Annotated in this window: 55 protein-coding genes (1 of these 55 cut by a window edge); 22 read left to right on the plus strand and 33 right to left on the minus strand. The window is 68.2% G+C overall.

The genetic code is table 11. The features are described from left to right. Positions 1-84: 84 nt before the first annotated feature. Positions 85-630 carry a TetR/AcrR family transcriptional regulator gene (locus NA12_RS27065; protein ID WP_067457363.1) on the plus strand — a complete coding sequence of 182 codons (546 nt, stop codon included), beginning with the start codon at positions 85-87 and terminating at the stop codon, positions 628-630. A gap of 93 nt (positions 631-723) precedes the next feature. Here NA12_RS27065 and NA12_RS27070 read toward each other — a convergent pair whose 3' ends face one another. Together NA12_RS27070 and NA12_RS27075 are read right to left on the minus strand one after the other, a co-directional pair. Then, on the minus strand, positions 724-1,365 hold the full coding sequence (locus NA12_RS27070) for a bifunctional 4-hydroxy-2-oxoglutarate aldolase/2-dehydro-3-deoxy-phosphogluconate aldolase (protein ID WP_084473130.1): 642 nt from the start codon (positions 1,363-1,365) through the stop codon (positions 724-726). 196 nt (positions 1,366-1,561) lie between these two features. Continuing rightward, positions 1,562-2,851: a type III PLP-dependent enzyme domain-containing protein gene (locus NA12_RS27075; protein ID WP_443093721.1), complete on the minus strand. Its 1,290-nt coding sequence runs from the start codon at positions 2,849-2,851 to the stop codon at positions 1,562-1,564. 288 nt (positions 2,852-3,139) lie between these two features. On the opposite strand from NA12_RS27075, the gene NA12_RS27080 reads away from it, so the two are divergent. Together NA12_RS27080 and NA12_RS34230 are read left to right on the plus strand one after the other, a co-directional pair. Further along, positions 3,140-3,907 (plus strand): IclR family transcriptional regulator, encoded by a 768-nt coding sequence (locus NA12_RS27080; RefSeq protein ID WP_067457371.1) that lies wholly within the window; start codon positions 3,140-3,142, stop codon positions 3,905-3,907. Positions 3,908-4,036: 129 nt separating this feature from the next. Next, entirely contained in the window at positions 4,037-4,204 is a 168-nt protein-coding gene (locus tag NA12_RS34230) for a hypothetical protein (RefSeq protein ID WP_165914873.1), read from the plus strand. A gap of 19 nt (positions 4,205-4,223) precedes the next feature. Here NA12_RS34230 and ppc read toward each other — a convergent pair whose 3' ends face one another. The 4 genes from ppc to NA12_RS27100 all read right to left on the minus strand — a co-directional run bounded on the left by ppc (position 4,224) and on the right by NA12_RS27100 (position 9,217). Continuing rightward, the gene (ppc, locus tag NA12_RS27085; RefSeq protein ID WP_067457374.1) at positions 4,224-6,995 is read right to left on the minus strand and encodes a phosphoenolpyruvate carboxylase; all 2,772 of its coding nucleotides are present in this window, start codon (positions 6,993-6,995) and stop codon (positions 4,224-4,226) included. A gap of 66 nt (positions 6,996-7,061) precedes the next feature. Further along, positions 7,062-7,484, minus strand: a complete 423-nt coding sequence (locus NA12_RS27090) for a VOC family protein (protein ID WP_067457377.1) — start codon at positions 7,482-7,484, stop codon at positions 7,062-7,064. Between the two features lie 67 nt (positions 7,485-7,551). Continuing rightward, positions 7,552-8,109: a sugar O-acetyltransferase gene (locus NA12_RS27095; protein ID WP_067457380.1), complete on the minus strand. Its 558-nt coding sequence runs from the start codon at positions 8,107-8,109 to the stop codon at positions 7,552-7,554. A gap of 40 nt (positions 8,110-8,149) precedes the next feature. Further along, positions 8,150-9,217, minus strand: a complete 1,068-nt coding sequence (locus tag NA12_RS27100; protein ID WP_067457383.1) for an ABC transporter substrate-binding protein — start codon at positions 9,215-9,217, stop codon at positions 8,150-8,152. Positions 9,218-9,301: 84 nt separating this feature from the next. On the opposite strand from NA12_RS27100, the gene NA12_RS27105 reads away from it, so the two are divergent. The 5 genes from NA12_RS27105 to NA12_RS27125 all read left to right on the plus strand — a co-directional run bounded on the left by NA12_RS27105 (position 9,302) and on the right by NA12_RS27125 (position 14,325). Next, positions 9,302-10,333: a FecCD family ABC transporter permease gene (locus NA12_RS27105; RefSeq protein ID WP_207905662.1), complete on the plus strand. Its 1,032-nt coding sequence runs from the start codon at positions 9,302-9,304 to the stop codon at positions 10,331-10,333. Next, the gene (locus NA12_RS27110; RefSeq protein WP_067457388.1) at positions 10,330-11,412 is read left to right on the plus strand and encodes a FecCD family ABC transporter permease; all 1,083 of its coding nucleotides are present in this window, start codon (positions 10,330-10,332) and stop codon (positions 11,410-11,412) included. The genes NA12_RS27105 and NA12_RS27110 overlap by 4 nt, the downstream gene beginning before the upstream one ends. Next, positions 11,412-12,212: an ABC transporter ATP-binding protein gene (locus NA12_RS27115; RefSeq protein ID WP_067457391.1), complete on the plus strand. Its 801-nt coding sequence runs from the start codon at positions 11,412-11,414 to the stop codon at positions 12,210-12,212. Before NA12_RS27110 ends, NA12_RS27115 begins: the two co-directional genes overlap by 1 nt. Before the next feature lie 9 nt (positions 12,213-12,221). Next, a complete protein-coding gene (locus NA12_RS27120) occupies positions 12,222-12,863 on the plus strand; it encodes a TetR/AcrR family transcriptional regulator (protein ID WP_067457394.1) in 642 nt (213 codons plus the stop codon). Between the two features lie 79 nt (positions 12,864-12,942). Next, positions 12,943-14,325, plus strand: coding sequence for a lipase family protein (locus tag NA12_RS27125; protein WP_067457397.1), 1,383 nt, complete (start codon positions 12,943-12,945; stop codon positions 14,323-14,325). Between the two features lie 36 nt (positions 14,326-14,361). Here the strand turns inward: NA12_RS27125 and NA12_RS27130 are convergent, their stop codons facing one another. The 11 genes from NA12_RS27130 to NA12_RS27180 all read right to left on the minus strand — a co-directional run bounded on the left by NA12_RS27130 (position 14,362) and on the right by NA12_RS27180 (position 27,147). After that, entirely contained in the window at positions 14,362-14,928 is a 567-nt protein-coding gene (locus NA12_RS27130; protein WP_132370259.1) for a GTP-binding protein, read from the minus strand. Between the two features lie 10 nt (positions 14,929-14,938). Continuing rightward, the gene (locus tag NA12_RS27135; RefSeq protein WP_067457400.1) at positions 14,939-15,379 is read right to left on the minus strand and encodes a DUF742 domain-containing protein; all 441 of its coding nucleotides are present in this window, start codon (positions 15,377-15,379) and stop codon (positions 14,939-14,941) included. After that, positions 15,376-15,804 carry a roadblock/LC7 domain-containing protein gene (locus NA12_RS27140; RefSeq protein WP_067457403.1) on the minus strand — a complete coding sequence of 143 codons (429 nt, stop codon included), beginning with the start codon at positions 15,802-15,804 and terminating at the stop codon, positions 15,376-15,378. Before NA12_RS27140 ends, NA12_RS27135 begins: the two co-directional genes overlap by 4 nt. A gap of 28 nt (positions 15,805-15,832) precedes the next feature. Beyond that, positions 15,833-18,451: a sensor histidine kinase gene (locus NA12_RS27145; RefSeq protein WP_243655114.1), complete on the minus strand. Its 2,619-nt coding sequence runs from the start codon at positions 18,449-18,451 to the stop codon at positions 15,833-15,835. A gap of 379 nt (positions 18,452-18,830) precedes the next feature. Continuing rightward, on the minus strand, positions 18,831-19,856 hold the full coding sequence (locus NA12_RS27150) for a hypothetical protein (protein WP_067457409.1): 1,026 nt from the start codon (positions 19,854-19,856) through the stop codon (positions 18,831-18,833). 47 nt (positions 19,857-19,903) lie between these two features. After that, a complete protein-coding gene (locus tag NA12_RS27155) occupies positions 19,904-20,404 on the minus strand; it encodes a hypothetical protein (protein ID WP_067457412.1) in 501 nt (166 codons plus the stop codon). Between the two features lie 26 nt (positions 20,405-20,430). Continuing rightward, positions 20,431-21,216 (minus strand): alpha/beta hydrolase, encoded by a 786-nt coding sequence (locus NA12_RS27160; RefSeq protein ID WP_243655115.1) that lies wholly within the window; start codon positions 21,214-21,216, stop codon positions 20,431-20,433. Then, positions 21,213-22,625 (minus strand): TerD family protein, encoded by a 1,413-nt coding sequence (locus tag NA12_RS34900; RefSeq protein WP_279388166.1) that lies wholly within the window; start codon positions 22,623-22,625, stop codon positions 21,213-21,215. Before NA12_RS34900 ends, NA12_RS27160 begins: the two co-directional genes overlap by 4 nt. A gap of 153 nt (positions 22,626-22,778) precedes the next feature. Beyond that, entirely contained in the window at positions 22,779-25,280 is a 2,502-nt protein-coding gene (pheT, locus tag NA12_RS27170; RefSeq protein ID WP_067457418.1) for a phenylalanine--tRNA ligase subunit beta, read from the minus strand. 19 nt (positions 25,281-25,299) lie between these two features. After that, positions 25,300-26,361, minus strand: coding sequence for a phenylalanine--tRNA ligase subunit alpha (gene pheS / locus NA12_RS27175; protein WP_067457595.1), 1,062 nt, complete (start codon positions 26,359-26,361; stop codon positions 25,300-25,302). 213 nt (positions 26,362-26,574) lie between these two features. Further along, positions 26,575-27,147 carry a Uma2 family endonuclease gene (locus tag NA12_RS27180; protein WP_067457420.1) on the minus strand — a complete coding sequence of 191 codons (573 nt, stop codon included), beginning with the start codon at positions 27,145-27,147 and terminating at the stop codon, positions 26,575-26,577. A gap of 487 nt (positions 27,148-27,634) precedes the next feature. Here NA12_RS27180 and NA12_RS27185 point away from each other — a divergent pair, with 487 nt between their 5' ends. Beyond that, positions 27,635-28,099 (plus strand): hypothetical protein, encoded by a 465-nt coding sequence (locus tag NA12_RS27185; RefSeq protein WP_067457425.1) that lies wholly within the window; start codon positions 27,635-27,637, stop codon positions 28,097-28,099. On the opposite strand, the gene NA12_RS27190 is transcribed toward NA12_RS27185, so the two are convergent. Then, entirely contained in the window at positions 28,084-29,517 is a 1,434-nt protein-coding gene (locus NA12_RS27190; protein WP_067457428.1) for a DHA2 family efflux MFS transporter permease subunit, read from the minus strand. The genes NA12_RS27185 and NA12_RS27190 overlap by 16 nt on opposite strands. A 102-nt stretch (positions 29,518-29,619) precedes the next feature. On the opposite strand from NA12_RS27190, the gene NA12_RS27195 reads away from it, so the two are divergent. Beyond that, positions 29,620-30,192: a TetR/AcrR family transcriptional regulator gene (locus NA12_RS27195; RefSeq protein WP_067457431.1), complete on the plus strand. Its 573-nt coding sequence runs from the start codon at positions 29,620-29,622 to the stop codon at positions 30,190-30,192. 40 nt (positions 30,193-30,232) lie between these two features. Here the strand turns inward: NA12_RS27195 and NA12_RS27200 are convergent, their stop codons facing one another. The 4 genes from NA12_RS27200 to infC form a co-directional block, all read right to left on the minus strand. After that, positions 30,233-31,030, minus strand: a complete 798-nt coding sequence (locus NA12_RS27200) for a TrmH family RNA methyltransferase (protein ID WP_067457434.1) — start codon at positions 31,028-31,030, stop codon at positions 30,233-30,235. Positions 31,031-31,065: 35 nt separating this feature from the next. Next, positions 31,066-31,452, minus strand: coding sequence for a 50S ribosomal protein L20 (gene rplT / locus NA12_RS27205; RefSeq protein ID WP_019046423.1), 387 nt, complete (start codon positions 31,450-31,452; stop codon positions 31,066-31,068). 115 nt (positions 31,453-31,567) lie between these two features. Then, entirely contained in the window at positions 31,568-31,765 is a 198-nt protein-coding gene (gene rpmI / locus NA12_RS27210; RefSeq protein ID WP_056824456.1) for a 50S ribosomal protein L35, read from the minus strand. Between the two features lie 29 nt (positions 31,766-31,794). Beyond that, the gene (gene infC, locus NA12_RS27215; protein WP_174551138.1) at positions 31,795-32,508 is read right to left on the minus strand and encodes a translation initiation factor IF-3; all 714 of its coding nucleotides are present in this window, start codon (positions 32,506-32,508) and stop codon (positions 31,795-31,797) included. Positions 32,509-32,841: 333 nt separating this feature from the next. On the opposite strand from infC, the gene NA12_RS27220 reads away from it, so the two are divergent. Next, the gene (locus tag NA12_RS27220; protein WP_067457437.1) at positions 32,842-33,183 is read left to right on the plus strand and encodes a DUF1844 domain-containing protein; all 342 of its coding nucleotides are present in this window, start codon (positions 32,842-32,844) and stop codon (positions 33,181-33,183) included. A gap of 464 nt (positions 33,184-33,647) precedes the next feature. Here the strand turns inward: NA12_RS27220 and uvrA are convergent, their stop codons facing one another. Beyond that, positions 33,648-36,644, minus strand: coding sequence for an excinuclease ABC subunit UvrA (gene uvrA / locus NA12_RS27225; protein ID WP_067457439.1), 2,997 nt, complete (start codon positions 36,642-36,644; stop codon positions 33,648-33,650). Between the two features lie 319 nt (positions 36,645-36,963). On the opposite strand from uvrA, the gene NA12_RS27230 reads away from it, so the two are divergent. Then, on the plus strand, positions 36,964-37,596 hold the full coding sequence (locus NA12_RS27230) for a response regulator transcription factor (protein WP_056824462.1): 633 nt from the start codon (positions 36,964-36,966) through the stop codon (positions 37,594-37,596). 4 nt (positions 37,597-37,600) lie between these two features. Here the strand turns inward: NA12_RS27230 and NA12_RS27235 are convergent, their stop codons facing one another. After that, entirely contained in the window at positions 37,601-38,383 is a 783-nt protein-coding gene (locus tag NA12_RS27235; RefSeq protein ID WP_067457442.1) for a sigma 54 modulation/S30EA ribosomal C-terminal domain-containing protein, read from the minus strand. Positions 38,384-38,523: 140 nt separating this feature from the next. Between NA12_RS27235 and NA12_RS27240 the strand changes: the two genes are divergently transcribed. Further along, positions 38,524-40,347: a sensor histidine kinase gene (locus NA12_RS27240; protein ID WP_067457445.1), complete on the plus strand. Its 1,824-nt coding sequence runs from the start codon at positions 38,524-38,526 to the stop codon at positions 40,345-40,347. 1 nt (position 40,348) lies between these two features. On the opposite strand, the gene NA12_RS27245 is transcribed toward NA12_RS27240, so the two are convergent. After that, positions 40,349-41,494: a beta-ketoacyl synthase N-terminal-like domain-containing protein gene (locus NA12_RS27245; RefSeq protein ID WP_067457448.1), complete on the minus strand. Its 1,146-nt coding sequence runs from the start codon at positions 41,492-41,494 to the stop codon at positions 40,349-40,351. 134 nt (positions 41,495-41,628) lie between these two features. On the opposite strand from NA12_RS27245, the gene NA12_RS27250 reads away from it, so the two are divergent. The 3 genes from NA12_RS27250 to NA12_RS27260 are packed head-to-tail and all read left to right on the plus strand — an operon-like array spanning position 41,629 to position 45,633. Continuing rightward, entirely contained in the window at positions 41,629-42,954 is a 1,326-nt protein-coding gene (locus NA12_RS27250) for a diguanylate cyclase domain-containing protein (protein ID WP_067457601.1), read from the plus strand. A 13-nt stretch (positions 42,955-42,967) separates the two neighbouring features. Beyond that, the gene (locus tag NA12_RS27255) at positions 42,968-43,303 is read left to right on the plus strand and encodes an antibiotic biosynthesis monooxygenase family protein (protein ID WP_067457451.1); all 336 of its coding nucleotides are present in this window, start codon (positions 42,968-42,970) and stop codon (positions 43,301-43,303) included. A 44-nt stretch (positions 43,304-43,347) separates the two neighbouring features. Beyond that, complete coding sequence (locus NA12_RS27260; RefSeq protein WP_067457454.1) at positions 43,348-45,633, plus strand: HelD family protein; 2,286 nt, start codon at positions 43,348-43,350, stop codon at positions 45,631-45,633. 21 nt (positions 45,634-45,654) lie between these two features. On the opposite strand, the gene NA12_RS27265 is transcribed toward NA12_RS27260, so the two are convergent. Beyond that, positions 45,655-46,260: a TetR/AcrR family transcriptional regulator gene (locus tag NA12_RS27265; RefSeq protein WP_243655117.1), complete on the minus strand. Its 606-nt coding sequence runs from the start codon at positions 46,258-46,260 to the stop codon at positions 45,655-45,657. Positions 46,261-46,377: 117 nt separating this feature from the next. On the opposite strand from NA12_RS27265, the gene NA12_RS27270 reads away from it, so the two are divergent. Further along, positions 46,378-47,814, plus strand: a complete 1,437-nt coding sequence (locus tag NA12_RS27270) for an MFS transporter (protein WP_067457458.1) — start codon at positions 46,378-46,380, stop codon at positions 47,812-47,814. 11 nt (positions 47,815-47,825) lie between these two features. After that, a complete protein-coding gene (locus NA12_RS27275; protein ID WP_067457461.1) occupies positions 47,826-48,206 on the plus strand; it encodes a cupin domain-containing protein in 381 nt (126 codons plus the stop codon). 76 nt (positions 48,207-48,282) lie between these two features. On the opposite strand, the gene NA12_RS27280 is transcribed toward NA12_RS27275, so the two are convergent. The 3 genes from NA12_RS27280 to NA12_RS27290 all read right to left on the minus strand — a co-directional run bounded on the left by NA12_RS27280 (position 48,283) and on the right by NA12_RS27290 (position 50,412). Beyond that, a complete protein-coding gene (locus NA12_RS27280) occupies positions 48,283-48,735 on the minus strand; it encodes a universal stress protein (RefSeq protein ID WP_067457464.1) in 453 nt (150 codons plus the stop codon). A 268-nt stretch (positions 48,736-49,003) separates the two neighbouring features. Continuing rightward, positions 49,004-49,438: a hypothetical protein gene (locus NA12_RS27285; protein WP_067457467.1), complete on the minus strand. Its 435-nt coding sequence runs from the start codon at positions 49,436-49,438 to the stop codon at positions 49,004-49,006. Between the two features lie 131 nt (positions 49,439-49,569). Beyond that, a complete protein-coding gene (locus NA12_RS27290) occupies positions 49,570-50,412 on the minus strand; it encodes a helix-turn-helix domain-containing protein (RefSeq protein ID WP_243655118.1) in 843 nt (280 codons plus the stop codon). Positions 50,413-50,471: 59 nt separating this feature from the next. Between NA12_RS27290 and NA12_RS27295 the strand changes: the two genes are divergently transcribed. Beyond that, on the plus strand, positions 50,472-50,939 hold the full coding sequence (locus NA12_RS27295) for a VOC family protein (RefSeq protein WP_067457470.1): 468 nt from the start codon (positions 50,472-50,474) through the stop codon (positions 50,937-50,939). A 113-nt stretch (positions 50,940-51,052) separates the two neighbouring features. On the opposite strand, the gene uvrB is transcribed toward NA12_RS27295, so the two are convergent. Continuing rightward, positions 51,053-53,230: an excinuclease ABC subunit UvrB gene (uvrB, locus tag NA12_RS27300; protein ID WP_067457473.1), complete on the minus strand. Its 2,178-nt coding sequence runs from the start codon at positions 53,228-53,230 to the stop codon at positions 51,053-51,055. A 371-nt stretch (positions 53,231-53,601) separates the two neighbouring features. On the opposite strand from uvrB, the gene NA12_RS27305 reads away from it, so the two are divergent. Both NA12_RS27305 and NA12_RS27310 read left to right on the plus strand, forming a co-directional pair. Continuing rightward, the gene (locus tag NA12_RS27305) at positions 53,602-54,222 is read left to right on the plus strand and encodes a ribonuclease FAU-1 family protein (protein ID WP_084473132.1); all 621 of its coding nucleotides are present in this window, start codon (positions 53,602-53,604) and stop codon (positions 54,220-54,222) included. Between the two features lie 48 nt (positions 54,223-54,270). After that, positions 54,271-54,822, plus strand: a complete 552-nt coding sequence (locus NA12_RS27310) for a ribonuclease FAU-1 family protein (RefSeq protein ID WP_067457477.1) — start codon at positions 54,271-54,273, stop codon at positions 54,820-54,822. Positions 54,823-54,850: 28 nt separating this feature from the next. Here NA12_RS27310 and NA12_RS27315 read toward each other — a convergent pair whose 3' ends face one another. Both NA12_RS27315 and coaE read right to left on the minus strand, forming a co-directional pair. Next, the gene (locus NA12_RS27315) at positions 54,851-55,282 is read right to left on the minus strand and encodes a hypothetical protein (protein WP_067457480.1); all 432 of its coding nucleotides are present in this window, start codon (positions 55,280-55,282) and stop codon (positions 54,851-54,853) included. A 120-nt stretch (positions 55,283-55,402) separates the two neighbouring features. Continuing rightward, entirely contained in the window at positions 55,403-56,605 is a 1,203-nt protein-coding gene (gene coaE / locus NA12_RS27320; RefSeq protein WP_067457483.1) for a dephospho-CoA kinase, read from the minus strand. A 145-nt stretch (positions 56,606-56,750) separates the two neighbouring features. Here coaE and NA12_RS27325 point away from each other — a divergent pair, with 145 nt between their 5' ends. Then, complete coding sequence (locus NA12_RS27325) at positions 56,751-56,963, plus strand: hypothetical protein (protein ID WP_067457611.1); 213 nt, start codon at positions 56,751-56,753, stop codon at positions 56,961-56,963. 36 nt (positions 56,964-56,999) lie between these two features. Here the strand turns inward: NA12_RS27325 and NA12_RS27330 are convergent, their stop codons facing one another. Continuing rightward, on the minus strand, positions 57,000-57,178 hold the final stretch of the coding sequence (locus NA12_RS27330) for a phospholipase C (protein WP_067457486.1). 1,363 nt of this gene lie beyond the right edge of the window; the window shows 179 of its 1,542 coding nt (coding positions 1,364-1,542); its start codon lies off the right edge, out of view; the stop codon is at positions 57,000-57,002.

Consider the following 57,178-nt stretch of genomic DNA (forward strand, 5'->3'; position numbering starts at 1 on the left):
GAGTACGACCCTGAACGTACTACGGATGTAGTGTCAAAACTACAAATGTAGTGCGACTCACTACGGGCGTAGTATCAGCAGGTGATGACGCAACGCGAGCGGGTCCTCGATGCCGCGATCGAGGCGCTGGGCACCGGCGGGTCGCGTGCGCTCACCCACCGCGCGGTGGACCGGCTCGCCGACCTGCCACCAGGGTCGACATCCAACTACTTCCGCACTCGCGAAGCGCTGCTCTGCGGTGTGGCCGAACGGCTCGAACAGCGCGATCACGCGGACTGGGAGATTCTGAACCGCGCGCTCGGCCACGCCACCATCGATCACCTCATCGACGGTCTCGCCCTGTTCGTCACCCATGCGACAACCATCGACCGCATCCGCACACAGGCACGCTTGGCGCTGTTCGGCGAGTCGCAGACGATGCCCGCGCTCGCCGAATCGGTGCATCGCGGGCACCAGCGGCTGCGCGCCTGGGCGATCGAGATGGCCGCTTCGGTCGGCCTGACAGCGACCGACACCGGGATCCTCGTCGACTATCTCGACGGCGCCGTCGTCCACCGGCTGACCGGCGCGGAGGCGGGCAAGGACCCGCGCGAGGCCATCGCCCGGCTGACGCGCGCGCTCCTCGACTGACGTGCCGATCGACCGGCTAGCCTGTCTGGGCCGGTGCCGAGGCCGCTGATCGCCGTGATGCCGCCGGGATGCGGTGGCGCCAGGAAAGAACTCTCAGTCGAGCGAATGCACGAAATGCGCGGCTTTGGAGCCGATGTGGGACCAGCGCGCGGCCTCCACGTCGGTCGGGGCGACTACTTCGGTGCCCGCGGTGACGGCGATCGCGCCCGCGTGGAGAAAGTCGCGGGCGTTGTGGGAGTTGACGCCGCCGAAGGGGATCAGAGACATGTGCGGAAACTGCCCGAGCAGATCCTCGAAGTACTGCGGGCCGAGCACGCGGGCCGGGAAGATCTCCACCGCCGCCGCCCCCAGCTCCGCCGCGGCGAGGACCTCCGACGGTGTGAAAGCGCCCATGATCACCGGAATCGAGTGCGCCACCGCCACTTCGGCGACCTCGGGGCGCAGCGCGGGAGTCGCCAGGAAGCGGGCTCCGACCTCGATGGCGGCCTCGGCCTGGGCGCGGGTGGTGACGGCGCCGACCCCGATCACGGCGTCGGTGACCGCGGTCGCCTTGGTGATCGCGTCGAGCACGCCGAGCGTGGTGAAGGTGAGTTCGACGGCCCGTAGACCGGCGCCCGCAAGCACCTGCGCCAGTGCCGCCGGGTCACCGATGACGGGGGCGCGAACCACCGCGCGGGCACGGTCCGCGCGGATCACGTTCATGACCTCCGACGACGAGCTGAGCAACGGGTTCATCGGGTCTGCTCCTTCGTAGTTTCCGAACGCGGGGCGTGACCGGCGCGCACGCCGGTCGCGGTGCTGTTCTCAGCGCGAACAGCCGGTGACCAGCAAGGCCGTCGCGGACAATACGTCACCGCTGATGCATGAGGCGCCGGTGCCGCAGACGATGTCGATGTCACGAAAGAGCAGGTGTGTCATGGTCATCCGTCCGTCAGAAGTAGGTGCGGATCAGGTCGACCACACGCGGGTCGGGCGCGTCGACGCTGTCGATCACCGGGATCAGGCGCCACTTGTCGAACGCGGTGCAGGGGTGGGAGAGGCCGAGGCGAACGACCGAGCCGACCGGGAGGTCAGCCGCGTCGGCGCCGGGCAGCCGCAGGAAGGCGTGCTGGTCGTTCAAGGCGGTGACCACCGCGTTCGGCGGAAGTGTGCCGCCGACGGCCAGTTGCGGCACCGGTAAACCCTCGTCGAAGGGGAAATCGCGTCTGCCGCCGTCGAGCAGGGCCAGTTCCGGTTCGGGCCGCGAGACCACCCTGGCCCAACCGTGCATGGCCGACCGCAGGCCCGGCTCCTTCGCGGGCGCGGCGAGCGGGGAGATACCCGCGTAGAAGCCGTCATCGTGGACGAGGTAGGCGCCGCTGCGCAGCACGACCGTGGTCGGCACGCCGCGCGCGCCGTCGGGGTCGGCCAGTCCGGCGAGTTCCTCGACCACGAGTTCGGGGTAGGCACTGCCGCCCGCGGTGACGACCGCCGCACCCGAATAGGCTCCCGCCGCAACGAGTTCGGTGTGCAGCGTGGCCAGTTCACGCAGATAGGCACGGACCACCGCCACGCCCTCGGCGCTGCGATCGTGAGCCAGCGCGCCCTCGTAGCCCGCGACTCCGGCCAGGCTCAGCCGCTCACTCGCCGCGATGGCGGCGGCGACCGCGTGCGCCCCCGCTCGGGTGCGGGCGCCGGTCCGGCCGTGTGGTCCGCCCAGTTCGACCAGCACACGCACGCGCGGACTCCCGGCGCTCTCACGCAAGATCTTGTCCATCAGTTCGACGGTGGCGACACCATCGGCCCAGCAGTACAACTCGAAGTCGGCCGCGCGCGCCGATTCCGCCGCAGCCCAGGCCAATCCGACCGGGTCGAGCGCACTGTTGGCGAGCATGATCCGGCCGACACCGAACGAGCGCGCCAGCTGTGCCTGCCACACGGTGGCCAGGGTGATTCCCCACGACCCGGCCACGAGCTGCTCGCGCCACAGCTGCGGCGCCATCGTGGTCTTGCCGTGCGGGGCGAGCGCCACCCCGGCCGCGGCGGTCCACGCGGCCATGAGGTCGCGGTTGGCGTCGAGTACGGCGCGGTCGAGGGTGAGCAACGGCGTCTGCCACTGGTCGAGTCGCGGTGCGCCGGCGAGATATTCGCGCACAGTGCTGCCCCACAAGTCGGGCGGCACGCTCTTGTCGCCGGGGCCGAGCGACTCGTCGGCGAGGGCATCCACGGCGTCGTTGTCGATGACCACGGCATCCCTTTCTGTCGACCGAGCGCCGGGTAGCGACACGATCAGCCATATCAATCGAGCATTGCGTAATATGCAACGATGGTTGCGCCGAATGTTTCTGCTCGTTATTGTGCATCCCGAAGGCAGTGACCGCAAGCACGAAAGGGCGAATGAGGTGACCCAGGCAACAACCGCCCGGCCCAGGGCGATCGCTGTCGGTGAGGATGTAGCCGCACTGATACTCCCGGGCACCGGCCGGGCCGCACCGCGCTGTCCCGCGGCGCTGAACGAAACGATCAGCGCATGAGTCAAAGCGTGTCGCGGGCACTGTCCATTCTCATCGCCCTCGGTGAGAACTCGTATTCCCTCGACGAATTGGCGGTTCGGCTCGGCGTCCACAAGTCGACGGTGCTGCGGCTACTGCAGACCATGCAGGCCGATCGGTTCGTCGTCCACGACACCGCGCATCGCTACTCGCTGGGCACCCGCATGTTCGAATTGGCCACTCGCGCATTGGAGAACCGTGATGTGCGCACCGTCGCCCGCCCGCATCTGCGCGCGCTGGGCGCGGCCACCGGACAGACCGTGCACCTGGCCGCCTACGAATCGGGCGACGCCGTCTACATCGACAAGGTCGACGCCGAGCAGGCGGTGCGAATGCACTCGCGGATCGGCAGACCCGCGCCACTGCACTGCACCGCGGTCGGCAAGGTGCTCGTCGCCGCTCTGCCCCGCGGCGAATGGGCTTCGGTAGCAGCGCGATTGGACTACCGCCCCTTCACCACCCGCACCCTGCGCACTCCCGAGCAATACCTGGCCGAGTTGACACGCGTCGCCGCGCAGGGCTTCGCCGAAGATCACGAGGAGCACGAGAGCTTCGTCAACTGCATCGGCGTCGGCGTGCGCGACGGGATCGGCGCCGTCGTCGCCGCCATCTCGGTCTCGGTTCCCGACGTGCTGCTCGACCACGACCAGGTGCTGGCGCTGTTGCCACAGCTGCGGGCTACCGCCGACGCCATCTCCACCGAACTCGGCTGGGCCCCCTACCGAGACGTCCCCCCGAGAACTTAGCGATCAAGAGCCGGTCCCGCCCGAGTTGCCGCGATTCCCGCCATGTCATGGACGCCGTCGGCGCTTCGTGTTGAGATGGGCACACCCCCGCCCGGGGGTGTTCATCCCCTCCTACCCGAGGATCAGCCTATGTTCGCCAAGATCGCCCGCCCGCTCGCCGTCGGCGCCCTCGCCCTGTCCGTGACCGCGATCGGCGCCGCGACCGCATCGGCCGCCCCCGCGCAGCCGGTCGTCGGCTCGGTGTCGATCTGCACCGGCATCCCGGTCGGACCTTTCACCATCAGCGTCTGCCTGTAGTCGCCGACCCGAGTCGGCGCTACCCCGAGTTGCGCAGCGCGGTGGCCAGGCCGTTCATGGTGAGCAGGATGCCCCGCTTCACCAGTTCGGAATCGTCACCGCCGCGCAGCCGGGCCAGCAGGTCCACCTGGAGCTGGTTCAGCGGCTCCAGGTAGGGGAATCGGTTGTGGATCGACTCGGCCAGTGACGGATTGTCACTGAGCAACTCGGTGTGGCCGGTGACCGCCAGGTACATGCGGATGGTGCGGGCGTGTTCGTCGGCGATCATGGCGAAGATGTTCGCGCGCAGGGTTTCGTCGGTGACGAGCTCGGCGTAGCGGGCGGCGATGTCGAGGTCGCTCTTGGCCATCACCTGGGCCAGGTTCGACAGCACGGTGTTGAAGAACGGCCACCGCTGGTAGAGATCGGTGAGACGCGCGAGCCGGGCCGGATCGTCGCCGACCCACTGTTCGAGCGCGGTACCGGTGCCGTACCAGCCCGGCAACATGACCCTGGCCTGACTCCACGCCATCACCCAGGGGATGGCGCGCAGGTCCGAGACCGAATTGGTGGGTTTGCGGGAGGCGGGGCGGCTGCCGATGTTGAGGTCGCCGACCTCGGCGACCGGGGTGGATTCGCGGAAGTACTCGACGAAGCCCGGGGTGTCGTGCACCAGGTTCGCGTAGGCGGCGCGAGCGCGGGCGGCGAGGTCGTCGAGGAGTTCGTAGGCCGGTTCGGCCTCGTCGCCGAGCCCCTCCACGTCCAGCAGCGTCGACTCCAGGGTGCCCGCGATCAACGACTCCAGATTGCGATGCGCCGCACCGGATTCGGAGTATTTCGCGGCGATCACCTCGCCCTGCTCGGTCAATCGCAGCGAACCCCGCACCGCGCCCGCGGGCTGGGCCAGGATGGCGTCGTAGCTGCGGCCGCCGCCGCGACCCACGGTGCCGCCGCGACCGTGGAACAGCCGCAACCGGATGCCCGACTTCCCGGCCACCTCCACCAGGTCCAGCTCCGCGCGGTAGAGCGCCCAGTTCGCGGCGAGATACCCGCCGTCCTTGTTGGAGTCGGAGTAGCCGAGCATCACTTCCTGGCGCATGCCCGCCGCCTCGACCAACTCGCGATAGACCGGAACCTCCAGTACCGCGCCCAGCGTCGACGCACCGGCGCTGAGGTCCTCGATGGTTTCGAACAGCGGGACGATGCCGACCGGACAGCTCGGCGCGGTGTCGGCGGTGCCCGGATCCAGGATGCCCGCTTCCTTCAGCAGCAACGCCGCCTCCAGCATGTCGCTGACCGAGGTGCACATGCTGATGATGTAGTTCGGGATGGCGGCGGCGCCGAAGGTATCGATGACCTCCGCGGCGGCGCGCAGGACACCGAGCTCCTTGGTGGCGAGTTCGCTCAGCTGCGCGTTCGGCCCGAGAAGTGGTCGGCGCGTGCGCAACTCGGCCGCGAGCAGCTCCACCCGCTCGGCTTCGGGCAGACTCGGATAGTCCGGATGCACGCCCGCCCACGCCAGCAGTTCGGTCACCACCTGCTCGTGCACCTCGGAGTTCTGGCGCATGTCCAGGCCCTGCAGGTGGAAGCCGAAGGTCTCGATGGCGTGCCGCAGGGCGGCGAGCCGGTCGTCGGCGAGCAGTCCGTCGCCGCTGGCGCGCATCGACTCGTCGATGGCGTCGAGGTCGTCGAGGACCGATTGCGGCGTCGGATACGGCACGGCGTCCGCGTCGAGGCCGTGTTCGGGCAGTTCACCGAGCGCGAGCTCGGCGGTGGCACTGAGTCGGGCCCGAATCGCGTGCAGCGCACGGCGATACGGCTCGTCGGCGAACAGGCCGGGGTCGGGATAGCCCGCCGCCGCGAGTTCGGCGACCCGGGGTGTCACCTGGACCAGGCGGGCCGATTGCGACAGAGTCTTCTCGAGTTCGACCAGCTCGTCCAGGTAGCGGCCGAAGGCGTAAACGGCGGCCTGTTCGGCGGCGGTGTGCACGACTTCCGCGGTGACGAACGGGTTTCCGTCGCGGTCACCGCCGATCCACGAGCCGGGGCGCAGGATCGGGCGCGGCAGCAGGCCTTCGGCGGGCCAGCGCGTCCGCAACGCCGCGCGCACCTGCGCGTTGATCTCCGGGATCACGTCGTAGAGGGTGAGGTCGTAGTAGCGCAGGCCGACGGAGATCTCGTCCTGGATCCGCAAGCGCGCCAGTCGGATCAGCGCGGTACGCCACAGGGTGAGCACTTCGCGGCGGATCCGCAGTTCGGAGTCGTCGAGACCGGGCTCGCCGGGTTCGAGGCGGCGGCGAAGGCGCATCAGCTCGGTGATCTTGGACTGCACGTCGAAGACGGTGCGCCTGCGGGTCTCGGTCGGGTGCGCCGTGATCACCGGCGAGACGAGCGCGTCGGTGAGCAACTCGGCCACCACCGCGCCGTCGAGTCCGGCCGCGTCGAGCTTGTCGTAGGTGGCGGCCAGGGAGGATTCCTGCGGTGGCTCGCCCGCCGCGACGTGCACGGCGCGGCGTCGATCACGCTGGATGTCCTCGGCCAGGTTGGCCAGCAGCACGAAGTAGCTGAAGGCCCGGATCAACGGGATCGCGACCTCGGTGGGGGTGCCGTCGAGCATGTCGGCGACGGCGCTGCGCTCGACCTCCTCGCGGCGCACCCGGAACGCCTCGATGCGGACCCGCTCGATCAGGTCGAACACCTCGGGACCTTCGTGGTCGCGGATGGTGTCGCCCAGGATGCCGCCGAGGAAGCGGATATCCTCGCGCAGCGGCCGGGTGGCTTCGGGTTCCAGCTCGATTCGCGATTCGCCCATGATCGAACAGTATTGCCGTGAGCCCGCGGGCGCGACCCGACGCCGCGCCCGGCCCGCATGTCGCGCTCAGCCGTGGTGGCGGGCGGTGAAGCGGATCTGATTGCCCCACGGGTCGCGGAACGCGCAGTCGCGGCCGTATGGCTGGTTCACGATCTCCTGGGCGACTTGCGCCCCGGCGTCGCGGATACGGGTGAAGGTGGCGTCGATGTCGTCGGTGGCGAAGATGACGGTGGACTGGGCGCCGCTCTCGATGCGGGCCCGGGCGGCCGCCCGGTAGGCGGGGTCGGGCGCCATCTCCGGGACCTCGAGCACGAATTCCAGGTTCTTCTGCTCGACCGGACCGACCGTCAGCCAGCGCGCGTTGTCGCCGAACGGCATATCGGTGCGGACCTGCAGGCCGATCAGGTCGCGATAGAAGGTGAGAGCCTGGTCCTGATCGCCCACGAGCAGCATGACGTGGGTGAGCGCGAGATCTTCGCCGTGGCGCATCCGGTCTCCTTCGGTCGGCGGCGTCGACGATGCGCCGACGCCCGCGTGACCAGCGTAGCCAGCGAACCTAGAGTTGCCGGATCACCCGCGCCGGATTGCCCGCCGCGAACACCCGATCCGGCAGGTCGCGGGTCACCACACTCCCCGCGCCGACCACCACATCGTCACCGATGCTCACCCCGGGGCACACGATCACCCCGCCGCCGAACCAGGCATTGTTCCCGATCCGGATCGGTGCCGCCGATTCCCACCGCTGCCTGCGCTTTTCGTGATCCAGCATCGGGTGCAGCGCGGTGAGCAGCTGAGCGCGCGGCCCGATCGAACAGTCGTCACCGATGGTGATCGGCGCGCAGTCGAGCAGGATCGCGTCGTAGTTGAGGAAGCTGTTCGCCCCGATCTCGATCAGATAGCCGTAGTCACACTGGAACCGCGGCATGATCCACGAGCCCTGACCCAGCTTGCCGAGGAGATCGCCCAGCAACTCGGTGCGCCGCCCCGGCTCGTCGGGCCCGGTGCGATTGAACTCGTCGCACAACCGTTGCGCCCGTTGCCGTTCGGCCACCAGTTCCGGATCGTTGTCCCGATACAGTTCACCGGCCAGCATGCGCTGCTTCTGTTCGCCCACCCCGCCGAGTGTAGGGGCGGGCGAACAGGACGCGTCCGACCTACTTCGCCGGGTCGACGTCGAAGGTCTTCGCGATGTCGTCGAGGACCGAGTGGGCGCCGGTGAGACCGACCGAGGTCAGCCAGACCAGGTCGTCGACCGGAGTGACCTTGCCGCGCAATTGATTCCACAGCGGGTTGGCCGCGGCGGCGGACTTGCGCTGAGTGGCGGCGTCCTCGCCGTTGCTGGTAAGGAAGATGTAGTCGGCGTCGGCGTCGAGCAGACGCTCGGGGCTCAGCGTGATCGAGAAGTCGTTCTTCGGGTCGGTGGACTTGTCGGGCTGGTTCAGACCGGTGTCGGCGAAGATGTCACCGACGAAGCTCACCTGCTGCATCAGCCGGTCCTCCTTGGGCAGGAAGCGCAGCAGCGACACGGTCGGCGCGGTGCCGCCGTTCTTCGCCTTGATCGCCGCCCCGATCTTCGCGGCGCGGTCCTGGTAAGCCGCCAGTTTCGCCTTGGCCAGATTCTCCTTGTCGACCGCCTTGGCGAGCAGCAGGAGATTCTCCTTCCAGGTGGCGCCGGTGGTCTGGCTGAACACGACCGGCACGGTGTCCGAACCGAGCTTGATGCCCTTGAACTGCTCGTACTGCTTCTCGTGGCGCACCTTCGCCGAGACGATCAGATCCGGTCGGGCACCGGCCAGCTTCTCGATATCGGGGGTCTGCAGATTGCCGATGTTCACCGCCCGAGCGCCGCAGGTCTCGGCGGCCGCGCCGAGGAACGCGGGCAACCCCTCGCCCATGGACTGGTACGTCGTGTACGCGACCACTTCGGTGTTCAGCACCAGAGCCGCGTCGACGAAAGTCTGATCGAGAGCCGCGACCCGGACCGGCCGGGTGGTGATGGTGGCCGGGTCGACCACGGTGCCGACATCGGCGCCCGTCGCGTCCTTGACCGCCCCCTTCTCGATGGTGCGCGGGTAGGCACCGCCGTCGAGGTTGCTCGCGGTATCGCACTCGCTGCCCGCGGCGCCGGTGGTCGTCTTGTCCTGTCCACACGCGGACAGACTCAGGACGGCCGCGGCGACTACAGCGGCGGCGGCGAGCCGACGGCTCAGTGGGGTGTTCATCGATCTCTCCCGAATAGCTCAGAGTTCATTAGAGTTGCTAACATAGCGAAGCCTTACCTAATTACCAAGCTTCGAAGAGGGATAGTGCCTGCATCGCCGCCCGGAGCCGTGTTCGCCGACACGCGTGCTCGCCGGTTGCTACTCATCGCCGGACTACTGGCCGCGGTGCTCGCGACCGTGCTGCTCAGTTTGGCCATCGGCTCCAAATTCATTGCTCCCCTTGATGTTCTGCGAGCGCTCGGCGGCACGACCGAGACCGAGACCGGCGCCATCGTCAACGGTCTTCGCCTGCCGCGCACACTGCTCGGCGTCCTCGCGGGCCTCGCGCTCGGCATCGCGGGCGCGGTGATCCAGGGACACACCAGAAATCCCCTCGCCGACCCCGCGCTGCTCGGCATCACCCAGGGCGCGGCGCTCGGCATCGTCGCGGCGGTGATGGTCGGCGGCATCTCCACCCTGTTCGGTTATGTGTGGTTCGGCTTCGCCGGTGCGCTGATCGCGACCATCACCGTGTTCGTCATCGGCGCGACCGGCCGCGGCGGTCCAACGCCGGTGACCCTCGCCCTGGCCGGCGCGGCCGTCAGTTATCTGTTGCAGGGCCTGATCTCGGCGGTGGTGCTGTTCGACACCGACGTCACCGATATCTACCGATTCTGGAAGGCCGGTTCGCTGGTCGGGTCGAACCTCGACGTACTCGGCAAGGCCGCACCGTTCGTGCTCGTCGGGATCGTCCTCGCCCTGGCCAACACCTCCGCGCTCAACGCTCTCGGTCTCGGTGAGGACACCGCCCGCGCGCTGGGCCATCGCGTCCTGCTGGCGCGCACCGTCGGGGTGAGCTCGATCGTGCTGCTCACCGGTGCCGTGGTAGCGATCGCCGGGCCGCTGGGGTTCGTCGGTCTCGTCGTTCCGCACCTGGCGCGCGGCATCACCGGGCCCGACTACCGCTGGCTGGTCCCGGTCGCGGGGCTGCTCGGCGTGGTCATGGTGCTGGTCGCCGACATCGCCGGACGACTGGTTCTGGACAAGGGCGAACTTCCGGCGGGCATCATGCTCGCCCTGGTCGGTGTTCCGTTCTTCATCGTGTTGGTCCGACGCCGCAAGCTGGTGAGCATATGAGTACCGTCCGGGCGGTCCGGCTCGGGCCGGTGTCGTGGCAGCTGCGGCTACGCACGACCGCGATCCTGTCGATCGGACTCGGGATGCTCGCTGCCGCCGGCTGTGTCGCGCTGGCGCTGGGTACCTACACGATGCCCGACGGCGGGCCGGTCACGCCGTGGGACGTGCTCGCGGTGCTGACCGGGGGCGGCGACGAGGGCCTGGCCTATGTGGTGTGGGATCTGCGGCTGCCCCGGATTCTCACCGGCGCGCTGGTCGGCGCGGCGCTGGCGCTCTCGGGTGCGATCACGCAGGGCATTGCCCGAAACCCGTTGTCCAGTCCCGATATTCTCGGCGTCACAGCGGGTTCGAGTGTCGCCGCGGTCGCGGTGATCGCATTGTCGGGTAGCCGTGGCCAGATCAGCGGCGCCGCCGCCGAGATCGGGGTGCCGGTCGCGTCCATGCTCGGCGGATTGCTCTCCGCGCTCGGGGTTTTCGCGCTGGCCTGGCGCGGCGGCATCGAGGGCTACCGGCTCGTGCTCGTCGGGCTCGGCGCCGGCTCCCTGCTCTCCAGCGTGACCTTCTGGCTCCTCAGCGTCGGCGATGTGGACATCGCGACGCGGGCGGTGACCTGGCTCACCGGCAGCCTCAACGGCAGCGGCTGGATCCAGGTGACACCGGTGGCCATCGCCCTGGCTGTGCTCGTGCCGATCGTCGTCGGGGGCACCCACCTGCTCGGCGCGCTGCATTTCGGTGACGACACCGCCCGCTCCCTCGGCGTGCGACTCAACGCCGCCCGGCTGACGCTGCTGGTACTGGCCGTGTTGCTCGCCGGAGTGGCCACCGCCTCGGCCGGCGCCATCATCTTCATCGCGCTCGCCGTGCCCCAGGTGGCGCTGCGGCTCACCGGTTCGGCACAACCACCACTGCTGACCTCGGCGATACTCGGCGCGGCTTTCACCGTCACCGCCGACCTCGTGGCCCGCACGCTGCTGCCGTCGGGCGAACTGCCCGTCGGGGTGATCACCGCTGTCCTCGGCGCGCCCTATCTGATCTATCTGTTGATGCGGCGCAATCGCGTCGGGAAAGCGGGCGTGTGATGACCGTTCGACTGCGGGCCGACGAGCTCACCCTCGGCTACGGGCCGACGACCGTCGTCGACGGTCGGGATCTCGAGATCACCGGCAACACGATTACCGCGGTGATCGGGCCCAACGGGTGCGGCAAATCCACTCTGCTGCGCGCGATGGCCCGGCTGATGCGTCCCGCCGGTGGACAGGTTCAGCTGGACGGCAAGCGGATCGACCGCATGTCGACCAAGGAGGTGGCGCGCGTGCTCGGCATTCTGCCCCAATCACCGCTCGCCCCCGAAGGTCTCACCGTCAGCGACCTGGTCGCGCGCGGCAGGCACCCGCACCAGCGCTGGTACCGCCAGTGGTCCGACGACGACGAAGCCGCCATCACCGAGGCGCTGACCTGGACCGACATGGTCGCGTTCGCCGATCGCTCACTCGACGAGCTGTCCGGCGGACAGCGCCAGCGCGCGTGGATCTCGATGGCGTTGGCCCAGCACACCGATCTGCTCCTGCTCGACGAGCCGACCACCTTCCTCGACCTCGCCCACCAGATCGAGGTTCTCGACCTGGTCCGGCGCCTGCACGCCGAAGCGGGCCGGACGGTGGTGATGGTGCTGCACGACCTGAACCTCGCCGCGCGGTACGCGCACCGACTGGTCGCGATGCGCGCGGGCCGGGTGATCGCCGCCGGGACGCCCGCCGAGGTTCTCACCGAGGAGGTGGTGGCGCAGGTGTTCGGGCTGCGCGCGATGGTGATCGAGGACCCGGTCACCGGCACTCCGCTGGTGGTCCCGATCGGAGGCGTCGACGTCGCGACCTCGTAGGGTCATGGGGTGGCATCTGGGCGGACTCGACACAACTACACCGGCACCTCGGTCGCGCAACGACAGGTCGAGCGCCGAGCGCTGTTCATCGACGCGGGACTGACCGTGTTCGCGGAGAAGTCCTACGCCAATAGTTCGCTGACGGATGTGTGCGCGGTCGCGGGTCTGTCGCGTCGGCAGTTCTACGAACAGTTCGCCGGGCGCGAGGAACTACTCGTCGCGGTGTACGACTCCGTGCAGGACAAGGCCGGAGCCGCGGTGGCCCAAGCCCTGGCGGCGACGACCTCCGACGACCTGGGCACGATCGTCGAGGCTGCGGTGCGGGCGTACACGACGGCGATCACCGACGACATCCGGTGCGCCAAAGTCGCTTTCGTCGACATCGTCGGGGTGAGCCCCGAGCTCGAGTCGTATCGGGCACAGGTCAGGGATCGGTGGGGGGAAGTGGTCACCGCGATCGCCGCCGGGCGCGACGGGGTGCGGATACCGCCCGGCGGTTGGCGGGTGCCGATGGCGGCGTTCATCGGGGCTGTGAACGGCGCGGTGCACCAGTGGAGCCTGGACGAGCCGCGCCCACCCGTCGACGAGCTGGTCGAGGTCTTCTCCACCATCCTGAACAGCCTGATCTCAGCGGCGTCCCCGGACGCGTGATTGCGATCTACGCCACACCCATGTCATAGTTGCCTCCATTGAGACGATGGCGTCTCAATTCCTGTGAGGACTGTGCGCGATGAGATCTCCCTTCGTTCTGCGATGGTTTGCCCTTGCCACCGGTGTGCTCGCGGCGGCGGCTCTGATGGCCGCCGGACCGGTCGCGGCCGAGCCGCCGATAACGCCCCCGCCCGCGATTCCGCTTCCGCCCGAATGGGATCCGGGCTTCTATCTGCCGCCGGCGGACGTGGTCGCCGCGACCGCGCCGGGTGCGATCATCGCGGTCCGGCAGGTGCGCATCGCCGATTTCGGTCTGCTGCCGATCGATGTCGACGCGTGGCAAGTGTCGTATCGCTCCAACAACAGCCGTGACGAGGCGATCCCGGCGGTCGCCACCCTGATCAAGCCGCGCGGGCAGGCACCGGCACCGCGCAAGCTGCTGTCGGTACAGCTGGCCGAGGACTCGACCGCGGGCTACTGCGCTCCTTCCTATGCGCTGCAACACCTTTCGGTGTCGGCGGTCGCGGGCCAGATCGTGGTGCCCGCCGAGTTCCTGTTCGCGCAGGCCGCGCTGTCACAGGGCTGGGCCGTGGTCGTTCCGGACCATCAGGGCCCGGACTCGGCCTACGCGGCCGGGCCGCTGGCGGGCCGGATCACCCTCGACGGCATTCGGGCCGCGACCAACTTCGCCCCGCTCGAGGCGGGACCGACCGCGCCGGTGGGGCTCTACGGCTACTCCGGCGGTTCCATCGCGACCGGTCACGCCGCCGAACTGCGCAGCAGCTACGCGCCCGAACTGAATATCGTCGGCGCGGCAGAGGGCGGAGTCGGCGCCGATCTCGGTGCCGCGTTGAGCATGGCCAACAATCAGTTGACCTCGGGTCTGGTGTTCGCCGCCGTGCTCGGTCTCACCCGTGAGTACCCCGATTTCGCGGCCTACCTCGACGAGCGGCTCGACCCGCTCGGCAAAGCCCTGGTCGCAGTCAAGTCGCCGCTGTGCGTGCAATATCAGTCGGCGCTGCTGCCGTTGCTGAATCTGACCGGCATGATCGGCTCCGACGGCAACCCGCTCGACGATCCACCGGTCGCGGCGATGCTCGACGACACCCGCATGGGCAAATCCGTTCCCGACATGCCGTTGTTCGTGTGGCATTCCGCGTGGGACGAGATCCTGCCCCTCGCCGCCACCGACACCCTGGTCGACACCTACTGCCGCGATCCCCGCACGTCGCTGACCTACACCCGCGACCATGCCAGCGAACACATCGTCGCGGAGGTGGTCGGTGGTCCGGCCGCACTGCTGTGGCTGCGCGACCGCCTCGACGGCGTCCCGGCGCCCACCGGCTGCACCACCTCCGACGCCGGCACCATGGCCGCCGTTCCCGGCGCCCTCGAATTCCTCGGCGACTCGCTCGCCGCGAAGTTCGCGACCCTGTTCGGCATGCCGCTCGGCAGTCGCTGAGTCACCCCGCTCCACGCCGACGCATCGGGGGGTAGCTCAGCTCACCTCCCGATGTCGGGGTCGGACGCGGTGCAGCAGGACCTGTTCGAGCAGCGCGACCAGGACATCGCGCACCGAGTCGCGGTCGCGGGCGTCGCAGTCCAGCACCGGGATCCAGTCGTCGAGGCCGAGCGCTTCGCGGACTTCGCCGAGGTCGAAGCGGGTGGCGTCGGCGAAGCGGTTCACCACCACGACGAAGGGCGTGTGGTGTTCTTCGAAGTAGTCCAGCACGGGATAGCAGTCTTCGACGCGGCCGGTGTCGACGACGATCACCGCGCCGAGCGCGCCGTCGACCAGGTCGTCCCAGAGGAACACGAAGCGGTCCTGGCCGGGAGTGCCGAAGAGATACAGGATCAGGGAACGGTCGAGGGTGATCCGGCCGAAATCCAAAGCCACTGTGGTCGCCGTCTTCTCGGCACGACGACCGGGATCGTCGATACCGACGGAAACCTCGGTCATCGAAGCCTCGGTAACCAGTGGCTCGATTTCGGAGATGGCGCCGATGAAAGTGGTCTTACCGACGCCGAAGCCGCCGCTGACCACGATCTTCACCGAAGACGGCATAGCTGGTGCCTCAGAGTGCGCGGACAAGATCACGAATCCTCTCGATGGCGGCGCTCGACAGTTCCGGCGCGTCACGGACGGTCACATGCCCCGCCGCCGCCAGATCGCTGACGATCACCTTGGCGATGCCGATCGGAACCCGCAGGGCGGCACCGATTTCGGCGATGGAATGCGGCGTCGAACACAGCCGCACCACAGTGCGCTCCTCGAACCGCAGCGGCGCCGACAGCGCGGACGGCGGGGCTTGGACGAGGGTTTCGATGCGTAGCCCGTCCAGCACCGGGATGGTGCGACCACCGGTGACCACGAACGGACGTACGAAGCGGTCGTCGACATCGTCGTGGTCGGTGGGAGTCACCGGCACCGGCGGAACCGGATCACGCCATCTCGGCGGCTGGTTCATCGGGATCATGCGCGGGTCGGGCAACCGCGGAAGATCGAAATCTCTCATCTGCGCAACGACTCTCGCAATTCGCTGATCAACAACGGGTCGAGCAGCCTCGTGGCGCGTTCGGCGAGCACCGCCATCTCGTAGCCGACCAGGCCCACATCGCAACCGCCGTCGGCGATCACGCCGAGGCAGCTGCCCTCGCCCAGCGCCGACACCAGCAGGAAGCCGCGCTTCATCTCGATCATGATCAGTTCGAGGCCATCGAAATCGTAACTGCGCGAAGCACTTCGGGCGAGACTGGACAGTCCCGACACCATCGCGGCGAGCCGGTCGGCGCCGGTGCGGTCGAGGCCGTCCGACATCGCGATCAGCAGCCCGTCGGACGAGACGGCGACGGTGTCGCGCACACCGTCGGTGTCGCGGACGAAGTTGGCGAGCAGCCAGTTGAAGGTGTGTGGATCGGCGGTCGGTAGGTGGGTGGTCACCGGGTCTCCTGAGGTCTGGTCCGATCGGTCAGCGGTGGGGATCGACTGGGGTGCGAGGGGATTCGGCCGCGCCGCCGCGTTCGTGGCCGGTGCGGAACGAGGTGAGTGTGCCGCGGGCCCGATCGGGGGTCCGCGCGATGGCAGGCGGCCGATCCGGCTGGACGGCCGGATCGCGACGGGGCCGCTCCGGCGCACCGGTGATCTTGGCGCGCTTGCTGCGTTTGACCAGGCCGTTGCGGGTGCGTTCGACGGCCGGGGACTGCACGTACGCCGGTTCACGCAAGGGCGCTACCGCCGAGCCGTTGTGTCCTCGGGCCGACCCCTCCGGGAGTTCCGGGCCCGCCACGCCGTCGTGGTTCGCGGCGGACATACCGTTGCGGACAGCTCCCGGATGCGCGGAATCGGCTGAACTGCTGAGAAACTGCGTGTAGGCGGAACCGGTGGACGGCAGGCTCACCGGCTCCCGAGCACTGCCGTCGACGTCGCCGCCCGATTCCGGGATTCGGCGCTGCCGCGACCGCCCGTCGGTATCGGTCCGCGACGCCGAGCCGATCGCCACCCCGGCGCGTGCGGGGGCGAGCGCGTGTCCCACGGCGATCACCGCGCCGACGGAGGCGGCGGTGCCCGTTGCCGGACCGGCCGGATCCTGGCCGGCGGGGTCATGGACGACGCCCTCGCGCGGATCCATTGTCCGCCCGGCCTTTCCATCGGCGAGCAGAGACGGCGGAAGGAGCAGGCGGGCCACGATGCCGCTGACCGGTGACGTGTTCAGTTCCACGTCGATGCCGAGACGACCCGCCAGCCGACCGACCACGTAGTGGCCCAGATAGCGGGTCGAGGCGACAATGAAGTCCTGGTCGCCGCGCAACCGGGCATTGGCCTCGGCGAGCCGCTCGGCGGGCATCCCGACGCCGTGATCGACGACGGCGAGCAGGTAACCGCCCGCCACCTTGCGGCCGTACACCTCGACCTCGAGATCGGGGGGCGAGAAGGCCAGCCCGTTCTCGATGAGTTCGGCCAGGATGTGCGCCAGTTCGCTGACAACGGCGCCGGTCACCGCGATGTCGTCGATCCGGCGCAACACCACCCGCCGGTAGTCGTCGACCTCGGACAGCCCGGCCCGGATCACATCGGTGAGCGCGATCGGTTCGGCCCACCGGCGCGGACTCGCCTCGCCGACGAGCACCAGCAGACTTTCGGCGTTGCGCCGCATGCGGGTGGCCAGATGGTCGAGTTCGAACAGGTTCGACAATGCCTTCGGGTCGAGCTCCTCGCGTTCGAACTCGCTGATCAGACCCAACTGACGACGCACCAGGTTCTGATTGCGGCGAGCCAGATTGGCCATCGATTCGGTGGTGTTGCGCCGCACCAGAGCCTGCTCGGAGGCGAGGTCGAACGCGGTGGTCTGCACCCGATCCAGCGCGTGGGCGACGGCGGCGATCTCGACGCTCGCCCCGACGGGGGTGCGCACCGGGGTGGGTCGGTCCGGGTGGGCGTCGGCGCCACTGTGCCACGCCGCGATCACCTCGGGCAGTCGCACCGAGGCGACATCGTCGGCCTCGGTGGCCAGCCGCGCCAGCGGGCGAACAATGGCCCTGACACCGGCGATGACCAGTGCGAACTCGACGGCGACGGCTACCAGTGCGGCCAGGGCGAAGGCGGCCAGCATCAGCGCGGCATCGCGGCGCAGTTTCGCCGCCCGTGCGCCGATGTCGTCGCCGATCACCTGCTGGACGGTCCGCTGCTCGTCGATGACCGCGGTCATCTGCGCCCACCACTGCGCCGAGTCGATCTGCTCCACCAGCGGCCCCAGCGTCGAGGCGATCGCGATGTTCTCCGATTCGGTTGCCCTGGTGGCATTCTCACCGGCCAGCACCGCGTCCAGACGAGCCTGCTGGGCGGGCGTCGCGTCGCGGGAGAAGGCGGTGAGCGCGGCATCGCGGGCGGCGCGGATATCGAGGAACCGCACGTACTCCCCCGGCGCGAACTCCCCGGCGGCGAAGACGCCGTTGAGGAAGCCGCGTTCGCGGGCCGCGAATTCCTTGGCATCGCCGAGGGCGTACAGCGCTTGCAAACCGTGCCGCACGGCCGGGTCACGCGCCTGGTCCAGACCGAGCCAGAGACGGTTGAGCGCGTCGATCCCGTCGGTGTAGAACTGGAACGCCGCCTGCCGGGTGACAGTGCGATTGTCGACCTGGGCGCGGATCGCGGGCAGCCCCGCCAGATGGCCCAGCGCCGAGCGCACCTCCCCCGCACCGGGCGGGTCACCCGCGACCGTGTTCGCTACGGCGCGCAGGGCCGCGTCGGTACCCGCGCGCTGGTCGGTGACAGGTTGGCGCAGCCGCTGATCGCCGCCGAGCAGACCGTTGCTCAGCCCGCGCTCGCGCTGCACCTGCTGCACGAGATCCTGCGCGGCCAGCGCCACCGCCACGGCATCCACCGTCTCCCCACTGCGGCGGTAGGCACTGACCTGCGTCGACATGGTCAGCCCGAGCAGCGCGAGCACCAGTACCAGCGACACCGCCGAGATCCTGGCGAGCTGACCGGAGATCGTGCGCGGCCGGATCAGCCCGGCGCCCACCATCCGCGCTCGGGCTCCCCCGTCCGATCGGGTTCCGGCCGACTTCGGCCGGGAACGTGCGCGCACACCTACTCCTTTGCAATACCGCCGCGATGTCGTGCGCGGTGGCCACGGAAAGTCAGGTGCAAATGTGCACTCCGCGCTGTGCGCGGTCAATGCGGAACGGTGTAAAGGAGGACTTCGTGCACTGATCTCAACATGCCGGAAATTTAGCGGGCTTTGTGTAGCCGAATGCTCACAGTCACGCCGGCGGCGAGTTGGCCGACCGGATCACTGCCGGATACATACAGGTCACCAATTGACGTGACCCACAACACATTCGGATCGGCCGATCACGAAGCGCAATTCGAATGCTCGACATCACTACCAATCGCGGCATTGTCACGCAAATCGAGAAGAGAATTCGTATCGATCGATTCGCGCTCTCGAAAAGGTACTCGCGGAATTACTCCCCGCCGAGAATTCCCAGCACCTGATCGGAGTAGAAGAACGGCTCGAGACGTTCCCTGATCAGTCCCGCCAGCACCCCGTTGCGCTTGGCCGACTCGATGACGGCGGGGCCGTAACGCAGGATCTCGGCGCTGATGTCGTCGGCGTCGAGGCCGAGTTCGGGCAGCATCGCCGAGAGCGTGTGGTCGCTGTACCTGGTGTAGAAGACCTGGACACACTCGCGCACGAGCAGGCCGAAGTACTCCTTCTCCCTGGTCGTCACCGCGATCTCGTAGCAGATCTGCACCAGCTCGTTGAGGTCCTTCTGCGTGAGGTATTCACGCAGGCCGGCGACGGGTTCGTCGGCGTGCAGGTCCCAGAATTCCATCGCCGCCGAATGCACGGGCGCGTCGCGCAGCATGTCGCGGATCGCGTTGTTGGTCCGCTTGAGCGCGAACAACGCGCCCTTGCCCGCGAGATCACCGACGAAGGTGCTGTCGGCCGCGACCTTCTTGGCCCGGTTGGCGGCGGACTGCCCCAGCGACATCAGCGAGGAGACGCCCGGAATCTTCTCGGCACGTTCGCGATTGGCCTGCACGAAATCGCCGACCAGTTTGTCGACGAACCGCGAGGCCACCGTCGCGACGAGCGGGCTCTCGGTGAGCCGGTCCAGGATCCGCTCCTGGGCCTGGTGCATGCCGAAGATCTTCTCCAGCAACGCTTCCACCGGTTCGCGGTCGACCACGTCGCCGAGGGTGTACTCGGTGTTCGACGCGATGTGGTCGTAGATGGCGTCGGAGAAGATTCCGACGGTATCGGCGATCACCGGGCTGCCGCCGATGCGGTCGAACACGGTGGCCACCGTCTGCTCGCCCTGTTCCAGGGAGACCACGTCACCGAACCGGATCGTCTCGCCGACAGCCAGCACGGCGGCCACGTCACGGGCGATCACCTCGGCGAACCGTTCACCGGTCACCTCGGCGAGCAGGAACTCCACCTGCGCGTCGAGCAGTCGGTCGGCGATCTGGCGCGCCTGCGTCATGTCTGTGTCCACCCATCACGGTCGCTGCTGGCGGGAGGACGCGTTGGCTACCTGTCGCCGGAATCGTTGCCCTGCACCGATTTCCGGATCTGGTCCAACCGCTCGCGCGCGGCCCTTTCCCGCGCCTCCCATTGTTCGTCGACGCTGCGGCCCGCGGGAGTCTGCCGGTCGAGCTCGTCCATTCCCCGCGCGGCGCCGAAACGCTGCTCGACCCTATCCCGAACCGAGTCGAATGTCGGAACTCCGGAACTGGAATACCCGCCGGTGGCGGTGGGTGCGCCGGTCCCCGGCAGCCCGGACGGTACCGGCGGTACCGGTATCGCGCCTGCGACCTGCCCGGATGCGCTGGGCACGATATCAGCGTCGATGACAGTCGTGTCCAGAGTCACAGGCGATCCAGCATCGGCATGACCGATCTCGGCTTGGGCCAGGGCAGCGGCGACCGCGCCGAGTCCGGGACGCGCGGCGACCGCGGCACGCAGTACCGACACCAGCTCGTCGTCGGGCAGCGCGGCCAAGCGGCCGAGGATCTCGCTCGTTTCGCTCATACCGCCAGGCTACGCAGAATCGGCGATCATCGATGCGGACCGATCGGCGGCGTGATCGGGGCCGCCCACTCGGCGATGATCTTCGGCCAACGGGCGCCGAGGGTGTCGATCACGTCGTTGTGCCCCGCGCCGGGGATCACGATCAGCTGCTTGGGTTCGCGCGCCGCCGCGTACAGACGTTCGGCGTGGCGCAGTGGGAGGAGTTCGTCACGATCGCCGTGCATCATCAGGACCGGGACGCGCAGGTTCGCGATGTGGCGCAGACTCGGATACGCGTTCGGGATCAGCGGTGGAGGCAGGAACGGGTAGACCGACCGGGCGGCGGCGCGCATCGTGGCGAAGGTCGACATGAGGATCATCCCCGCGGGCGGATACTCGCCCGCCAGTTCGAGCAATACCCCGCCGCCGAGCGATTTGCCCAGGTAGTAGATCCGATCGGGGTCGACCTCTGGTTGCTCGAGCAGGGCCTGGCGGGCGGCTCTGGCGTCGAGGTAGGTGCCCTGTTCACTCGGGGTGCCCGCGCTGTGGCCGAAGCCGCGGTAGTCGAAGGCGAGCACATCGAAGCCGGCTTCGACCAGTAGCGCGATGATCGAGACACGGTCACCGATGGTTCCCGCGTTGCCGTGCGCGTAGAGGATGTGACCGCGTGAGCTCTCGGCGGGCACGAACCAGCCGTGCACGTCGAGTCCGTCGGCGGTGCGCATGGTCAGCTCGCGGTAGTCCAGGCCCAGCGCCGCGGGCGTTTGGGCGAGGTGCTTGTCGGGGTGGTAGACCAACGCGTTGAGCACGCGCGTCGCGGGATGCCGGATCATTTGCCGCGGCCTGCCTGGAACCCGAAGTCCCAGTTGTACAGACGGGCGATCTCCACCACGCCACCGCCTGGTTGACCGACAGGCGGGCGGACGAAGGTGCCCTCGCGGCGCACCACGAACTCACCGTTGACGTTCTCCAGCGCGAACAACACCGCGTCGCGAGAGTTGTCGGTGCAACCGTCGAGAGTCAGCTCGATGGGCGCGGAGTTCACCGTATTCAGGGTGACGGTGGCGTGCACATTGCGGAAATCGCTGGCACCGTCGTAGATCGAGGCGAACACCAGGACGCGGCGGATGAACTGGGTGTAGTCGAGATTGACCGACAGGTTCTCGCCGGTGATGCTGGCGCCGGTGCGGTCGTCCTGGTCGAGGTGGATGAACGGTGGTTCGTAGAGGGCGCCGAAGCGGCGATCCATGGCGCGCACGGAACCGATGGCGCCGTTGACCAGTTCGAAGAAGCAGCACAGGTCGAGGTCGATGTTCTTGCCGCGGAGTTTGCCGAAGAGGCGGCCCGTGGCGGCCATCGAGGTCCAGTTGAGGTTCACCCGCAGGACGCCGCCGGTGGCACCGTGTTTTGTCAGCGAGACCGACGGGGCTTCCTTGGTGAGCGAGACCTTGGCGAGGTTGACCGGGGGTGGCGGGGACGGGGCGAACTGCGGGTGCTGCGGGGCCGGGCTTCCGGGCTGGTTCGGCGGCGGCGCGTACTGCGGCTGCTGCTGATTCGGCGGGAACGCGGGGGTCGGCGGGGTCGGCGGCGGAATGTGGGGCCGGGTCGGCTGAGGTGCGGGGGTGAACGGCTGTGTAGGCGGAGCGTACGACTGTTGCGGGGTCGACTGGCCCGAGGCGAATGGTTGTGGAGGCACGGGAGGCTCGGGAGGCGCAGGAGGCGCGGGAGAATCGTCGACAGAGATGCCGAAATCGGTAGCGAGCCCGGCCAATCCGCTGTCGTAGCCCTGGCCGACCGCCCGGAACTTCCACCCTCCCTGGCGGCGGTACAGCTCACCGAGCACGAACGCGGTTTCCGTGGTCGCTCCGGTGCTGTCGAAACGCGCGACCTCGCCGCCGTTCGCGGTGTCGATCACCCGGATGTAGAGCCCATGGAACTGACCGAAGGTCCCCCCGTCGGCGGACGCGGCGAGCACGATCGTCGCGATCTGCGGCTCGACCTGCGCGAGATTCACCGACAGCGCGTCGACCACGGTGTGGCCCTGCTGTTTTCCTTCGTGCCGCACCGCCCCGGAGGGATGCACGGCCTGGTTGTAGAACACGAAGTCGTCATCGGAGCGCACCTTCGCCCCGGCGAGCAACAGCGCGGACGCGTCGGCATCGGGCACACCCTGCCCCGACTGCCAACCCAATTCGACGCGGACCGCGGAGGCAGGCACCGCGACATTGGCGCCTTTCATCATCGACACACCGTCCAACCTATCCCGCCCCCGTGCCTAGCCCAACCGGTTGCCTCCTACTCCCTTCCGACACGCCACGGTCGGTGTGCCGCACCGACCACACACGACGAAGGCCGCCCGGTGTCACCGGACGGCCTTGGGGTGTCGTGTCGAGGATCAGGCGCGCAGTTCGGCGCCGACCGCGGTGGTGGCCGAGGCGACGGCGGCGTCGCGAGCGGCGCTGGCCTCGTCTTCGGTGAGGGTGCGGTCGGGGGCGCGGAAGCGCAGCGCGTAGGTGAGGGATTTGCGGCCCTCACCTGCTTGCGCGCCCTCGTAGACGTCGAACAGGGCGATGCTCTCGAGCAGGTCGCCCCCGCCCGTGCGGAGCGCGGTTTCCACCTGCGCGGCCGGGACCGTCTTCTCGACACTGATCGACACGTCCTGCAGGACCGCCGGGAACGCCGAGATAGTCGGCGCGGGCAGCGATCCGCTCAGCGGAAGGGCATCGAGGTCCACCTCCAGCGCGCAGGTACGCGGCGGCAGACCGGCGCGTTCCAGCACAGCGGGGTGGAGTTCACCCGCATGACCGACGACCACACCGTCGACGAGCAGTTGCGCGCAACGACCGGGGTGCCACGGCAGGTAGGCCGCGGCCCGGCGTTCGATGACGACACCCGCCGCGTCGGCGATGTCGTCGACCAGTGCGAAGGCATCGGCGGCCTCGGCCGGACGGCCGGGACCCCACGGCCCGCGCGGGTCGTGTTTACCGCTGAGCACCGCGACGACCTGCACCGGCTGGGCCGGCAGCGAGGCTTTGAGCTCGGCGATCTGCTCGTCGGTGGGACGACGGTCCACCGGCAGCGCCTCGACCGCGTGGGTGCGCGCGCCGGGCCGCACCACCTGGGCGATGCCGTAGATGATCAGATCGCGCGCACCGCGAGAGATGTTGCGCGCGGCCACTTCCAGCAGGCCCGGCAGCAGGGTGCTCGCCAGTTCGGGGCGATCACTGTCGAGGGGGTTCAGCACGCGCGTGGTGTTGCGACGCGGGTCGTCGGCGTCCAGACCCCAGACCTCGAACACACCACCGGGCAGGAAGGCCGGCGGCGGCACCTCGACGGCACCGGCGAAAGCCAGCGCCCGACTCACCGCACGACGACGCTGCTGCTGCGCGGTCAGCCCGCGGCCACCGGGCGCGGTCGGCAGCACGGACGGGATCTGCTCGAGGCCCTCCAGCCGCAGGACCTCTTCCACCAGGTCAGCGGACTGCGAGAGGTCGGGGCGCCAGCTCGGCGGGGTCACCAGCAACTGGGTCTTGCCCGCGTCGTTGACCTCGATCTCGACGCCGGCGCCGATCTGGGCGAGCCTGCGCACGGACGTGCCCGCCGGGTAGGTGACGCCGGCGACGCGGTCGGGCAGCTCGATGTCCATCGCGATCGGCGCGGCGGGCTCCAGGGGCACCCGGATGTCGGTGAGCGCGGATTCGATGGTGCCGCTGGTGATCTCGGCGAGCAGGGTGGCGGCGCGGTCGAGCGCGACGATGTTGATCTCGGGATCGACGACGCGTTCGTAGCGCTTGCCCGCCTCCGAGGAGAGCTTGTGCCTGCGCGAGGTCCGATACACCCGCAGCGGATTCCAGGTAGCCGCTTCCAGCACCACATCGGTGGTTTCCGCGCCGACCTCGGTGCTCGCGCCGCCCATGACGCCCGCCAGGGAGATGACGCCGGAATCGTCGACGATCACCACATCTTCGGCGTCGAGGGTGCGCTCGGTGTCGTCGAGGGTGCGCAGGGTCTCGCCCTTGTGCGCCGAGCGAACGACCAGGCCGCCGTGCAGCTTCGCCGCGTCGAAGGCGTGCAGCGGCTGACCGAGTTCGAGCATCACGTAGTTGGTGACATCGACCGCCGGGGAGATCGGGCGCATGCCCGACAGCATCAGCCTGCGCTGCAGCCACAACGGGCTCACCGCGTTCGGGTTCATCCCGGTGACGCGGCGCACGCCGAAGCGGGTGCAGTCCGAATCGTCGTCCAGGCGTACCGACCAGGCCTGCGCGTCGGTCTCCGGCAGCGTGCGCACGGCCGGGTCGGCGTACTCGAGGTCGAACCCACAGGCCAGCTCGCGGGCCAGCCCACGCACCGAGAAGCAGTAGCCGCGATCGGGGGTGATGTTGAGTTCGATGATCGTGTCGTCGGTGCCCAACAGCACGTTCGCGTCGTCGCCGGGCTGCGCGGAACCGGGCTCGAGCACCAGGATGCCGTCGTGATCCTTGCCGATGCCGAGTTCGGCGACCGAGCAGATCATGCCGTGGGAGGTGTGGCCGTAGGTCTTGCGCGAGGAGATCGTGAACCCGCCGGGCAGCTCACCGCCCGGCAGCACGACCACGACGAGGTCCCCGACCGCGAAATTGCGTGCGCCACAAACGATTTCCTGCAACTCGGGGTTGCCGACGTCGACCTTGCAGAAGCGGATCGGCTTCTTGAACTCGGTGAGTTCGGTGATCTCGGCGACCCGACCGACCACCAGCGGCTTGTCGATACTGCCGCCGATCGGCTCGAGCTTGTCGACCTCTTCGACTTCCAGACCCACCCGGACGAAGCCGGCGTCGAGCTCTTCCGCCGACACCGACCACTCGGGGGTGGTGCGCTGCAGGATCTCGGTCAGCCAGGACTGTGCTACTCGCACTTGACGTTTCGCTCTCTCTCTAAGACCGGATACCGAAGGGCAGGGTGAATCGCACATCGCCCTCGACGATGTCGCGCATGTCGGCGATGGTGGTCTGGAACTGCAGGGTGCGCTCCATGCCCATGCCGAAGGCGAACCCGGAATACACCTCGGGATCGATGCCGCTGGCGATCAGGACCTTCGGGTTGACCATGCCGCAGCCGCCCCACTCGATCCAGCCCGCGCCGCCCTTCTTGTTCGGGAACCACACGTCGACCTCGGCCGACGGTTCGGTGAAGGGGAAGTAGTTGGGGCGCATGCGCGTACGGGTCTCGGGGCCGAACATGGCCTGCGCGAACGCGTCGAGGACGCCGCGCAGGTGCGCCATGGTCAGGCCCTTGTCGATCGCCAGACCCTCCACCTGGGAGAACACCGGGGTATGGGTGGCGTCGAGCTCATCGGTGCGGAAGGTACGACCGGGGCAGGCGACATAGATCGGCACCTCGCGCTCCAGCATGGACCGCACCTGCACCGGGGAGGTGTGCGTGCGCAGCACCTGGCGCGAACCCTCCGGGGCGATGTGGAAGGTGTCCTGCATGGTGCGCGCCGGGTGATCGGGCAGGAAGTTCAGCGCGTCGAAGTTGAAGTGCTCGGTCTCCACCTCGGGACCCTCGGCGACCTCCCAGCCCATGCCGACGAAGAAGTCGGCGATCTGCTCGGAGATGACCGTGATCGGGTGCCGGGCGCCCACGGGCCGACGGCGAGCGGGCAGCGTGACGTCGATCTTCTCGGAGATCAGCACAGCCTGATCCCGCTCCGCCAGGAGCGCGGCACGGCGCGCCTCGAACGCGTCCGAGACCCGCTTGCGCGCGACGTTGACCCGCTTACCGGCCTCGGCCTTCTCCTCCTTGGGAACACTGCCCAACCCACGCTGCGCGAGCGCGATCGGCGACTTACCGCCGATGAAGTCGGTCTTGGCGACCGCCAGCGCATCCAGATCGGCCGCCGCGGCAAACGCCTTCTCGGCCTCCGCCGCCGCTGCCGCGAGTGCCTCCTCGGTCAAAGAGGCGTTCTGCTCGACTCCACTGTTGTCGTCGGCCACGATCTTCTCGACTCTCCCCTGGGGATCGGTTCGCGGGCGCGTCATTGCCATCCCGCATCGGTGCTGCGTAAATCCTATGGGATCGGGTTCACGCGATTCATCCGGATTACTCGCGGGGGAATCGACGCTGGTCGACAGGGTCGTTATGCGGACCGACCAGTCCAGGTCAGCGTGAGGATCGACAGCGTCTCGGCGCGGTCGATCCGCACGCGATCACCGGTCGTAGCGAGGCAGACAGGCGGTATCGAGCGACACCGCCAGCGGTGCGAGCAGGACGATCGGATCGCCGTACACACCCTCGATCAACTCGGCGTAGCCGCCCGAAGCGGGCCCCGCGAACAACGCCCACCGTCCGACTCGAGGGTCGACGACCAATAGCGCGCGCACGCCCGCCGCGGCGTACCAGCCGTTCTTCCCGGTGATCTGGGCCGCCCGTTCCGACCGCGAGATCACCTCGACGGCGAGTTCGACATCGCGCGGGTCGGCCAGCCAGTCGTCGTCGGTGTCCCAGCTATCAGGGAGCAGGACCAGGTCGGGCGTGCAGTAGTCGTCTACGTCATCGGGCATCGCGATCGAGGTGACCTCGTACGCCGCCAGCCCGGTAGGCATCGAGGCCTCCAACTGCTGACGCAAGCGGCGGATAGATCCCGCGTGTTTTCCACGCGGGGTCGGTGACATCACGAGCGCCCCTCCCAGAATCTCGACGCGCAGGCCGGTAGCGCGTTCGATCTCCTCGGCGACCTCACGGAGGTTGCCAGGTCGGGGATGCATCGCGGGAAGGCTCATGCGGTCGCTCCATTCATGCGGACTGCCGTGGTCAACGATACCGCGAACCGATCGCGCCGATGATCGACAGCACATCGGCCGTCCGTCTTCCCCCGCGGCCTGCCTGCCGCTGCTATCCGGCGCTGGGCCGGCGTGCCAGGGGGGCAAGCGGGACTGGTTGTGTCCGAGAACGCCCGATTCGCAGAGCAATCGGAAGAATTTCGGGGAACGAGGGAACCGATCGGGATCGGGGCGCGTCCATATGAGCAAACACACCAGCGTGTTCGACTCGAGAACAGGATGACTCGATGGCTGAACAGACTTGCGATCCGGCGTCACCGCGGGGGCGGCGTGTTCGGGCTACCGCCGCGGGGAGCGGGCTCGCGTTGTGTGGCTTCGGGATTCGGCCGAGCGGGCGCCGGTCGCGCGCTCGTGCGGCGGGGTTGTGCGCGCACCGGCCCGAACAGCAAACCGCCTCCGACCAGGGGCAGCACCCGGACAGTGTCGGATGACAGGGGATGGCGACGGTCCGGTCACCGGGGCCGCTGAACTGTCGTTCGTTCGATTCCAGGCCGCGCGACCCGATCGGCACGGTCGATTTCCCGGCGTCTTCGGTTTGGTGAACGGGCTATGGGCCGCAGGGCATTTGAGTGCTCGCGAGGTCCGATTCCGACGGGCCGGCAACGACTGGTTCGACGAGAATCTGACGAATCCGAGTGACGTGATCCCGGATGTGTACGACCGGGCGTTGTATCCGGGCGCCGCCTCGTGGTTCAAGTCGAGCGCGGTCCCGATCATCGAGCGAGTCGAGGGATATCTCGCGATTCTCGATGCGCACGCGGTGGAGTGGCAGCGGCTGGACTCCACCGCGCCGGGCGAGATCATCTACGACGACGCCGAGCAGGTGGTCGTCGTGCCGTCGCGCGACAACCACCTGCTCCGGGTACCGATCAGCCGCTATCGCGCGGGCTGAGTGCGCCGGGGCAGGAAAACGGCCACCACCGCGGCGCAGGCGACCAGGGCGGCGCCGACCCACACCGCGGGGACGAGGCCGTCCACATAGGACTGAGGGTCGGTGTAGGACCCGTGCGAGGCGAATACCGAGGCCAGCACGGCGATGCCCATGGCCACGCCCACTTCGCGAACGGTACTGCTGATGCCCGATGCCATGCCCTGGTCAGCGGGGGAAGCGCTGGCCATGACGATGGTGGACGAGGGTGCGAAGGTCAGGCCCATGCCGATACCGCCGAGGACGAAGGGAGCGACGAAGGCGAGATACTGGACGTCGGCGCTGGTGATCATCGCCATCCAGGCCAGGGAGACGGCCAGGCAGAGCTGGCCGACCGCGATGAGGGTGCGGGCGCCGACGCGGTCGACGATCAGGCCGGCCAGCGGTGCGACGACCATCGGGACCATCGTCCACGGCATCGTGCGTATGCCCGACTCCAGCGGCGAGTAGCCCTGGACCACCTGGAAGAACTGGGCGAGCAGGAAGATCGAACCGAAAACGCCCGCCGAGAAGCCGAAGGACACGATGAAGCTGAGGCTCAGGCCGCGGGACTCGAACAGGCGCAGGGGGAGCATCGGGTCGGCGACGTAGGACTCCCAGACGATGAACGCGACGAGCAGCACGGCGCCGCCGATCAGCGCGGTGAGCACCCGCGGCGCGGTCCAGCCGTCATCGGCACCATGGATGACACCCCACACCAGCGCGAGAACACCACCGGCCGAGAGCAGTACGCCCAGGTAGTCGAGTTTCCTCGCGGCACCGGTTGATTCGGCGAGCATCCGGGCCGCGAAGGGCAGCGCCACCAGGCCGATGGGCACATTGAGCCAGAAGATCCACTGCCAGTTCAGACCGTCGACCACCGCACCGCCGACAACCGGGCCGACCGCGACGCCGAGGCCCGCGATGCCACCCCAGATGCCGATGGCGGCGCTGCGCATCTTCGCGGGCACCGCCGCGGCGAGCAGCGTGAGCGACAACGGCATCACGGCCGCGCCACCGACACCCTGCACCGCGCGCGCCGCGATGAGCATCCACGGTTCGGTGGCCAGCGCGCAGGCCGCGGAGGCGACGACGAAGATCGCGATCCCGGCGAGGAAAACACGGCGACGGCCGATCCGGTCACCCAGCGCGGAGGCCGACAGCAGCAGGGCCGCGAAGGACAGTGTGTAGGCGTTGATGAACCACTGCAGGTCCGACAGTGACGCGCCCAGTTCGGTTTTGATCACCGGCAGCGCGTTCGTCACGACCAGGTTGTCCAACGTGACCATGAACATCGGAATGCCGACGGCGGCGATGACCGCGCCGAGCGGCTTGGCCTTCACCCCGGAGTTCGGGGGCGCATCGGCGGCTCGCGCGTCGCCGGATTCGAGTGTCTGCGTCATGTCCAGCCTTTAGTTGTTATTGACTGATAACTTCGACACTCATCGTTATGCATCGACTGATAACATGTCAAGAGGAAATCGATCGAGGAGGCAGTGACGCCGATGACCAGAACCCGGATGACCGCGTCAGAGCGCAGCGCGCAGGTGCTGGAGGCCGCGATCCGCGCGTTCGCCGAAACTGGTTACGCCGCAACGAAAACCGATGAGATCGCCAGAATCGCCGGGGTTTCGCAGCCGTATGTGATTCGGCTGTTCGGCACCAAGCAGCAGCTGTTCCTCGCCTGCCTGATCGAAGTGTGCACCCGCATCGAACAGGTGTTCCGGGATGCCGACATCGCCCCCGGCGCCGACACCTCGGAAGCACTGCGCGCCCTCGGACAGGGGTACGACGTCTTCCTGGCCGAGCGTGAACTCCCCCTCGTCCTGCTCCACGGCGCCGCCGCCAGCGCTGATCCGGTGATCGGTGATCACATGCGGGAACGATTCGGCCGGATGTATCGCCTGATCGGCGAACTCACCGGCGCGGACACCCTTCAAGCACGCCGCTTCGTCGCGACCGGCATGCTGCTCACGATCATGACCGCGATGCAGGTCGCGGGCAGCGATGCGATCGAACTCCCCTGGGCCACCGAAATCCTCACCGACCTGCGCAGCGCCACCACCCCCTCGTGCTGACCGGTCCGCGCGGGAAGGCCCGCGTGTGGGTCTCGCCGCCTTATCTCGCGTGCTGGACGCGAGCACTCGCATAGAGGCAGATAGCCGCTGCCGCGGCCAGATTCAGGCTCTCGGCGCGGCCGTGGATGGGGATGCGGATGCGATGATCGGCACGCGCGGCCACGGCGGCGTCGAGGCCGTGTGCCTCGTTGCCGAAGAGCCAGGCGACCGGTCCGCGCAGGATGTCGTCGGCGTCGTCGAGATCGACTTCGCCGTTGGCGGCGGTCGCGAGGATCGTCACGCCCGCGGCGGAGATCGCGTCGAGAGTCGCGGCGATATCGCGGCCGCGGGCCACGGGGACGTGGAACAGGCTGCCCGCGCTGGCGCGCACGCATTTGCCGTTGTGCGGGTCGACGGTCTCGCCCGCCAGCACCACACCGTCGGCGCCGACCGCGTCGGCGACCCGGATCAGGGTGCCCGCGTTGCCGGGTTCGGCGATCTCGACGGGAACGGCGAGCATCCGCGGACCACGATCGAGAATCTCACCGAGCGGCACGTCGACGAGTTCGCACACGGCGACCAAGCCCGGCGCGGTGACGGTCTCGCCGAGGTGTTCGGCGGCCCGATCGCTGACCAGGGTGGTGCGGACGCCGTCGGCGGTGGCACCGGCGATCAGCGCGTTCTCACGCGCGGCGGCCGCGAGCGAATAGAAGATCTCCCGGACACGGCCGGTCTCCAGGGCGGCGGACACCGCGTTGGCGCCCTCGGCGAGGAACAGCCCGGACTTGCGGCGCTGGGCCGCGCGCTGGAGCTTGACAGCGGAAACGACCCGCGGATTGCGCTCGGAGAGCGCGTCCACGGGTCGTTCCGACAGATCGCTGTGTGTTGTCAAGCTCAGGCAGCGGTGGCCGGAGCGTTGACGTCGGCGGGCAGCGCGGCCTTGGCGACAGCCACCAGACCGGCGAAGGCCTCGGCGTCGGAGACAGCGAGCTCGGCGAGGATCTTGCGGTCCACCTCGACACCAGCGGCCTTGAGGCCCTGGATGAAGCGGTTGTAGGTGATGTCGTTCAGACGCGCGGCGGCGTTGATACGAGCGATCCACAGCTTGCGGAAGTCACCCTTACGCGCCTTGCGGTCACGGTAGGCGTAGGTCAGCGAGTGGAGCTGCTGTTCCTTCGCCTTGCGGTACAGGCGCGAACGCTGGCCCCGGTAGCCCTTGGAGGCCTCGAGGATGGAACGGCGCTTCTTCTGAGCGTTGACGGCCCTTTTGACGCGTGCCACTGTGATAGTCCTTGATCATCTGGGGGCGCGGCGGCGCCCGAGTTCGGTGGTTGTCGGCGTCCGGTTATCCCGGCCGCGGAATCGTCGGGTTGCGACGGTCCGGCTGACCCGAAGGTCAGGCGAGACCGAGCAGCCGCTTCACGCGGGGGACGTCGACGGAAGCGACGGACTCCGTGCCTTCCAGACGACGAGTCCGGCGAGAGGACTTGTGCTCCAGGAGGTGGCGACGGTTCGCCTGCTCGCGAAGCAGCTTGCCCCGGCCGGTCACCTTGAATCGCTTCTTGGCGCCGCTGTGGGTCTTGTTCTTCGGCATGGATTCCTCTATCTAGTCGTTGAAATCGTTTACTGCGGGTCGGCCGGCGCAGCCTGCTCGGCAGGCGCGGCCTGCTCGACCGGTGCGGCCGGTTCGGCACCCGCGGGACCGGCGGGCAGCGGCGGACGGGTCGCCGCCGGGGCCGAAGAGTCCTGCTGGGCCTTCACCCGCGTCTTCGCACCCTTGTGGGGCGCGAGGACCATGGTCATGTTGCGGCCGTCCTGCTTGGCCGAGGTCTCGACGAACCCGAGATCGGCCACGTCGGAGCCCAGACGCTGGAGCAACCGGAAGCCGAGTTCGGGACGCGACTGCTCACGACCGCGGAACATGATCGTGACCTTGACCTTGGACCCGGCCTCGAGGAAGCGAACGACGTTGCGCTTCTTGGTCTCGTAGTCGTGGTCGTCGATCTTCGGTCGGAGCTTCTGCTCCTTGATCACGGTCTGGACCTGGTTCTTCCGGGACTCGCGCGCCTTCTGCGCCGTCTCGTACTTGAACTTGCCGTAGTCCATGATCTTGCAGACCGGCGGACGGGCATCGGGTGCTACCTCGACGAGGTCGAGGTCGGCTTCGAGCGCGACGCGTAGTGCATCTTCAACACGCACGATCCCAACCTGTTCGCCGCCGGGTCCGATGAGACGAACCTCGGGAACACGGATGCGATCGTTGATGCGGGTCTCAGTGCTGATGGGGCCTCCTAGGTCAAGCGGTGTCGTCTTAACGACCGCACGCAATAACTGCAACCCCTGTTTCAACACGAAAGCCCCGCTGCGGTATTTCTCCGCGACGGGGCCCGATGTCGACCGATCGCCCACAGCCGATGCCCTCACGAGCTCGGTTGCGACCCCCGCATGCCAGGCACACGGGAAACCCACCACTATGAGCGGGTGACCGGGACCGCATATCCGAACGATGGCTCGCCGGTAGCGGTGGGAGTCGGGCTCCACTTATCTGCCCCATGGATGCATGACACAACCAGGGGCGGTCGTCAGCGGAAAGTCTAGCATGGCGTTGAGCTATCACCGAATCGCCCGGGCGCGAGTGTCCGGAATCGGGCTCGCTATAGCCTGATCAGCATGACTGACGAGCTCGATCCTCCTGTGCGCGACCTGGCCGACATCCCCGCCGTCGAGGTGATCAGCCGGGCCGCCGTGATGCTGATGAGTTCGGCCGCGGAGAAGCTGGGCCTGGCCGGGGAGGACCCGGATTCGGGTGCGGGCGTCGACCTCGACGAGGCGCGACGGGTGATCACCGCGCTGGCCGGACTGGTCACGGCGTCGGTGGAGTATCTCGGCCCGCACGCGGGTCCGATCCGCGAGGGCCTGCAGGCGCTGCAGCGCGCGTTCCGGGAGGCTTCGTCGGTACCGGACGCGCCGGGGATGGGACCGGGCGAGAAGTACACCGGTCCGGTGCACTGAGGTCCTGTCGACGAAAAGATCCGCCGACGCACCGCGCCGGCGGATCTTTTTCTGTGCCGCTGACGAACGTCGCGACCGAGACTTCGAAGGCCTAAGCGGTTCCGCCGGGGGTGACGGAGACGGCCGAGCCGGTGCTGATCATGTTGGCGAGTGCGGTGAGCAGCGCCGCGCTTCCGGTATCCATTACAGGTGTTCCTTTCGATTCCAGGTCAGACGGTCGGCTTGGTGGGCTCGTAAGCCAACGACGATCCGCCGGAGAGGAGACCGAGAACCAGGCTGATGAGCGCCGTGGTGGCTTCATCCATGAGGACGTTCCTTTCGAACTACACGACGATCGAGCCGTCGACAAACCGCTACGACCCGGCGTTCCGGGGACGGTGAGGCGAATGTTACCCACGAATGTTTCACTTCGTGGTGGTTTCGAAAAGTCCCTGCCGGGATCCCTGGAAGGAAGGTAGCCGGGTTCAGCGCAGCGCGGCCGCCTTTCGGGCCAACCGCTTGGCCGCCGCCGTCTCGGCCAGTGCCTTCTTCGCCGCGGGAGCGGCCTTCTCGGTCACTTTCTTCGCCGCCACCTTCTTCGCGGCGGGCTTCTTCGACGTCGGCGCGGGCACGGCCAGCACCTCCCCGAGGAATTGGCCGGTGTAGCTGTCCGCCACCGCGGCGATGTCCTCGGGGGTGCCGGTGGCGACCACGGTGCCGCCGCCGGAACCGCCCTCCGGGCCCATGTCGATGACCCAGTCGGCGGTCTTGATGACATCGAGGTTGTGCTCGATGACGATCACCGTGTTGCCCTTGTCGACCAGCCCGTTGATCACCTTGAGCAGTTTGCGGATGTCTTCGAAGTGCAGGCCGGTGGTCGGCTCGTCGAGGATGTAGACCGTCCGACCCATCGACCTCTTCTGCAGCTCGGCGGCCAGTTTCACCCGCTGCGCCTCACCGCCGGACAGGGTCGGCGCGCTCTGGCCCAGCCGCACGTACCCCAGGCCGACCTCGACCAGCGTCGCGAGATAGCGGTGGATCGAGGTGATCGCCTCGAAGAAATCGGCTGCCTCGTCGATCGGCATGTCGAGGACTTCGGCGATGGTCTTGCCCTTGTAGTGCACCTCGAGGGTCTCCCGGTTGTACCGGGCGCCGTGGCAGACCTCGCACGGGACATACACATCGGGCAGGAAGTTCATCTCGATCTTGAGCGTGCCGTCGCCCGAGCAGGCTTCACAGCGGCCGCCCTTGACGTTGAACGAGAACCGGCCGGGCTGGTAGCCACGCACCTTGGCCTCGGTGGTGGAGGCGAACAGGGTGCGGATCTTGTCGAAGACGCCGGTGTAGGTGGCCGGGTTCGAGCGCGGGGTGCGGCCGATCGGCGACTGATCGACCTGCACCAGCTTGTCGAGGTTGTCGAGACCGTTGATCCTGGTGTGCCTGCCCGGCACCTGACGGGCGCCGTTGAGCTTGTTCGCCAGAACGGTGGCCAGGATGTCGTTGACCAGCGTCGACTTGCCCGAACCGGAGACACCGGTGACCGCGGTGAGCACACCCAGCGGGAACGCCACGTCGACGTTGCGCAGATTGTGTTCGGTGGCGCCCACGACCGTGAGTTTGCGCTTCTTGTCGATCGCGCGCCGAACGAGCGGTAGCTCGATCTGCTCCCGGCCGGAAAGGTAAGCGCCGGTGATGGATTCGGGCTCGGTCAGCAGTTCCTCGTAGGGTCCGCTGTGCACCACGCGGCCGCCGTGCTCGCCCGCGAGTGGGCCGATGTCGACCACCCAGTCCGAGGCGCGGATGGTGTCCTCGTCGTGCTCGACGACGATCAACGTGTTGCCCAGTTTCTTCAACCGCAGCAGCGTCTCGATGAGCCTGCGATTGTCGCGCTGGTGCAGGCCGATCGACGGCTCGTCGAGGACATAGAGGACACCGACCAGACCGGAACCGATCTGGGTGGCGAGCCGGATGCGCTGGGCTTCACCGCCGGACAGGGTCGCGGCGGCCCGTGACAGCGTCAGGTACTCCAGGCCGACATCGAGCAGGAAGCCGAGCCTGGCCTGGATCTCCTTGAGTACCTGACCGGCGATCGCGGTCTCGCGCTCCCCCAGCGTGAGCGCGTTCAGGAAGTGCGCGCAGTCGCCGATGGACAGCTCGCTGACCTCGGCGATCGACTTGTCGGTGCCGTCCGAGGCCAGGGTGACGGCCAGGATCTCCGGGCGCAACCGGGAGCCGTGGCAGACCGGGCACGCCACATCGCGCATGTACCCGTCGTAGTGCTCCTTCATCTGCTCGGACTCGGTGTTCTCCATACGCCGCTGCAGGAACGGCATCACGCCCTCGAAATCGGCGTAGTAGGAGCGCTTGCGGCCGTAGCGGTTGGTATAGGACACGTGCACCTGGTCGGAGCTGCCTTCCAGCACCGCCTTGCGCGCCTTCGCGGGCAGCTCGCGCCACGCGGTGTCCATCGAGAAGCCGACCGCCTCGGCCAGGCCGGAGAGCAATCGGTTGAAGTACTCGGCGGTCTGCCCGCGCGACCACGGGGCGATCGCGCCGTCGGCCAGGCTCAGATCCGGATCGGGGACCACCAGTTCCGGGTCGACTTCCTTGCGGATTCCGAGGCCGGTGCAGTCGGGGCAGGCACCGTAGGGCGAGTTGAAGGAGAACGAGCGTGGCTCGAGGTCTTCGATGTCGAGGGGGTGACCGTTGGGGCAGGCCAGGCGTTCGGAGAAGCGGCGCTCGCGGTCGTGGGCGTGCTCGTCGCGATCGACGAAATCGAGCACCACGATGCCGTCGGCCAGCCGCAGCGCGGTCTCGATCGAGTCGGTGAGGCGCTGTTTGGAGGCGGCCTTGACCGAGAGACGGTCGATGACCACCTCGACGTCGTGCTTCTCCTGCTTCTTCAGCTTCGGCGGATCGGTGAGCGGATACACCACGCCGTCGACCCGCACGCGCGAGTAACCCTGGGTCTTGAGCTGGTCGAACAGGTCGACGAACTCGCCCTTGCGGGTACGCACCACGGGCGCGAGTACCTGGAACTTGAGGCCGTCGTCCATGGCGAGCACCTGGTCGACGATCTGCTGCGGGCTCTGCTTGGCGATCAGCTCGTGGCAGACCGGGCAGTGCGGCGTGCCGGCGCGGGCGTAGAGCAGGCGCAGGTAGTCGTAGACCTCGGTGATGGTGCCGACCGTGGACCGCGGGTTGCGGTTGGTCGACTTCTGATCGATCGACACCGCGGGCGAGAGGCCCTCGATGAAGTCGACATCCGGCTTGTCCATCTGACCGAGGAACTGTCGCGCGTAGGCCGACAGCGATTCGACGTAGCGGCGCTGTCCCTCGGCGAAGATCGTGTCGAAGGCCAGGCTCGACTTCCCGGAACCGGACAGGCCGGTGAACACGATCAGGCTGTCGCGCGGCAAATCCAGGTCTACCCCTTTCAGGTTGTGTTCCCGAGCTCCGCGCACAGTGAGGCGTTCCGCCACCTGGTGAATCCCTTCTCCATCGTTATCCGCCGATCGGACCTGATCCCCCGTCCGCCATGCTAGGCCGGGGGTCCGACAGGTTTGCCGCAGCGCCGGCACGCTCGGGTTCGCGACCCTGCTCGGTGCTGTCGATCAGGCACCGTTGGTTGCTCCTTCGTCGCCTGCGCGACGGCACCCGATCGACGCCGACGACCACGAACCGCCGCCCTGCTCCGGTCGGGTCGCGGTCGTCGAGTTTCGGCTCTACGCCCACGATTTCGGTGATGCGGATTATGTTTGACGACAGGTGGGGATCGCTCGACATGATGAAGGAGCCGACGTGCTCGAGGTGTTCCTGGTCGACGATCACGAGATCGTGCGCCGCGGATTGATCGATCTACTGGAAGGTGATCCAGAACTCACTGTGATCGGTCAGGCAGGCGGTGTCGCCGAGGCGATGGTGCGCATCCGCGAGGCCCGCCCCGATGTCGCGGTGCTCGACGTGCGGTTACCCGACGGCAACGGCATCGAACTGTGCCGCAATCTGCTGGCCGAGTTCGACGACCTGCACTGCCTGATCCTGACTTCGTTCTCCGACGAGCACGCCATGCTCGACGCGATCCTGGCCGGCGCCAGCGGCTACGTGGTGAAGAACATCGACGGGATGAAACTGGCCGACGCGATCAAGCAGGTGGGCGCGGGCCACTCGCTGCTCGATACCCGCGCCGCCGACGCCCTGCGCGCGCGGCTGCGCCGCAGCGCCGAACCGTCCGGGCCACTGGCCGGGCTCACCGACCAGGAACGCCGGCTACTCGAACTACTCGGCGAGGGCCTGACCAACCGGCAGATCGCGGCGCGCATGTTCCTCGCGGAGAAGACGGTCAAGAACTACGTCTCACGACTGCTGGCGAAACTGGGTGTCGAACGTCGCACCCAGGCCGCCGTGCTGGCGACCAAACTCCGCGAGCCCTGACGGTTCAGGACGGGACGACGATGGTGAGATCGCCGTCGTAACGGCGGTAGAGCAGATTGCCGCGGCCGGTGTGGCTGTCGGTGAAGAACAGGTAGGGCAGCCCGGCGGCGCACAGCGCGTCGGAGGCCTGGTCCTCGGCGAAGACGGGGGCCGCGTCCTGCACCACCCGGACCGGCATCGCGCTCGCGGTCAACGGCAACTCGGCCGAGGAGTCCGCCGCGGCGGTGTGCCGCTGCCTGGCCAGGGCGACGCCGTGCGGGTCGGCCCAGGTGACGATGGCGTCCTCGCCGGTGTCGGCGTCGGTGAACAGGTAGGCGTCGTAGTCCATCGCATCCAGGACCGTGCTGGCTTCCAGCGGTGTGCCGGTCATCAGGGCACAGTCCTTGCGGCGGATGATCGGGCGCGTCTCGGTGATCTGGGCCAGCGGACGACGGGCCGGATCGGGCCACGCGCCGCGCGCTTCCTTGCCCGCGCGGCGGGCGAGCTGACGGTCGAGCCGCTCGGCGGCGAAGGTGACCGCGAAGCCCCCGGGGCCGGTGACCTGGACCCGGGTGAAGGTGTCGTTGGTACGGATATTGGCCTGTACCAGAGTCGGTTCGTCGCAGCCGCTCGGCGCGGTGACGCGCACGCGAGCCGGGCTGTCGAGGTGATGCCTGCGCATCACGCGGGTGATGGCGCGAACAGCACGGGTGACGTCCTGCGCCGGCACTTCTCCGCGCGTGGTCACGGCGAGCTCCGGGTCCGCGGCGGTCGTCCAGTGCTGGGTGCTCGACAACGAATTCATCATGTGCCCCACTTCTCGATCCCATTTCCCCCGGTGCCCTATGCCACCACTACCGCCGGTGCGAGTGAAGGGCCGAAAGTCCCCTCCTTGCCGACTAGACTTGGTTCGACTCACTCGAGGAGCTGCGAAGACGGGGTACTGCGATGGCGAACGACGGTCGGGGAGGCCGCTATTCAGCCGACCAGACGGTGTCGCGGCAGATGTTGCGCAGTCTGCTCGGCGAGGTCGCCGACCGGGTCGAGGTGATGATCGGTTCACGCGATCGGATGGACGGCCTCGTCGAGGCCATGCTCACCGTCACCGCGGGTCTCGACCTGGACGAAACCCTGCGCACCATCGTGCGGACCGCGATGAATCTGGTCGACGCCCGCTACGGCGCGCTGGCCGTGCGCGGCCACGATCAGCAGGTCACGCAGTTCATCGACGAGGGCATGCCGGATCAGATCCGCGACCGGATCGCGCGATTACCCGCGGGTCACGGCGTACTCGGCGCGGTGTTCGCGCACAAGGCGCCGCTGCGGCTGGCCGATCTCACCCAGCACGAATCCTCGATCGGGTTCCCGGCGGGGCACCCGCCGATGCACACGTTCCTCGGTGTGCCCGTACGCATTCGGGACGAGGTGTTCGGCAGCCTCTACCTGACCGAGAAGTCCGATGGTCAGCCGTTCACCGAGGAAGACGAAGTCCTGGTGCTGGCGCTGGCGGCCGCCGCGGGGATCGCGGTCGACAACGCGCGACTCTACGAACAGGCACGCACCAGACAGGCCTGGATCGAGGCGACCCGCGATATCGCGACCGAATTCCTGGCCGGTACCGAATCCGATCGGGTGCTCGGTCATGTGGTCGATCACGCGCGCGGGCTGACCGGATCGCATCAGGCGTTCCTCGCCTCGGTGCCGGTGCCCGACGAATTGCCCGGCGAGATCAGCGAATTGGTGGTCACGCAGTGGACCGGGCCGGACGCGGGCCAGGACTGGCAGACCATCCCGATCGCGGGGACGGTGGTGGGCGACGCCTTCAGCAGGCGAACACCGCTGCGCTTCGACGACGTCTCGACGGTGTCGCTGGGCGTCGAGTTCCCGGTGGCCGAGTTGCCCGGCGCCGGACCGGCTCTCGTGCTGCCGCTGTGCACTCCCGATGCCACTCTCGGCGTCCTGGTGACGTTTCGCCCGCCGGGTTTCGCACCGTATTCCGACGAGATGCTCGAGCTCACCGCGGCGTTCTGCGATCAGGCCGCGCTCGCGGTGCGACTGGCCGACGCGCAGCAGCGGATGCGCGAGCTCGACCTCGTCGCCGACCGCGATCGGATCGCGCGCGACCTACACGACCACGTGATCCAGCGACTGTTCGCGATCGGCCTCACCATGCAGGCGACCCTGCCGAAAGCGGTGGTTCCCGAAGTGCGCCAACGACTTTCGACGGTGATCATGGATCTGCAGGAAGTGGTGCAGGAGATCCGCACCTCCATCTTCGATCTGCATGCAAGCAGCGCCGACCACAGCGAGGGGTTGCAGCAGCGGCTCGAGGTGGCGATCCGGCGCCAGACCGCCGACATCGCCCTGCGCGCGACGATCCAGGTGTCGGGCCCGCTGTCGGTGCTCGATCCGCAACTGGCCGACCACGCCGAGGCGGTGGTCCGCGAGGCGGTGAGCAACGCGGTGCGCCATTCCGGCGCCGACACCGTGGCCATCGTGATCGAGGTGGCCGACGATCTGGTGATCACGGTGTCGGACAACGGCTGGGGCATTCCGAACCATGTCATCCGCAGCGGGCTGCGCAATCTCGAGCAGCGCGCGCAGGAGGCGGGCGGGTCCTTCGAGGTCGGTCCGGCGCAGCGCCCCGACGCCGACGGCAACCACCCCGAGATGTCGGGCACACAGCTGCGCTGGGCGGTGCCACTGCCCCAGGACTCACCGACGACCGGCGGCTTCGCCCTCGCCGCCGGCCCCGAGACGAGCGAGGAGTGAGTCAGGCCGGGGCCAGCACCACCGCGGCGTTGTTGCCGCCCATTCCCATCGACAGTTTCAGCGTCGGACCCGCACGCAGCGGTGTGGGGCCGTCGAGCAGTCGCGGATGCGCGGACGCCACGATCGGCGCCGACGCGACGGTTCCACGCTCGTAGGACAGGGCGATCGCGGCGACTTCGACAGCCGCGCAAGCGCCCTGACAGTGGCCGGTGAGCGGTTTGAGGGCGGCGACGGCGGTCCGATCGTCGAAGACCGTGCGCAGCACCTCACGTTCGGCGGCATCGCACTGCTGGGTCCCGGTGCCGTGCGCGTTGTAGTACGCCACGTCGGCGGCATCGATGCCGGCGTCGGCCAGTGCGCGCTGGACGCAGGCGATGATCTGGGTGTGCCGGGGATCGACCGAGACGACATGGAAGGCGTCGTTGGTCATGGCCCCGCCCAGCAGCCGCGCGTAGGGCAGCTCGGCCGCATCGGTGAGCAGCAACGCCACCGACGCCTCGGCCATGGTGAAACCCAGCGTGGCCTCCTGAAACGGCCTGCACGCGGTGAACGGGTCGGCATCGGCGATCGCGGCACCGAGACCGACGAAATGTTCGAGCATGTCCGGGGTAGCCGACAGGTCGGTCGTGATGCACAACGCGTCGTCGACCAGGCCCGCGTCACGCCACATCCTGGCCGTCAGCAACGCGGCGTTGCCCGAACTGCACGCCGCCGACACGTTCATCGCGGGCCCGTGGAAACCGAACTCCTGCATCACCACCGAGATGGGTGTCGACGGCAGCATCCGCAGATAGTCGCGCGAGCGTCGATGACCACCGTCACGCCGGTAGAAATCGCGCCAATCGGCGACATCGCCGAGGGTGAACGCGTGGACGAGACCGACGACGCGTCCTTCCCTTCGCCACCCGCGTTCCCGCGCGTCGGCGATCGCCTCGGCGGCCGCGGCCCACACGGCGCGCCCGAACAGCCCGGCTCCGTGCGCGGGGTCACCGCCGTCGGGAATCAGCCCGACCCACGCATGCTGATCGCGTCCGTGCCCGTAACCGGGGTACAAACGGGCTGCCGGTTTGCCCCCCATCAATCCGCGCCACAGCGATTCGCGACCCCACCCGTAACCGGAGACGACACCGATGCCGGCGATCGACATAGAATGGAGCGGGTGGGTCGGGCCGCCCGTGAGCACATCCAGTGTCACATCGCTCCTCGCGGATCTTCAGGAAGGATCACCAGACTAGTCGGGTTGTGCCGTTCGCAGACCAGGCCGAGATCGGGGGTTTCGCAGTGGGAGAAGAACCGAGCGCCGAGCAGCTCGCGCAGCGCTACCGGTCGCTGGTCGAACACACTCCTGATGCCATCTGTGTGCACGAGTCAGGGACGATCGTCTACGTCAATCCGGCCATGGTGCGCCTGCTCGGCGCCCGCTCGGCCGACCATCTGCTCGGTTTGTCGATCACCATCTTCGTCCATCCCGATTCCGTCGGGGCCATGCTCGACCGGATCGACAAGCTCACCGCCGAGGGGTCGGCCTCGCCGCCCGCCGACATGGATCTCCTCCGCGTGGACGGGCGTGTCGTGCCGGTCCAGACGGTGTCGGTCCTCACCGTGTGGCAGGGCGAACCGGCCTATCAGGTGGTGGTGCACGACCTCACCGCCCAGCGGGTCGCCGAGGCCTCGGCGCAGCGCGCGGAAGCGTATTTCACGACCGTGGTGTCCCAACTGCAGGAGGGGGTTCTCGTCGTCGATCGGCGAGGTCGCCTGGAGGCGATCAACCCGGCGGGCGAGCGCATACTCGGCATCGACGACGCCGGACCGGTGCTCGGGCGTCGCTTCGACGACCTCCCGCTGACCATGATCGACAGCGACGGGCGGCCGTTGCCGCCGGGCGAGCATCCGATGGCGCACACGCTCGCGACCGGCGAGGCGGTCACGAATTTCATCTTCGGCGTCGAGCGTGTCGACGGGCACCGCGTGTGGGTGTCGTGCAGCTGCCGGTTGCTCAATCCGGACAGCCCTGATTCGTCCGGGGTGTCCTCGTTCGCCGACATCACCGAGTACCGCGCCAGCAAGCGCCAGCTCGAGTTCCAGGCCACCCACGACGCGCTGACCGGGCTCGCGAATCGTTCGCTGATCCTGTCGCAGTTGTCCTCGGCGCTGGCCGACGACGGCGGCACCCTGGTCACCACGGTGCTGTTCATCGACCTCGACGGTTTCAAGGCGATCAACGACACCCTCGGGCACGCCATCGGCGACACGGTGTTGCGGATCGTCGCCCAGCGGCTGCAACAGGCGCTGCGCAGCGAGGACCTGGTCGGGCGATTGGGCGGTGACGAATTCCTGGTACTGCTGGCCGGTCATCCGCAGCGCGCCGACCTGCCCGCGCTGGTGGAGCGACTGCGCGTGACCATGGCGGAACCGATCATCGCCAGCGGTCACCGGCTCGAGGTGAGCGCCTCGGTGGGCATCACCGAACTCGGCCCGCACGAACACCGCACGCCGGAGGCTGTGCTGCACGACGCCGACCTGGCGATGTATCGCGACAAGCCGGCGGCCCATCGTGAGCTCGGTCTCGGTCAGAATCGACGCTCGAACAACACCCACGCCTCCTGACAGACTGGTCGGTGTGATCGTCGAACACGCGCTGCTCCCCGTTCGCCCTGGCGCTGGCGCCGCCTTCGAAGCGGCCTTCGCGCGGGCATATCCCATCATCGCGGGAATGCCCGGCTTCGGCGGGTTGTCGTTGTCGCGCTGCGTCGAGCGGCCCGACTGCTTCCTGTTGCTGGTGCGATGGGAGCAGCTCACCGACCACACCGTGGGATTTCGTGAGGCACCGGAATATCAGCGCTGGCGTGCGCTGTTGCACCACTTCTATGAGCCTTTCCCGGTGGTCGAACACTTCACCCCGGTCCTCGGCGACGAAGTCTTCCCGGTCGCGGCGGCCCTGCCCGCGGACACGTAGACTCGACGACTCTGTTCTCAACGCGGTGACAAAGGAGTCCTGTTTTGCCTGACCGCCTCGCCGACGCCTCCCCCGCCGCGCACAACCGCGAGATCGAACAGGAGCAGCAGTACCTCTCGGTGCTCTACGACCGACTCGACGGCATGCGTGACTACGCGCAGAACCGGCTCAAGACCGTGCTCCTCGAATCAGGCGGCACCCCGCAGGCTCGCAGTGAGCGCGAGTCCTTCACCCAGCTCTACAACGAGGACCTGTCCAAATACGACGCGGCCGAGCACGGTCTGTGCTTCGGCCGGATCGATCTCGAAGGCACCGAGGACGCGGCGCGCTATATCGGCAGACTCGGCATCCTCGACGAGGACAACGATTACGAGCCGCTGTTGCTCGATTGGCGCGCGCCGCTGGCCCGTCCCTTCTACCTCGCCACCACCGCCAATCCCGAGAACGTCACCCGGCGCAGGCACATCCGTTCCCGCAACCGCGCGGTGACCTCGATCAACGACGAATACCTCGATCTCGACGCCGCCGAGCGTGACGGTGTGATCGGCACCGACGACGGCGTCGGTGGCGAGAGCGCACTGCTGTCGGCGCTCAACGCCGCCCGCACCGGGCACATGAACGACATCGTCGAGACGATCCAGAGCGAGCAGGACGCGATCATCCGCTCCGAGCACAAGAGCGTGCTCGTGGTGCAGGGCGGACCGGGCACCGGCAAGACCGCGGTCGCGCTGCATCGCGCGGCGTTCCTGCTGTACACCTTCCGTCAGCAGCTGGCCAAGAGCGGCGTGCTGATCATCGGCCCGAACGCCACCTTCCTCGACTACATCGGCCAGGTGCTGCCCTCGCTCGGCGAGACCGGCGTGCTGCTGTCGACGATCGGCGACCTGTATCCGGGTGTGAAGGCGGTGCGCGAGGATTCGCTGCGTGCCGGGGAGATCAAAGGCTCGCTGGAGATGCTCGAGGTACTCAAGCAGGCAGTGCGTGACCGTCAGGAAGTGCCGTCGGAGCCGGTTCGCCTGGCTTTCGACGGCTATCCGGTGATCCTGGACCGCAAGATCGCGACCAGGGCGCGCGGGCGGGCCCGCTCTTCGCGGCGACCGCACAACCTGGCCAGGCCGATCTTCGCGTCCTCGGTGATCGACGCGCTCACCGATCAACTCGCCGCCACGATGGGCGCCGACCTGTCCGGCGGCACGAGCCTGCTCAGTTCCGCCGACCTCAGCGAGATCGGCGACGAGATGCGGGCCGACCCGCACGTGCAGGCGGCGATCACCGCGTTGTGGCCGGTGCTCTCGCCCCAGGAGGTGCTCGCCGACCTGCTCGCCGACCCGGCCCGGCTCGACCGCGCCGCCAAGACGCTGAGCCCGGACGACCGCGCCGAGCTGGTGCGCTCCGACGACGGCACGTTCGGCGCGGCCGACGCCCCGCTGCTCGACGAGCTGGCCGAGTTACTCGGCGTGGACGACACCGAGGAACGCGAACGTTCGCGTCGCCGGTGGCGGGCCCAGATCGAGGAGGCCCAGGACGCCCTCGACATCCTCACCGGTTCGGCACCGCAGGACATCGAGGACGAACTCGATCCCGAGATCCTGATGGCCTATGACCTGATCGATGCCTCCCAGCTGGCCCAGCGCCAGGAATTCGGCAATCGGCAGACCACGGCCGAGCGCGCCGCGGGCGATCGGACCTGGACCTACGGTCACGTGATCGTCGACGAGGCACAGGAACTCTCGCAGATGGCGTGGCGCATGGTGATGCGACGCATCCCGAATCGCTGGGTCACCGTGGTCGGCGACGTCGCCCAGACGGGCGATCCGGCGGGGGCGTCGTCCTGGCAGCGGGTGCTGGAACCCTATGTGGCACAGCGCTGGAAGCTCACCGAGCTCACGGTGAACTACCGCACCCCCGCCGAGATCATGGCGGTCGCGGCCGATGTGCTCGCCGCGATCGATCCGGGTACCGAGGTGCCGCGTTCGGTGCGCGAGACCGGCAATCCCCCACGCGCCTATCGGGTGCCGCCCGCCGACGTCGTGGGCGAGGTCGCCCGGTTGCTCGACGCCGAGTACGGTCCCGGCACCGCCGCGGTCCTCGCGCCCGCGGCCTGGGTGCCCGAATTGTCCTCGCTGGCAGGCGAATCCGTGCAGGTGCTCACCGTGCACGACGCGAAGGGCCTCGAGTTCGACCGCGTGTACCTGGTGGAGCCGCAGGCGATTTTGGACGAGTCCCCGCGCGGACTCAACGACCTGTATGTCGCGCTGACCCGTGCGACCCAGCGACTCGCCGTGGTGCACACCGAGCAGCTTCCCGAGGTGCTGTCCGCCTTGGGCTGAGGCATCACGACCGGAGCGCGGTCACGCGAGCAAACCGGCGACCAGCGCCTCCAGCCCAGCGGCGTAGGTGCTGTGGGCGTCGAATTCGGTCCAGCGGGAACCGATCTCGGCCAACCGGGGCAGTTGCTCGGGGTCGAGGTTCGCGAAGACCTCCGCGCGGTAGGTCGGCCCTTCCTCGGCGCGCCGCAGCGCTCGGCCGGTGACGATCAGCTCGCCCGCCGTGTAATGCCAGATGGCGCGATACACGGCCACCGCGCGCTCGAGAGGAAGGCCCGCGGTGATCGCCGCGTCGATGATGGTCTCGGGGAACCACAGCGCCGAGCGCCCGAGCAGGTCGCCGTCGGCGAGCACGTCCACGATCCAGGAGTGGGCCGACAGGGCGTCGCGCATCGCGGTGGCGGCCACCAGGATTCGCTGCCTCGGGTCATCTGGGAGCTCTGGCCAGGCGATCGCGTCGGCGTAGCCGTCGAGGAGCAGGCGTAGCAGGTCCTGCTTGTCGCGCACGTGGTGGTAGAGCGCCATCGGCGTGCACCCGAGTTCGCCGGCGACCCTGCGCATCGTCAGCTTCTCGACGCCGTCGGCGGCGATCACCCGGTGCGCCGCCACGACGATGTCCGCGCGGGACATGCGCGCGGGTCTACCGGTGCGCGCTGGTTGATCCGACTGCGAGGTGGCCATGGTCCCATCTTGCCCATGCGACGCCGGGGTATGGACAAGGGGACGCGGCGGAGTTAGTTTTTATACGTGTATAAAAACACTTCTTCTCCTCGTCCCGGCACCGCGCTGACCGCGGTTGCCATCGCGCAGTTCGTGATCGCCCTCGATATGGCGGTCGTGAATGTGGCGCTTCCGTCGATCGGCGACGCGCTCGGCTTCGCACCGCTCGGCCTGGCCTGGGTGGTGCACATCTACGCCCTGACCTTCGGCGGTTTCCTGCTGCTCGGCGGCAAGGCGTGTGACCTGTACGGGCGGCGCAGGCTGTTCGTGGGCGGACTGCTCGCCTTCGCGATCGCTTCGCTCACAGGCGGATTCGCACAGGAGCCATGGCAACTGGTGGCCGCGCGCGCCGCGCAGGGCATCGGGGCCGCGGCCATCGCACCGGCCGCACTCGCCACGCTCACCACGACCTTTTCCGCAGGGCCCGCCCGCGTCCGAGCGCTCGGCGTCTGGGGTGGGGTCAACGCCGCGGGCGGCGCGCTCGGCGTGCTCGTCGGCGGACTGCTCACCGAGTACGCGAATTGGCGCTGGGTGATGCTGGTCAATATCCCGATCGTCGCGATCGCGCTGCTCGCCTTGGTCCGGGGCGTACCCGCCGACGCACCGACGGGTAGACGGGCCCCGCTCGATATCGCCGGCGCGGTGCTGGCGACGGGCGGTATCGGACTACTCGTCACCGGCGTGATCCGCACCGATCACTACGGCTGGGCTTCTCCCGAGACAGGCGCGACCCTCGCCGTAGCGGCAGCGCTCCTCGCGGGTTTCCTCGTGGTCGAGACACGCTCGGCGAATCCGCTGTTGCGGCTGGGTCTTTTCACCAACCGCTGGGTGAGCGGTGCCAACGTGTTCGTCTTCTGCGCCGCCGCGGGCCAGTTCTCGGCCTTTTACCTGGTGTCGCTGTATATGCAGCAGGTGCTGCACATGAACGCGGGTGCCACCGGGGCCGCCTTCATCCCGTTCTCGCTGTGCGTCATCGTGGGCACCCTCGCCGCGACCCGACTGGGCGTCCACTTCTCCCCCAAGCCTTTGCTGGTGGGCGGCGGTCTCCTCGCCGCCGTCGGCATCGGATGGTTCGCGCTGATCAGCCCCGACGGTGATGTCCTCACCGATGTCCTCGGTCCGTCGATCGTCGGCGGCCTCGGGCTCGGACTCTGTCTCGCCCCCGTCGCGGTGGCAGCCGTCAGCGGCGTGGCACCCGGAGAAGTCGGGATGGCCTCCGGCGCATTCAACAGCGCCCGCCAACTCGGCGGCAGCGTCGGCGTCGCCGTACTGGCCACCCTCGCGGCGGGTCGCACCGGCGCGAGCGCCGATCCGGTCGCACTCAACAACGGCTACGCCTTCGCGTTGGCGATCGCCGCTGCGCTGTTCGCCGCCGCCGCGCTCGGCGCGGCCACCGTCCTACCCACCCGGCTCGACCGCACCGAAAACCCGGTCCGCGAGGACATTCCCGCGGTGACCCCGTGAAAGGAACTCCGATGACACCCATCGATCTGTTCGCCGGCGCCCTGCACTTCCAGCCGGAGGGCGCGGTGCGATCGGGCCCGCGCCGGATGGCGGCCGAGTCGGGCGGCTGGCAACTGGCCACCTTCCACGTCGACACCGACGCCGACGTCCACGCCGACCAGTGGGAGATGCACCCATCCAGCGAGGAAGCGGTGTGTTGCCTCGCCGGTTCGCTGCGGCTCTACCTGCGCCCGGAGAGTCCCGGCGAGGCGGAAACCGCGGTGCGACTCACCGCGGGCACCGCGTTCCTCGTGCCGCGCAACCGCTGGCACAGAATCGAACTCGACGAGCCGTCCGACATCATGTCGATCGGGCTGCGCGGCGGCTCCCGACAGGAGCCCGTCGCGGGCTGACCGCTGGCTACCGCCGAAAAAGGTCGAGGGCGCCGGTTTCCCGGCGCCCTCGACCTTTCGCTGTACCGACGGTGGACTAGCGGACGGTGTGCACGATCAGCACGTCCGAACGGGACTTGCGGGCAACGTCCGAGGGGACGGAGCCGAGCAGGCGGCCGGTGAGGGTGTTGAGGCCTCGGTTGCCGACGACGAGCAGGTCGGCATCGACCTCGTTGACGAGGTCGAGCAGCGAATCGACCGGCTCGCCGACGATTGCGCGGTCGACGATGTTCTTCGCACCGGCGGCCAGGGCCTTCTCCTTGGCGACGTGCAGGATCTCGGAGGTCGGGGCCGAGCCACGGACCTGGTAGGCCTCGTCCTTGAGCACATCGGCGGCGGCGGCTACGTCGCGGTCGTCGGTCGGGAAGTAGGCGCAGGCCAGCACGAGAGTTGCCTCAGCGTCCCCGGCGAGCGCCGCGGCCTTCTCCACCGCCACGTACGACGAATCCGAGCCATCAGTACCGACGACAATGGTCCGGTAGGCGGTCATCTCTCCTCCAACTTGGTCGGTGCCAGCGCCGACCAACTCGGGAATCGAGCGTCAGCGCGGCAATCGGCTCGACCATAACGCCAAATCAGGCCGATTTATCAGAAATCGCAACAGATCACATCGGGAGTGTTGGCGCTCGCGACCGATGTCACGGTGGCCTTCGCGACAGTCGAGAAGATTCACCTGCGGCAACAAGACCGCAGGTCGAGTAAATTGTGTCCTATCACAACACGATCAACGACGCAGCGCGGCTGGGACTTTCATCACATCAACCGGAAAAGCTGGGGAACCCACAGGCCGCGCTTCCGGTGCCGGTATTCGGAGCCACGGTCACCGTGGCGGGGGTGATCCACCAGCTGCTGACATAACTGTCGACTCGCGCCGTCAACTGATGCGAACCGGCGGCGGTGGGACGCCAGGAAGTCTTGGTCTCGCCGATCGTCGGAACCTCGACGGTCCCGATCGCGACACCGTTGTCGTAGAAGGTCACCGGCGCGCCGGTGTTGCCCGAGCTGTAGCCGACGACGTTGATCGCCGCCACCGTGTAGGAACAGCCGACCTTCAGTTCGGTGTTCGATACGCCGACCCGCTGCTGACCGTCCGACGCGTCCGCGTGCACGCCCGGCGCGAGTATCGCTGTGGCCGCGACCGCGGTCGCGAGAACGGCACCGAGACGGGCGGTGCGGTCGAAAGATGTTGTCACTGTTGATGTCCTGTCTGCTGCACGCAGCAACGGCCGCTGCGGATGCGGTGACACTATCGACGAACACCACTGTCCAATATTGGAATGACAATATTTCAGACCCCCTACTTCTCGGGTCTGTACACGCCCGCTCAGCGCGGCGTGGGGATGGCGCTCGCCGCCTGCGCGCTGCGTGCGTATTCCATCGGCGACATCCCGATCTCGGCGGTGAACTCGCGGCTGAAATGCGCCTGGTCGAAATAGCCGAGCTGGGCTGCCAGTACCGCGAGATCAGGGCGGCCGTGCGCGAGCAGGTCGGCGGCGTCCTGCAACCTGAACCGGCACAGCACCCATTTCGGCCCTGCTCCGACGTAGCGGCGAAACAGCCGTTGCAGGCTACGGATCGGGATGCCGAAACGGTCGGTGACCTGGTCCACCCTGGTCAGTTCCTGGTCTTTCGCCATGGCGGTGACGATGCGGGTCACCAGCGCGTAGTGGGGATCGTCGCTACGACCACGGCCCGCGAAGAACTCCTCGACGATCGCCCGTCTGCGCTCATCGGACTGTTCGGCCAGCACTCGGTCGGCCAGCCCCGCGGCGTCGGGCAACACCGTGCTCAGCGGGGCCGAATCATCGCGCAGCACTGCGACATCCAGGCCAGTGAAGGCACCGAAACCGCCGGGTGCGAAACGGATGCCGAAGGCCTCGCCTTCCCCGGCGAGCTCGCGCACGTACTTTCTCGTGCACACCCCGGTGACGAAGCCGCCGGTGCGGGTGGTGCTGCGTTCGAAGGTGACGTTCACGCACGGGAACGACAGCACCTGCGCTGAATAACCGGGCTGACCGCGCAGATCCCACCGCACCACCCAGTAGCGGTCCGCGAACTCGGCCAGTGCGGGCCCGACCCCGAGCCGGTTCAGCGACCGGTGTCTGGCCTGCTCCTGCGGGTGCAGGATTCCTTTCACGTCACCGGGATCCGGCGCCACTGTCATCATCGGTCGATCTGTCGCGTTCTTACAAGACGGGCCGTCGACGCCGGAGCAGGATCGTCGTCATGACCACTCCCGTTGCACCCATTCCGCAGGGCTACCACTCCATCACCTGTTTCCTGGCCGTGCCGGACGGAAACGCGGCGATCGACTTCTACACCGCGGTCTTCGAGGCCGAGGTGCTCAGCCGCGCCGATCAGCCCGACGGCCAACCCGCACACGCCGAACTGCTCATCGGCGATTCCACGCTGCAGCTCGGAATGCCCATCCCCGACAACAATGTTCGCGCCCCCGAGGACTGGGTGCACACCTCGGTGGTGCACTACTGCCCCGACGTGGACGCGGTGATCGCCCGCGCGCTCGAACACGGCGCCCGCAGCGCCGAGGAGCCGCAGACTTTCGTCACCGGCGACCGCTTCGGCGTGGTGATCGACCCCTTCGGCCATCGCTGGGCGGTGATCACCCGCGTCGAAGACGTGTCGAAGGAAGAGGCCGACCGCCGCGTCGCCGCGTGGATGGCCGAGCAGGCGTAGCGGAGCACCGAGCCGACTCCACGACCGTGGGGACTTCGCCTCCGGGCCGTATGTACGCGATTGCGCACGCGGCTCGGAGGCGAGACCGCCCGGAGGTCTCGGCGCCGACACGGTCAGGAGAGCCCCGCGGCGTCCATGCCGCGCAGCTCCTTCTTCAGGTCGGCGATCTCGTCACGCAATCGACCGGCCAGCTCGAACTGCAATTCGCGGGCCGCGTTCATCATCTGCGCGGTGAGCTCGGTGACCAGGGCGGCCAATTCCGCACGCGGCATCGACTTCACATCGCGCTCGGCGTAGATCCCCGAGCTGGCCCGGCCCGGTTCGCCCTGGGCGCGCCTGCCGCGGCTGGCATTGCGGCCCGATCCGCCGACCGCCACCTCGTCCTCGGCCTCGGTGTACACCTGATCCAGGATGTCGGCGATCTTCTTGCGCAGCGGCTGCGGGTCGAGGCCGTGTTCGGCGTTGTAGGCGATCTGTTTGGCACGCCTACGGTCGGTCTCCTCGATGGCGTGCTGCATCGAGTCGGTGATCTTGTCCGCGTACATGTGGACTTCGCCGGACACGTTGCGCGCCGCACGGCCGATGGTCTGGATGAGGCTGGTGCTCGACCGCAGGAACCCCTCCTTGTCGGCATCGAGGATCGCGACCAGCGACACCTCGGGCAGATCGAGGCCCTCGCGCAGCAGGTTGATACCGACCAGCACGTCGTATTCGCCCAGGCGCAGTTGCCGGAGCAGTTCGACGCGGCGCAGCGTGTCGATCTCGGAGTGCAGGTAGCGGACCTTCACGCCCAGGCCGAGCAGGTAGTCGGTGAGGTCCTCGGACATCTTCTTGGTGAGGGTGGTGACCAGGACCCGCTCGTCGCGCTGCGAGCGCTCACGGATCTCGTGCACCAGGTCGTCGATCTGTCCCTTGGTCGGCTTCACCACCACCTTCGGGTCGACCAGGCCGGTCGGGCGGATGACCTGCTCGACCACCTCACCGCCGACCTGACCCAGCTCGTAATTGCCCGGCGTCGCCGACAGATACACCGCCTGGCCGATACGCCCGGCGAACTCCTCCCAGGTCAGCGGCCGGTTGTCGACCGCCGACGGCAACCGGAAACCGAAATCGACCAGGTTGCGCTTGCGCGACATGTCACCTTCGAACATGCCGCCGATCTGCGGCACCGTGACGTGGGATTCGTCGATCACCAGCAGGAAGTCGTCGGGGAAGTAGTCGAGTAGCGTCGCCGGCGCCGAACCCGCGGGGCGCCCGTCGATATGGCGCGAGTAGTTCTCGATGCCCGAGCAGAAGCCGACCTGACGGATCATCTCCAGGTCGTATTCGGTGCGCATACGCAACCGTTGCGCCTCGAGCAGTTTGCCCTGACGCTCCAATTCCGCCAGCCGCGCGGCCAATTCGGCCTCGATATCGCCGACCGCGCGCTCCATCCGCTCCGGACCTGCCACGTAGTGGGTGGCCGGGAAGATGCGGGCCGAATCGACCTGACGTACGACGTCACCGGTGAGCGGGTGCAGATAGTAGAGCGCTTCGATCTCGTCACCGAAGAACTCGATGCGGATCGCCAGTTCCTCATAGGACGGGATGATCTCGACGGTGTCGCCGCGCACCCGGAAGGAACCACGGGTGAACGACATGTCGTTACGGGTGTACTGCACGTCGACGAGCAGCCGCAACAACGCGTCGCGGTCGATCTCGCCACCGACCTCGAGCTGCACCGACCGGTCCAGATAGGACTGCGGGGTACCGAGGCCGTAGATGCACGACACCGAGGCGACGACGACGACATCGCGCCGCGAGAGCAGACTCGAGGTCGCCGAGTGCCGCAGCCGCTCGACGTCGTCGTTGATCGAGCTGTCCTTCTCGATGTAGGTATCGGTCTGGGCGATGTACGCCTCGGGTTGGTAGTAGTCGTAATACGAGACGAAGTACTCGACCGCGTTGTTCGGCAGCATCTCGCGCAGCTCGTTGGCGAGCTGTGCGGCGAGGGTCTTGTTGGGGGCCATCACCAGGGTGGGGCGCTGCAACTTCTCGATCAGCCACGCCGTGGTCGCCGACTTACCGGTGCCGGTGGCACCGAGCAGGACGACATCCTTCTCCCCCGCGTTCACCCGACGCTCCAACTCGGCGATGGCCGCGGGCTGGTCGCCCGCGGGCGAGTACTCGCTGACCACCTCGAAGCGGGCGCCCGAGCGCTCGATCGTACCGACGGGGCGGTGTTCGGAATGGGCGATCGGGTGACCCCGCTCTTCGTACCCTTCCGTCGGGATCTCGGTTGCGAATGCCATGAACCCAGCTTAGGCGCGGCCACCGACACGTTTCGGCCGCGGCGAACCACCGCCGGTCCGCCACACCCCACGCCGCGCCGATGACCACCGGACCTGTCGTGGTCGTTCCGGTGAACTTCTCCTCATCGATACCGATGCGGCGCTGCGCGGCGCTGATACCAGCCACCGCCGAGCAAACCCTCGGCGAGCACCGTTAGGCCTGGTAGGCGCGATCGTGCCGACAATCGGCGAATGCCGAGCACCTCGCCCGATGTCCGAAAAGTCCCTTGTGCCAATGACATTCGCCGATCGGAGTGCCGAATCGGCCATGCCACACCGCCGCGTGCGGGCGTACCCTGAGTTGATCATCGGACGTGGTGAAGGACAAGCCAATGAGCGTTCTACTTCCCCTGCTCGTCGCGGCTCCCGCGGTAACCGGATTCGCCGGCTATTTCGCCAGAGAGATACGCGGCCCCCAGCTACCCACCACTGATTCGACGACCCTCACCCCGGCCCCCAGACCCCGGGTCGAGTACTTCGACCTCGCCGAGCTGACCAGCACCGACGCCAGGGGATTCATCCGCCCGGTCGACCGGTACGAGGTACAGCAGTGGGGCATCTACCTGGCCCGTGTCCTCGACCGGCCGCGCGGTCGCTACGAGGAGTCGTGGATGCTGCCCGGCCAGGCGATTCGCGCCACCATCAGCCACGATCGACCCGGTCATCACCGCAGCCACGACTACGTGCTCGACATCGTCGAGTTCGTCCAGGTCGGGCCGAAACGGTGGCGGGTCACCGACTACTTCCTCGACATCGCGGTGCGGCGCGGCCGCTCGTCGACCCTGTCCGGGTCGAGTGAGCTGCTCGCGGCACACGCCGCGGGCCATGTCGACACCGAGCACGCCGACCGGGCGTTCGAGCGCGCGGCGCACGTGCTCGACGGGCTGGCGGCCAACGACCACGATGTCGAACAGTGGTTGCGCTCCCGGGAGATCACCCTGACCTGGATGTGACCCCGGCGAACGGGCGCGGGTCGGCACACGCCGGTAGATTCTGCCCTCATGACGCAGGCATCCACCGTGCACGTGCATCCGCCCAAGGTCGAGTACTTCGACGTCGCGGCCAAGACCAATACCGATCCCAAGGGCTTCGTCAGGCCGGTGGAGATCTATCGAGTGGAGCCGTGGGGTCTGTACATGGGCCGCCACTCCGATCACGCGCACTTCCACTACCTCGAATCGTGGGTGCTCCCGGAGCTGTCGTTGCGCGCGTCGAAGCTGCACTACAACCCCGGGGTCGAGCAGTGGCAGGACATCTATGTCGATGTCGGGGCGTTCACCATGGAGTCGCCGACACTGTGGCGCTCGGTCGACCACTACCTCGACGTCCTGGTGCGCACCCGGCGTGATGTCCGGCTCGTCGATGTCGACGAGCTACTGGCCGCGCACAGCGACGGCCTGCTCGACGCCGCGCAATGCCAGGCCGCGATCGAACACGCGACCGCGGCGATCGACGGGATCGCCGCGCACGGCTATTCGCTCGAGGAGTGGCTGAGCACCTTCGGCATGACGCTGACCTGGCGCCGAAACGACGAACCGCCCGAACCTCGATAGGGGGTCCGGGCGGCGCGAGGGGTCGGTGTCAGCCGGCCGACAGGCTCGGCAGCAGATCCGCGAGGCCGCCGCCACACGATGCGCTGCCGGTGCTGGTCGCGGCGCCGACGGTGACGTCGATCGAGTCGCTGATCAGCAGCTGACGCGCCTCGAGCTTGTGCTTGCCCGCCGTGGTCGGCTTCCAGGTGATACTCACGGTGCCCGACACCAGCGACGGCGACACCGGGCTGCCCGGGATATCCGCGCCGTTGTCGGTGAACTTCACCGAGGTCAGCCGGTCGACCTCGACACTGGCGGTCAACTTGTAGCTGCAACCAACCTTGTGGTCGGTTCCGGCCACGCTGAGATTGCCGACCCAGGCCGAGGCCTGCGGAGCGGCCAGCACGAGGCCGACCGCGACGGTACCGATCGCGGTGATGCCGAAGCCCGCACGGCCGAACTGACGGTGATGTGTTGTCATACGCGCTACAACTTCCCTGTGAATCGAGTCATCCTGTCGTGACTTCGCACAATTTACACAGCGCGCGACCACCCGCGGACAGTTTCCGAAACATTGATGTTTAACAGATTGGCGCCCGGTTCACGCGCGGGCGGAGGCCCACTCGGTGACCACCGGATAGACCGCGTCGAACCACGGTTCCTTCACCACGTAGTAGGCGTCACCGGCCGCGTCATCGGCCAGATCGGCCGCCGCGAGTTCGGCCCCACGCTTGACCGCCAGGTACTCCGACCGCGCGCTCTCGCTCGCCCGCAACCAGTCGCGCAGATCGAGCGCGAACCGTTGCCCGGGCGAATTCTGAACGCGCAGATGGATATTGGCGGGCCGCCCCGGATCGGCGTTGCCGTGCAGGCGTTTTCCCCACAGCGCCAGGTCGCTGCCATCGGGGTCGTCGCGGCTCGGCTTCGGATTGTCGTGGGTCACCTCGGGTGCCCGCGGGAACCCGGCCGTGGTCAACGCATCCGTCAGCGAATCGGCGGTGGCCAGGTCGGCCACCGTCACCTGGATGTCGATGATGTCCTTGGCGGGCAGTCCGTGGACCGCGGTCGATCCGACGTGATCGATACGGACCGCCGACGCACCGCACGCCAGGTGCAACCGGGCGATGATCCTGCGCGCCTGCATGTCCCATTCCGGATCGGTGACGAGACGGTAGGCGGCGCGGGCGCGCACACCCTCGCGCTGATTGCGCTCGAACGGCACCAACCGTCGCGCCCACAGCTCACGGACCTGCGCCTCGACCATCTCCGGCGCGCCGTTGTTGTCGAGCCAGATGTCGGCGACCGCGCGGCGCTGTTCGTCGGTGGCCTGCGCGGCGATCCTGACTCGCGCATCCGCCTCCGCTACCCCCCGGTGTTCGACGAGCCTGCGCAGCCGGATCTGCTCCTCGGCCCCGACCACCACGACGAGCTGCATCAGCGGCGCGAGCCCGTTCTCGACAAGCAGCGGAATATCCTGCACCACCACGGCATCAACGGGCGCGTCGCCGATCAGTTCCGCGGTGCGGGCGCCGACCAGCGGATGGGTGATGGCGTTGAGCTTGCCCCGCGACACATCGTCGGCGAAGGCGACCGCGGCCAGCGCGGGCCGGTCCAGGCTGCCGTCGGGGCTCAGAATGCCCGCACCGAACTCCTCGACCAGCGCGGCCAGCCCCGGCGTGCCGGGGGCGACGACCTCGCGGGCGATCGCATCGGAGTCGATGAGCACCGCCCCGAGCTCGACCAGCGTCCGCGCCACTGTGGATTTACCCGCTCCCATGCCTCCGGTGAGGCCGATCCGCAACATGGGCCCAGTCTCGCATCCCGGTCGCTGGACCGGGACATCTTCTCCGACACGCTGCCCGGAGCAGTGAAAGATCCCGGACCTGGCGCGTCGCGTGGATTAATCTTCCGCGCAGGCGAGAGGCCGCACGACTACCGACGGGATGATCATGAGTACCAGCAACCACCGGACGGCTCGCCACCGCCTCGGCATGCCGGGCGGTGTGCACTGCGTCGAATTCCCCGCTGTCGCGGCGACTCTCGCCGAATATCGGCGCTCCTGGTTCAGCACTCTGCTCTCCCCCGCCAGACACAGCTTCGCCGCGATGCGCAAACGCTCTAGCCTGGCCACCGGCTACTGGTCACCCGCCGCCGCGAGCTGACGGTGGGCCCGGCGCGATAGGCGAGCCCACCCCCGCTCACCCGCCGACGGGCCCGCTCGGCGCGCGCCGATTTCCCGGCTGCTGTGTCGGCATCGCGTTCGGCGGCACCGGGTACGGCACGCCCTGCCCGAGCGTGCCCGCCGCGATATTCGGACCGCACTGCGCGATCGCCGCGTCGGCCTTGGGACGGGGATCCGACAGCACCGGTTTCGCGG

The sequence above is a fragment of the Nocardia alba NBRC 108234 genome (assembly GCF_001612665.1).
GTDB classification, from domain to species: domain Bacteria; phylum Actinomycetota; class Actinomycetes; order Mycobacteriales; family Mycobacteriaceae; genus Nocardia; species Nocardia alba.

Coding starts and splice junctions, on each gene's coding strand:
- NA12_RS27185 (WP_067457425.1), top strand. CDS start 27,635: ATGACAGGGGATGGCGACGGTCCGGTCACCGGGGCCGCTGAACTGTCG.
- NA12_RS27290 (WP_243655118.1), bottom strand. CDS start 50,412: ATGATGACAGTGGCGCCGGATCCCGGTGACGTGAAAGGAATCCTGCAC.
- NA12_RS34900 (WP_279388166.1), bottom strand. CDS start 22,625: ATGATGAAAGGCGCCAATGTCGCGGTGCCTGCCTCCGCGGTCCGCGTC.
- NA12_RS27195 (WP_067457431.1), top strand. CDS start 29,620: ATGACCAGAACCCGGATGACCGCGTCAGAGCGCAGCGCGCAGGTGCTG.
- coaE (WP_067457483.1), bottom strand. CDS start 56,605: ATGTTGCGGATCGGCCTCACCGGAGGCATGGGAGCGGGTAAATCCACA.
- NA12_RS27115 (WP_067457391.1), top strand. CDS start 11,412: ATGACCGTTCGACTGCGGGCCGACGAGCTCACCCTCGGCTACGGGCCG.
- NA12_RS27090 (WP_067457377.1), bottom strand. CDS start 7,484: ATGCGCCACGGCGAAGATCTCGCGCTCACCCACGTCATGCTGCTCGTG.
- NA12_RS27265 (WP_243655117.1), bottom strand. CDS start 46,260: ATGTCCCGCGCGGACATCGTCGTGGCGGCGCACCGGGTGATCGCCGCC.
- NA12_RS27245 (WP_067457448.1), bottom strand. CDS start 41,494: ATGTCGATCGCCGGCATCGGTGTCGTCTCCGGTTACGGGTGGGGTCGC.
- NA12_RS27110 (WP_067457388.1), top strand. CDS start 10,330: ATGAGTACCGTCCGGGCGGTCCGGCTCGGGCCGGTGTCGTGGCAGCTG.
- ppc (WP_067457374.1), bottom strand. CDS start 6,995: ATGGGCGAATCGCGAATCGAGCTGGAACCCGAAGCCACCCGGCCGCTG.
- NA12_RS27155 (WP_067457412.1), bottom strand. CDS start 20,404: ATGAGCGAAACGAGCGAGATCCTCGGCCGCTTGGCCGCGCTGCCCGAC.
- NA12_RS27315 (WP_067457480.1), bottom strand. CDS start 55,282: ATGACAACACATCACCGTCAGTTCGGCCGTGCGGGCTTCGGCATCACC.
- NA12_RS27280 (WP_067457464.1), bottom strand. CDS start 48,735: ATGACCGCCTACCGGACCATTGTCGTCGGTACTGATGGCTCGGATTCG.
- rpmI (WP_056824456.1), bottom strand. CDS start 31,765: ATGCCGAAGAACAAGACCCACAGCGGCGCCAAGAAGCGATTCAAGGTG.
- NA12_RS34230 (WP_165914873.1), top strand. CDS start 4,037: ATGTTCGCCAAGATCGCCCGCCCGCTCGCCGTCGGCGCCCTCGCCCTG.
- NA12_RS27080 (WP_067457371.1), top strand. CDS start 3,140: ATGAGTCAAAGCGTGTCGCGGGCACTGTCCATTCTCATCGCCCTCGGT.
- NA12_RS27070 (WP_084473130.1), bottom strand. CDS start 1,365: ATGAACCCGTTGCTCAGCTCGTCGTCGGAGGTCATGAACGTGATCCGC.
- NA12_RS27065 (WP_067457363.1), top strand. CDS start 85: ATGACGCAACGCGAGCGGGTCCTCGATGCCGCGATCGAGGCGCTGGGC.
- NA12_RS27100 (WP_067457383.1), bottom strand. CDS start 9,217: ATGAACACCCCACTGAGCCGTCGGCTCGCCGCCGCCGCTGTAGTCGCC.
- NA12_RS27240 (WP_067457445.1), top strand. CDS start 38,524: ATGGCGAACGACGGTCGGGGAGGCCGCTATTCAGCCGACCAGACGGTG.
- NA12_RS27190 (WP_067457428.1), bottom strand. CDS start 29,517: ATGACGCAGACACTCGAATCCGGCGACGCGCGAGCCGCCGATGCGCCC.
- NA12_RS27160 (WP_243655115.1), bottom strand. CDS start 21,216: ATGATCCGGCATCCCGCGACGCGCGTGCTCAACGCGTTGGTCTACCAC.
- NA12_RS27135 (WP_067457400.1), bottom strand. CDS start 15,379: ATGAGAGATTTCGATCTTCCGCGGTTGCCCGACCCGCGCATGATCCCG.
- NA12_RS27305 (WP_084473132.1), top strand. CDS start 53,602: ATGAGCGTTCTACTTCCCCTGCTCGTCGCGGCTCCCGCGGTAACCGGA.
- NA12_RS27295 (WP_067457470.1), top strand. CDS start 50,472: ATGACCACTCCCGTTGCACCCATTCCGCAGGGCTACCACTCCATCACC.
- NA12_RS27220 (WP_067457437.1), top strand. CDS start 32,842: ATGACTGACGAGCTCGATCCTCCTGTGCGCGACCTGGCCGACATCCCC.
- NA12_RS27275 (WP_067457461.1), top strand. CDS start 47,826: ATGACACCCATCGATCTGTTCGCCGGCGCCCTGCACTTCCAGCCGGAG.
- NA12_RS27150 (WP_067457409.1), bottom strand. CDS start 19,856: ATGACGCAGGCGCGCCAGATCGCCGACCGACTGCTCGACGCGCAGGTG.
- NA12_RS27310 (WP_067457477.1), top strand. CDS start 54,271: ATGACGCAGGCATCCACCGTGCACGTGCATCCGCCCAAGGTCGAGTAC.
- uvrB (WP_067457473.1), bottom strand. CDS start 53,230: ATGGCATTCGCAACCGAGATCCCGACGGAAGGGTACGAAGAGCGGGGT.
- NA12_RS27180 (WP_067457420.1), bottom strand. CDS start 27,147: ATGAGCCTTCCCGCGATGCATCCCCGACCTGGCAACCTCCGTGAGGTC.
- NA12_RS27325 (WP_067457611.1), top strand. CDS start 56,751: ATGAGTACCAGCAACCACCGGACGGCTCGCCACCGCCTCGGCATGCCG.
- NA12_RS27125 (WP_067457397.1), top strand. CDS start 12,943: ATGAGATCTCCCTTCGTTCTGCGATGGTTTGCCCTTGCCACCGGTGTG.
- NA12_RS27130 (WP_132370259.1), bottom strand. CDS start 14,928: ATGCCGTCTTCGGTGAAGATCGTGGTCAGCGGCGGCTTCGGCGTCGGT.
- NA12_RS27235 (WP_067457442.1), bottom strand. CDS start 38,383: ATGATGAATTCGTTGTCGAGCACCCAGCACTGGACGACCGCCGCGGAC.